Source organism: Amycolatopsis sp. NPDC114505 (assembly GCF_055633615.1).
Window position 1 is genome coordinate 2677326 of the sequence record NZ_JBVKDV010000001.1, and the last position, 55243, is coordinate 2732568.

Sequence of the window (55243 nt, forward strand, 5' to 3'; positions counted from 1 at the left end):
TTCGGCTACGGCCGCGACCGGTACTTCTACTCCTTCATCGTCGCGCTGATGCTCTTCACCCTCGGTTCCGCCTTCGCGATCTACGAAGGCATCCACAAGATCGGCCACCCGGAGCCGCTCGAGTCGCCGATCGTCGCCGTGATCATCCTCGTCGTCGCGGTCGGCCTGGAGGGCTACAGCTTCTACACCGCCATCGGCGAGTCCCGGAAGATCAAGGGCGACGCGAGCTGGTGGGGCTTCATCCGCCAGGCCAAGGAGCCCGAGCTCCCCGTCGTCCTCCTGGAGGACGCCGGCGCGCTGATCGGCCTGGTCCTCGCGCTGCTGGGCGTCGGGCTTTCGGTCGTCACCGGCGACCCCGTCTGGGACGGCGTCGGCACCCTCGCGATCGGCGCGCTGCTCGGCGTCATCGCGATCATCCTGATCGTCGAGATGAAGAGCCTGCTCATCGGCGAAGGCGCCAACGAGCCGGTGCTCGCGACGATCGTCGACGAGCTCGCCGCGGGCAAGGTCGAGCGCGTCATCCACATCCGGACCCAGTACATGGGCCCGGACGAGCTGCTCGTCGCGGCGAAGCTGGCGATGGTGCCGGGTCTCGACACCGCCGAGCTGGCCATGGCCATCGACGACGCCGAGGCCCGCGTGCGCGCCAAGGTGCCGGTCGCCAAGCTGATCTACCTCGAGCCGGACCTCGACCGCAGCCTCGCGAAGTAGGGTTCAAGATCCACTTCTCGCCGCTCGGTGAGCCGTCACGCGTCTGACCCGATAGGGTGACCTACCGCGATACACGCAGGCCAGCCGCAGGAGGTCAACGGTGCCCGGAACGGGATTGTGGCGCACTAAATCCATCGAACAGTCCATTTCGGACACCGACGAGCCGGATACCAAGCTCCGGCGGAACCTGAGCGCGTGGGACCTCACGGTGTTCGGGGTCGCGGTCGTCATCGGTGCCGGCATCTTCACGCTCACCGCGCGGACGGCCGGCGACTACGCCGGCCCGTCGGTCTCGCTGGCGTTCGTCTTCGCCGCGATCGCCTGCGCGCTGGCGGCGCTGTGCTACGCCGAGTTCGCCTCGACCGTGCCGGTCGCGGGCAGCGCGTACACGTTCTCCTACGCCACGTTCGGCGAGTTCATGGCGTGGATCATCGGCTGGGACCTGATCCTCGAACTCGCCGTCGGCGCGGCCGCGGTGTCGAAGGGCTGGTCGGTCTACCTCGAGACGGTGCTCGGCTACCTCTTCGGCAAGGGCGCCAAGACGACGTTCGACATCGGCAGCGTGACCGTCGACTGGGGCGCGCTGGTCGTCGTCGCGATCCTGACGATCCTGCTGGCCGTCGGCACGAAGCTGTCTTCGCGGGTCTCGATGGTGATCACCGGCATCAAGGTCGCCGTCGTGCTGTTCGTGATCATCCTCGGCATCTTCTACATCAAGGGCGCCAACTACTCGCCGTACATCCCGCCGGGTTCGACCGGCGGTGCCGGCGAGACCGGCGTCGACCAGTCCCTCTTCTCGCTGATCGCGGGCGGTGCGAGCAGCTCGTACGGCGTCTTCGGCCTGCTGGCCGGCGCTTCGCTGGTGTTCTTCGCGTTCATCGGCTTCGACATCGTCGCGACGACCGCCGAGGAGACGAAGAACCCGCAGAAGGCGGTCCCGCGCGGGATCATGGGCTCGCTGGCGATCGTCACCGTGCTGTACGTCGCGGTCTCGCTGGTGGTCGTCGGCATGACGTCGTACAAGGACCTGTCGACGTCGGCGGGCGACGGCAGCCACAAGACCCTCGCGACGGCGTTCTCCGCGAACGGCGTCGACTGGGCGGCCAACATCATCTCCTTCGGCGCGCTGGCCGGCCTGACCACGGTCGTCATGGTGCTGATGCTCGGCCAGGTCCGGATCATCTACGCGATGTCGCGCGACGGCCTGATGCCGCGCGGCCTGGCCAAGACGGGCGAGCACGGCACGCCGAAGCGCGCGACGCTGATCGTCGGCGGACTGGTCGCGCTCGCGGCCGGCTTCTTCCCGGCGGACAAGCTCGAAGAGATGGTCAACGTCGGCACGCTCTTCGCGTTCGTGCTCGTCTCGGCGGGTGTCCTGATCCTGCGCCGGACGCGGCCCGACCTGCCCCGCGCGTTCAAGGTGCCGCTGGTGCCGCTGATCCCGATCCTGGCGATCCTCGCGTGCCTGTGGCTGATGCTGAACCTGACCGTGCTGACGTGGCTGCGGTTCGTCGCCTGGATGATCGTGGGCGTGGTGATCTACTTCGCCTACAGCCGCCGGCACTCGCTGCTCGGCAAGCGGCAGGCCGACGGTCTCGACGAGCCCCTCAAGGCCCCGGAGGCCTAGCGTCACCCACCCGTTCGTGAAGCCCCGCCGATCCGCGTTCGCGCAGGTCGGCGGGGCTTTTTCGCGGAACTTCACATCGGACGATCTTGCGTTTCGTGCTTAAAAGGGGACCCGGTGTAGCCGACCGAGTGACGTGCGATACCTTTCGATCCTTCGCGTGCCACTGACGGGTGAATTACAGCAGCGTGATTCGCACGCTCGGTGGCTTCGCGACCCCAGATTTCGCAAGTGCTACCTCCCCGCCGGTATCAGGAGTTCTGAATGCGCAGACGTACCTTCCGCGGCGCCGTCGCGATCATGGCGCTGACCACCGCCGCCCTCATCGGCACCGCCGGTTCCGCGCTGGCCTGCCACAGTGACGACACCCGCCCGCACCCGACGCCGGGCAACGCGACGCCGTGTGCCAAGGGCACCGACCTGAAGCAGACCGATGTCGAGGGCAAGATCGTCAAGAACCGCCTCAACATCTCCGAGGTGCACGAGGGCGTCACGGTGACGCGCATCGTCGTCGTCGGTGGCGACGACGGCTTCAACGACTACACCCCGGGCGCCAAGGGCCTCGGCAAGACCGCGCCGTGGAACGACCTGCGCGCGCCGTTCAGCCGCAACGGTCACCAGGCCGACATCGACCACTGGTACCTCTGCGGCACGAAGACCACGAAGCCGACCGAGACCAAGACCCCGCCGACCACCAAGCCGACCGAGACGACGAAGCCCAGCGCTCCGGCGTCCTCCGAGACCGTCGCGCCGACCAGCACCACGGCTCCGGCCGTCGTCCCGGCTGGCAACGAGTCCGGTACTGGCGGCGGCCTGGCCAACACCGGTTTCGACAACATGTGGCTGGTCTGGATCGCCGGCCTGCTGATCCTCGGCGGTGGCGGCCTGCTCGCGCTGCTGAAGTTCCGTCGCAAGGCTTCCGAGTGAAGCTGAGCTAGCTCACGGTCGAAGGCCCCTCGCTCCGGCGAGGGGCCTTCACTGTTTCAGGGGGAAGTCCCCGAAGAGCAGGCCCTGCTCACCGCCGGTGGGTTTGCCGAGGCCGGCGGCCATCGCGACGGCGTGGTCCCACTCCGCGTCGACCACGTAGTCCTGGTGCTTGAGGACCCCCGGCGCCCAGCGGTGCCGTCCGGTCGGGCCGCGCAGGGGGTCCGGCAGCCAGTGGTCGCCGCCGAGGATGAGGACGCCGTTCGCGTCGGCCTTCGCCTTCAGCGGGCCGATGCCGCCTTCGGGCTGGTAGCCGACGCCGTAGAGCTGCCGGTCGGAGACCTCGTGCCGCCAAGTTGTCACGCCGCCGCCGAAGATGTCGGTGCCGCGGCACAGCGCGCGCCAGCGGCCGTCGAGGTCGGCGAAGAGCGTTTCGAGCGATTCCTGCGGGAGCAACGCCGGGAAAGCACGCTGGTAACCCCATTGCAGTGGGGAGCCGGCGGTCAGCACGCCGACGCGTTCGAGGTCGGCGGCCGGCAGCTCGGCCGCCAGCCGGGCGGCGGCCATCACCGTGAGCAGGCTGCCGAGGTTGTAGCCGGAGAGCACGACCCGCGTCCCCGGTTCGGCGAGGTGTTCGCGCGCCCGCGCGGCCAGTTCGGGGACGACCTTCAGCGCGTAGCACGGCGGCACGGTCGGGTGCGCCGCCCGCGGCCAGAAGCAGACGAGGTCCGCGAGCGCCCCGAGGTGCCGGCTGCGCTGCGGGGTCCGCGCGGCCGTGTAGACGACGCGCAGCAGGCCCGCGGCCAGCGCGCCGAGTGCGACCACGCCGATCGCGGACAGCGGTCCGAACCAGCCGGGGACCAGCCCGAACCCGAACCGCAGCACCAGCAGCGCCGCGCCGCCCGCGGACATCGCCGACGCCACCGTGAGGGCCAGGTGGTGCAGGTGCCGCCGCTCCCACGCCGAGCGTGCCCACGCCGCCGCGGCCTGGGCCTCCTGGTGCTCGTCGTGCTCCATCAGCTCGACGATCGCGGGGACGCCGCGGCGCAGCCGGCGCACCGGGACGGCGACCGCGAAACCCAGCACAGCGAGCACCGCGGCCAACGCCAGCCCGGCTCCCCACAGGACCGTGACCAGCAGGTACGTGTCGGGCACGCGCAGGGGCTCCGCGCCGGAAAGCCGTCGGAGCGCTTCGGCGAGACCGGCGCCGAATCCGCCGCCGAGCAGACCGGCCAGCGCGAGCACCGGCGCGGCCGCCCAGCCGCCCAGCCACGGCCGCAGCCGGCGCGGTTTGTGCACCCAGGCGGACCGCGCCAGCAGCGCGGCCGGGGCCAGGAACAGCGCGAACAGCACCGTGACGGCGACCAGCGCCGCGCCCAGCCCTTCGACGACGCCGTTGGTCCCCGGCAGCGGGCCCGCGCCGGGCCGCAGCCGCACCGCGGCCACGACGACGAGCAGCGCGGCCAGCGCGATCACCCCCGGCCGGGCGAACCGGCCGGTGTCGACGCCGATCGCGGCCGCGACGACCGTCGCGAGGACCAGCGCCAGCGTGACGATCCAGACCACCAGGTCGAAGCCGTCGCCCGGCACCCGGAACGGCCCGCCGAGCAGCAGCAGCGCGACCGAGGCCAGCGCCGCGACGGTGTGCAGGCAGCGCAGCGCCGGCGTCTCCGGGTCGGCGCGCATCCGCAGCGGCCCCTCGGTCAGGTCGCCGTCGGCGTGCACCGCCCACGTCGCCGACGAGATCCGGTGCAGCACGAAGATCACGACCAGCAGCGGTACGACGCCGACCGCGATCCGCGCCGGCACCGAGCGGACGGCGTCGGGGACCGCGGGCAGGCAGCCGGACCCGGGCGCGAGGCACTGCGTGGCGAACAGGTCGAGCGCGATCGCCGCGAGCTGGCCCATCAGCAGCATGGTCAGCAGCAGGGCGCCGACGCGCAGCAGGCCGCGGCACACCGCTCCGAGCACGCGCGGCAGCCGGCGGCCGGGCGGGGCCGGCGGCAGCATCCAGAACGCGACGTTGGCCAGGGAGAACGGGAACAGCAGCGCCCAGGTCGCCTTCGCGGCGCCCCCGGAGGTCATCCCGTGCCACAGGTAGCCTTCGAGCGTCCGCGGGATCGACCGGCCCAGCGCCGGCAGCACGGGCCCGGGCGCCGGCCGTCGCAGCCGGTCCGCCGGGCGGACCACGCGACCCAGCCCGTCGCCGGCGACGTCGACGGTGGAGACCGCGTCGAGCAGGGTCTCGCCACTGGTGCCCACCAGGCCGGCGACACGGATTTCGACGACGCGGGTGTCCGGGCCGGGCATGGGCACGGTGCAGGCCTCCTACGCGATCCTAGGGAAGGTCGAGCGGACAACGGTAGTGTTCGGACGTCATCGAGTCTTGGAGGAATCGCCACTATGACCCCCGAAAGCGTTGCCAAGCGGCACGAGACCCGCAACGGCATCGAGTTCGCCGTCGCCGACCTCGAGGCCGCCGAGTTCGGCCGCAAGGAGATCCGCCTCGCCGAGCACGAGATGCCCGGACTGATGGCGCTGCGGCGCGAATACGCGGAGGTCTACCCCCTGCGCGGTGCGCGCGTCTCCGGCTCGCTGCACATGACCGTGCAGACGGCGGTCCTGATCGAGACGCTGGTTTCGCTGGGTGCCGAGGTGCGCTGGGCGTCCTGCAACATCTTCTCGACGCAGGACCACGCGGCCGCCGCGATCGTCGTCGGCCCGCACGGGACGACCGAGGAGCCCAAGGGTGTCCCGGTCTTCGCGTGGAAGGGCGAGTCGCTCGAGGAGTACTGGTGGTGCACCGAGCGGATGCTCACCTGGGACGGCGAGGGCCCGAACATGATCCTCGACGACGGCGGCGACGCCACCATGCTGGTCCACAAGGGCACCGAGTACGAGAAGTCCGGCGTCGTGCCGAACCCGGACGAGAACACCTCGGACGAGTTCCGCGTGTTCCTCGAGCTGCTGCGCACGTCGGTCGCTTCGGACACCGGCAAGTGGACGAAGATCGGCGAGGGCATCCGCGGCGTCACCGAGGAGACCACCACCGGTGTCCTGCGGCTCTACCAGCTCGCCGCGGCCGGTGAGCTGCTGTTCCCGGCGATCAACGTCAACGACGCGGTGACGAAGTCGAAGTTCGACAACCGCTACGGCATCCGCCACTCGCTGATCGACGGCATCAACCGCGGCACCGACGTCCTGATCGGCGGCAAGGTCGCGGTCGTGTGCGGCTACGGCGACGTCGGCAAGGGCGCGGCGGAGTCCCTGCGCGGCCAGGGCGCGCGCGTGGTCGTCACCGAGATCGACCCGATCTGCGCGCTGCAGGCGGCGATGGACGGCTACCAGGTCCGCACGCTGGAGAACGCGCTGCCCGAGGCCGACATCATCATCACGACGACCGGCAACAAGGACGTCGTGCTGGTCGAGCACATGGCGAAGATGAAGCACCAGGCGATCCTGGGCAACATCGGCCACTTCGACAACGAGCTCGACATGGCGGGCCTCCAGCGCTACCCGGGCATCCGCCGCATCAACATCAAGCCCCAGGTCGACGAGTGGATCTTCCCGAACGGCAACACGATCATCGTGCTGTCCGAGGGCCGGCTCCTCAACCTGGGCAACGCGACCGGGCACCCGTCGTTCGTGATGTCGAACAGCTTCTCCAACCAGGTGATCGCGCAGGTCGAGCTGTTCACCAAGCACGAGGAGTACGACAAGGAGGTCTTCCGCCTCCCGAAGAAGCTGGACGAGAAGGTGGCGAAGATCCACCTGGCCGCGCTCGGTGGCGAGCTGACGAAGCTCACCAAGGAGCAGGCGGAGTACATCGACGTGGACGTCGAAGGCCCGTTCAAGGCGGACCACTACCGCTACTGAGTTTCGCTGAGTTTTCGCTGGTCAGGGCCGCCCCGAGAGTGTTCGGGGCGGCCCTTTGTTCTGCGTTTGCGACAGTGATAGCTCGAACGGGTGATGCGCTATCATGGGGTTGTGAAACAGTTGATCACGAGGATCGACGACGAGCTGCACGCCCGGCTGAAGGCGAGAGCCGAAGCCGAGGGGCGCAGCATGAACGACCTGGTCACGGAAGCGTTGAGGGGCGTAGTGGCGAAGACCGAAACCCGCGCGGAATGGAAACGGCGACTGATCGCCGAAGGCAAGCTGATGACGTTCGAGGCCGAAGGCGAGGCGCCGGGGCACGACGAGCTGGAAAGGCTCTCGCGCGGCTGGGGTACGGCCGTCAGTGAGGCACTCGACTGGACCAGGGGTGAATGGTGACCGTCCTCTACGCCGATACGAGCGCGGTGGTCGGTGCCTACCTCGTCGACGAGCCCGACCACGCCGAGCTGCGGAAGCTGCTGATCGCTGGTGATCACGTGGTGTTCACCAGCGAGCTGACCCGGCTCGAGTTCGCGAGTGCGGTCACGGCGGCCAAGCGAACCGGCCGGATTCCGGATGCCCGCGCGTTCCTGGCCCAGTTCGACGAGGACGCAAGGTCGGTCCTCGGGGTCATCCCGTTGGAGCCGTCGCGGATCTTCGCCGCCGCGCGTCGGCTGGTCACCGACAACTACCCCGTGCGCACCCTCGACGCGATCCACATCGCCGTCGCGATGCACGACACGGCCGAGCTGACCGGCGGCGAAGCGGTCACCTTCGTCACCCGCGACGAGCGTCAGGCCGATGCCGCGAAGGCCAACGGATTCGAGGTGCGGTGAGCGTCGAACTCTTCGCCGGGATCGACCCGCGTAAGCATCGACCTCACTGAGCACGCCGTGAGCGGACGAACCCCCATCCGACGAGCGCCGCCGCGACGATCGTGAGCGTCAAGCCCGCCACCGTCACCGCCTCCCGGAACTCCGCCGTCTGCTGTGCACTCCAGTGCGCCGTAGCGATGTCGCCGGTGAACAGCGCGGCGAGGATCGTGCCGGTCGCGGCGATGCCGGCGCCCGACGTCACCTCGGTGGCCGTGTCGGTGAGGGCCGCTCCGATCGTGGTCCGGTTCTCCGGGAGGCCGCGCAGCACGTTGACCCCCGCCACGACGCCGACCACGCGCATCCCCGCGGCCACGAGCACCAGCGCGATCGCCACCCACACGTAGCCGAACCGGCTCAGCAGGGCGTACACGGCGAGCCCGGCCACCACCGCCGCCGCGCTGATCCAGGCCGCGCGCGAGAGGCCGGCCCGGCGGACGAACGGACTGACGAACGCGCCGCCCGCGACCAGCACCACCACCTGCGGCAGCATCCCGGCCGCGGCGAGCGCGGGTGGCCAGCCCCAGTCGAGCTGCAGCTGCAGCGTCACCAGGTAGCCGAGGCCGGCCGTCGCCAGTCCCGCCGCGGCTTTGAACGCCAGGCCGCTGGACACCAGGGGGTGCGCCACCAGCTTGAGGTCCAGCAGCGGGTAGCGGGCCGACCGCTCGCGGACGACGAACAGGAACCCGGCGACGACGGCCGCCGCGGTGGCCGCCCAGGGCGTCCACGCTCGAGCGCCCTCGTGCACGAACAGGGTCGGGGCGACGAGCGCCAGCACGACCGTCGCCGTGCCGAGCGCCGCTCCGAGGAGGTCCACCGGGTCGCGGTGGAGGCCGGCCGGGTCGTCCGCGGCGATGCCGAACCGCACTCCGGCGAAGGCGAGCGCCGCGACTGGCACGTTCACCAGCAGCAGGACCTGCCAGGGCGCGATCGCGAGCACGAACCCGCCCGCGGTCGGGCCGATCGCCAGGCCGACGAGACCCACGGTCGAGATGAGGGTGGTCGCGCGGACGCGCAGGCCGTCGTCGCCGAACAGCCGGAACGCCAGCGCCATCGAGCCCGGGGTCGTCATCGCGGCCGCGACGCCCATCGCCACGCGCACGGCGATCAGCTGCTCCGCGGTGGAGACGAACGCGGTCGCCAGGCTCGCGACGCCGAGCAGGACCAGGCCGATGAGCATGATCCGGCGACGGCCGAACCGGTCGGCCACCGCGCCGAACGCCAGCATCAGCCCGCCGAACACGACCGCGTAGGCGCCGGTCACCCACTGCAGGACCGTCGTCGACGCGTGCAGCTCGCGGCCGATCGTGGGCAAGGCGACGTTGAGGATCGAGTTGTCGAGCATCTCGAAGAGGAACACGGCGGAGAGCCCCGCCAGGGCGACCCAGGCCTCGCGCAAGGAGCGCGGCGCGGGTGCGGCGAGAATGCCGGTGGTCTGTTCGGAGGACATGCCACTAAGTTAACTGACTAAGTTTAGTGACACAAGCTTCAGTGAGATGAAGGAGTGTGAGCGATGCCCAGGACCGGGGAGCGTGGCGGGCCGCAGACGCGGGCGAAGATCTCGCTGGTCGCCACCCGGTTGTTCCTCGAGCGCGGGTTCGACGCGGTCACCGTCGCCGAGGTCGCGCGGGAGGCCGGCGTCTCGAGCGTGACGGTCTTCAAGCACTTCCCGCGCAAGGAGGACCTCCTCTTGGACCGCCAGGTCGACGCGGTCGACGTCCTGCGCGCCGCGGTGCGCGACCGCGCTCCGGACGTCGACGTGCTCGCGTCCCTGCGCGACGCGACCCTCCGGCTCCTCGACGAGCGTCACGGGCTGTCCGGCGTGGCGGACGGGTCGGTCCCGTTCTTCCGCACGGTCGCGGCGTCACCAGCCCTGATCGCGCGCGTGCGCGAGATCGGCTCGGACCTCCAACGGCTCCTCGCCGACGAACTCGCGAGCGACCCGGCCTTCGACGGCGACGGGACGCTGTTCGCCGCCTTCTTCATCGCCGGCTACGCCACGGTGCTGGTGGAGACCGCGAGCCGGCTCATCGACGGGGGTGACCCGGACGTCGTGGCGGACGACCACCGCGAACGTCTCGAGCGGCTGTTCGCCGCCCTGCGAGCCGGAGTCGCGTGATCAGTTCCACTCGACGGCGACGCCGGCCAGCCCCGGCCCGGCGTCGTTGAAGAACGCGCTGCTCACCCCGCCCATGTCGCACGCCAGCTCCTCCGCCACGACCGGCAGGGCGTCGTCGCGCGCCCGGACCTGACGCGTGCAGCGGGCGGGCAGCGCGTTGCGGTCGAAGCGCAGCTGGACGAGGTAGCTCGCGCACCGGTCGCGCAGCATCCGGTAGTACCCCGGCGACGCCGAGCCCGAGTCGTCGCGGACCTCGAAGCAGAACACGTGGATGTCGCCCTCGGCGAGCTTGCGGTCGAACAGCAGCTCCGTCGCCATCGTGTCCGCGTCCGGGTTGCGGCGCATCCGCCCGACGCGGCAGCCCTCGTCGGTGATCAGCTCGACGTCGTCGATCCGGCAGCCCGGATCGCCGTTGTACACCGTCAGGTAGCGGTCCGGGCCGTGCCGGCGCGCCCGCGTCACCAGCCGCGTGCGCAGGCTGACCTGGCGGTGCTCGGCGTCGAACGTGATCGTGTCGTGGACCGACAGCAGCTCGAGGTCGGCGTTGTAGTGGTTCGACGACGGGTACGCGCCGAGCTCGGCCAGCAGGTCCTCGACGATCGACCCCATGTCACCGGAACGCAGGTCGTGGAACGACGCCGCGGGCTGGTGGCCGCGGCGGACCAGTCGCGGCCCGATCAGCACCACCAGGGCGTCCGCGGGCAGCTGGAGGACCGATTCCAGGGCACGGACCGCCGGGAGCGCCTTGGGCACCTCGGGCTGGCGCAGCCCGCGTTGCCAGTAGCTCAGCGTCGACTGTCCGATTTGGACCCCGCGCAGCGCGAGGTGCGCGCGCAGCCGCGCGAGCGAGAGGCCGCGGTAGGCGATCGCCAGTCTCAGGGCGTGGTGGAACTCGCCGGTGCGGAGCGCCTCGGTCAGCTCTTTCGGCAGCTCGGCGACCGATGCCCGGGTCGTACGGGCGCCATCGATGATCAGTGGGAGGTTCCCGTCTTGTGCCACCGCTCGTCCCTTCACCCGACCAGTGTGTGCGCTGGGCGTGAACACCGCGGAACGTTCACGTTAGCAGCGTAGAGTGGCACAGCCGACCCCCGTTCAGGGAGGTTGGCCACGTGATGGTGACTGTTCCGCGTTCCGGTCGCCCCCCGGAACGGTCCGTTCATCCAGATGGCGTTCTTGCTCCTTGTGACCGCGTTGTTCACCGTTGTGACCACCGCTGGTTCGCCCACGTTCGAGCAGGAGGCCGTCCGTGCTGGTGAAGTCGAGCCGGGTCCACGCCGTACTGGCCGTGAGCCTGATGTTGTGCCTGGTCGCGCCGGTCACCGCCGGAGCCGCGCCCGGAGTGCCGTCGACCTTCCAGGCCCTGATCACGATGCAGTCCCAGCAGCGGAGCCAGTGGTGCTGGGCGGGATCGGGCGCCACCATCGCGGCCTTCCACGGCGCCGCGGTCAGCCAGACGCGGTTCTGCCAGCTCGCCCACGGCGAGACCGGCCAGGACTGCGCGAACCTGCCGGGCACCCTCGCCGACCCGCAGCGCGCCTTCGCGAAGCTCGGGTTCGCCTCGCCGGGCCGCTACCTCGACCGCAGCATCTCCTACGCCGACGTCCGGACGCAGACGGCGGCGAACCGGCCGGTGGAGACCCGCGTCGGGTACCGCTCCGGCGGTGGCCACACCCACGTCCTCTACGGCTACGACGCCGGCCGCGACTGGGTGTACTGGGGCGACCCCGGACCGGCCAAGCGCTACAACTGGTCGACCTACGGCTACTACACGCACAACTCGTCGTTCACCTGGACGCACACGCTCACCGGGATCTCCCGATGAGCGGGCGAGCGCTCGTGCTCGCCGTGCTGACCGGCGCGGCGCTGCTGATGACGGCCCCGGTGTCAGGCGCGGCCCAGGCCACCGGCATCAGCAGCGCCGACGCCGTGGCCGCGCACGCCGCGGCGGCGGACCTCCAGGACACGCTGGTGCGGTTCTTCGCGCAGGCACCGGACGCGAAGGGGCCGGTGACGGTCCAGGTGGCGCCGGGCGCCTACCCGGTCTACGAGCTCTCGCCGGACTTCGTCGTGGGCAAGCCGGGCGCGACGCCGGGCGACTTCGCCTACTTCGCGGTGCCCGCCGTGGCGTCCGACGGCCGGACCGCGACGCTCTGGTCGGTCCGCGGCGACGACGGCACCTGGCAGATCGGCAACATCGCCTCGGGCGACGTCGAGACGGCGTTCGCCCGCGCCCTGCCGGCGGGCGCGCAGCTGCTGCACGAACCGCAGATCGATGCTTGGTACGCCGTGAGGGACGGTCTTCTCACGTCTCTGCCGGAGCGAACGACCGTCAACGTCGCCGATTACCAGCGGACGGTCTCGGCGCGGTACGCGGACAAGCTCCCCGGCTCGGCGTACGCCCGCGAAGGCGAGGCGGGCGGCTACGACGCGACGTCCCAGGTGATGCCCCGCGGCGACGGCGGCCCGGCACCGTCCGGCCACGACACCGGCTGGGTGCCGCTGCTGATCCTCGTCGGCGTGCTGGCCGTCAGCGGCGCCGGTTACGTGCTGCACCTGAGGCGGATCTCCGCCTGAAGACCAACCGGCGGGCTCGGCGTCGATCCCCTTCCACCGAGCCCGCCGGTTCACCACCGTTACTGTGACCCTCGTGGGACGACTGGTGGTCATCGAAGGGCTCGACGGCGCGGGCAAGCGCACGCTCGCCGACGGGCTGACGGACGCGTTGCGCGCGAAGGGCGCGAGCGTCGCGTCGCTGGCGTTCCCGCGCTACGGCGTGAGCGTGCACGCCGACCTCGTCAAGGAGGCGCTGCACCGCGGGCACGGCGACCTCGCCGACTCGGTGTACGGCATGGCCGTGCTCTACGCGCTCGACCGCAGCGGCGCGGCGGACGACATCCGCGCGCTGCGGGACGCGCACGACGTCGTCCTGCTCGACCGCTATGTGGCCTCCAACGCGGCGTACGCGGCCGCGCGGCTGCGGCAGGACGCGGCCGGCGAGGTCGTGAAGTGGGTGTGGGAGCTGGAGGTCGGCCGGTTCGGCCTGCCCCGCCCCGACGCGCACCTGCTGCTGCGGGTCGCGCCCGCGGTCGCGGCCGAGCGGGCCGAGCGGCGCGCGGAGGCGGAGACCGACCGGGAGCGCGACGCGTTCGAGACCGACGACGGACTCCAGCGCCGGTGCGCGGCGGTGTACGACGAGCTGGCCGCGTCGGGCTGGCTCGCGCCGTGGCACGTCCTGGACGGCGTCGCGGGCGTCGACCTCGAAGCGCTCGCGAAGACGCTTCTAGCGTCGTAACCGGGCTGGGTCGAACTGCGCGATCGGGTAGGTCGTCGCGCCGTCGACGACCAGGTCCGCGACGATCTCGCCGATCACCGGGGCGAACTTGAAGCCGTGGCCGGAGAACCCGCACGCCAGCACCACGCGCTCCTCGTCCGGGTGCGGCGACACGACGAAGCTCTCGTCGGCCGTGTCGGTGTACATGCACGTCGCCGCGCGGAGGAACGCTCCCGGCAGCGTCGGGAGGTGGCGCTTGACGACGGAAGCCATCTCGTGGACCTCCTCCGCCGACACCGTCCGGTCGATGCCGTCCGGGGTGCAGTTCCGGCCGCCGGTGTGGAACGCGACCTTGACGCCGTCCGCCGGCGCGTTGTGCGCGGGGAAGCCGTAGAACGTGTAGCCGTCGCTCTCCCAGAGGTACACGGGATGCCGCCGGAACGGTTCGGCTCCGCCCGAAGGCGCGAACCAGTACTGCACCTTGCGCCGGACGGTGAACTCGACGCCGAAGTCGCGCAGCAGCTCGCCGGCCCACGCGCCGGGGCACAGGACCAGCCGGTCGGCCGTGTAGTAGCTGTGCGACGTCCCGACGCGCACGCCGCCGGCCATCGTGCTCCAGGTGAACACCTTCTCCTCGTGGTGCAGCTCGGCGCCGCACCGCGCGGCGAGCTGCAGGTGCGCGGCGACGCTGCCCTCGGGCGACACCAGCCCGGCGCCCGGCTCGTACAGCGCGACCTCGTCCGCGGCGGGTGCCAGGGTCGGGAACCGCCGGCGGATCGCCGGGGCGTCGAGCAGTTCGTGCGGGATGTCGAAGGCGCGCGCCGAAGCCACGCTGCCGGTGATCGTGCGCGAGCCGGCCGTGCCGACCATGATCCCGCCGCAGCGGGTGAACAGCCGCCGTCCGCTGTCGCGTTCGAGGCCATCCCACAGCTCGTGGGCGCGCAGCAGGAGCGGTACGTACTCGGGTCCTTCGAGGTAGGCCTGGCGCGTGATCCGCGAGCCGCCGTGGCTCGACCCGCGGTTGTGCACCGGCGCGAACTGGTCGATGCCCAGCACCCGCTGCCCGCGCTCCGCCAGCCGGTACGCCGCGGCGCTGCCCATCCCGCCGAGGCCGAGCACGATCACGTCGTAGTGCGTCATGCGACCCTCCCCGGCACGCGCTCGCCGAGGTGCTCGATCTCCACCGCTGTCCCGGATCCGCTGTGCTCCACCGGGAGCCAGGCGTACGCGATGGCGTGGCCCAGGGTGTGGCCGTACCCGGCGCTGGTCACGTACCCGGCCGCGCGGCCCTCGACGTACACGGGTTCCTTGCCCTGCAAGACTTTCCCGGTCGTCAGGCGCGTCAGCCGGCGGCTCACGGTTTCGGCGGAACGGCCCGCCAGCGCGTCCCGGCCGAGGAAGTAGCCCTTGTCCCGGCGGACGGCGTCCCCGAGCCCGGCCTCGTAGGGGTCGTGTTCGGTGGTGAAGTCGACGCCAGCGACCGGCGTGCCGGCCTCCAGTCGCAGGCTCATTAACGCTTGATAACCCGCGACGGCGATGTCCCGTTCGCGCAAGGTGTCCCACAAACGCCGGCCCAGGTCCGCCGTGGTGTGCAGCTCCCAGCCCGGTTCGCCCACAGTGGACAGTCTCAACGCGACGACCGGAACGTCCCCGATGTACGTCTTTTCGGCCGAGAAGTCCGTTGTGGACAGTTCCGGCAGTGCCTCGCCGCTCGCCGGCCCCCAGACACCGAGGCAGCACGTGCCCGGGGTCGTTTCGTGGACCTGGACGGTGCCGTCGCCGGGCAGGTGCCGCCGCAGCCAGTCGAAGTCGAGGCGCCCGCCGGCGCCGATGTGGAACCGTTCGCCGCCGAGGCGGGCCACGGTCAGGCGGCCGCGCACGCCGCCGTCTTCGCCGAGCAGCAGCGTTTCCGTCACCGTCCCCGGCGGTTTCGCCAGGTCGCCGGTCGTCATGGTCTGCAGGAACGGCAGCGCGCCGGGCCCGGTGACGGCCAGCCGCGGCACCGGCGTCAGGTCGAACATCGCGACGCGCTCGCGGGTCGCGCGGGCCTCCATGGCGGCGTCGGACGAGTACCGCTCCGGCCGCGCCCAGCCGTCCGCCGAACCGAAGTGCGCGCCCAGCGCGATCTGCCGTTCGTGGAACGGGCTCGTGCGCACCGGCGACGCGGTGAACCGGGCCGACGGCGCGAACCGGGCGAGGTCGCAGCCGTGCAGGGCGAGCACCGGCTGCCCGTCGACGAGCCAGCGCGCCAGCTCGCGCGCGACCCCGGCGGAGTGCTCGGCGCGGACGGCCTTCGCCACCCAGAAGCCGTCGAGCTCCGGGTGTTCGCCCAGCAGCGGCATCCCGTCCGGGGTGCCGGACAGCGGGATCGTCGTCGTGGCCTCGGCTTCGGCGTCCCGGAGCGCGGGCAGGAGCGCGACCGCCGCGTCCCACGGGCCCCCGATGCCGAGCCGGTCGACGTGCTCGCGGACGGTCAGCCCGGTGTCGAGGTCGCGCAGCACGGGTTTGCCCGCCTGCGCGTGTTCGTCGTTGTGCCCGGCCAGCTCCGGCAGCGGCGACGTCCGCGCGTACCGCAGCGGCAGCGGCACTTCGGGCAGGGCGAGCCCGTCCGAGCCGTCGCAGAAGACGACGACGTCGGCCCGTACCCGCCCGGCCGCGGTGACGACGCCCGTGACGCGGCCGCCGGCCCGCTCGACCTCGACGACCTCCTCGGCGCTGAACCGCGCGCCGTGGGCCTTCGCCCGCCGGGCCTGGGCTTCGGCCGCGCGCCGCGCGTGGAGCAGACCGTCGCCGGGGACGTGGAACCCGCCCAGCAGCCGGGTTTCGTCGAGCAGCGGGTGCAGGTCGGCGCACTCGCGGGGCGTGCGCAGGTACCCGCGCACGCCCCACGACGTCGCCCAGCCGTGCCGCCGCTTCAGGTCCGCGAGCCGTTCGGGAGTGGTCGCGACGTCCAGGCTGCCGACCGGGTTGAAGCACCACTGGCCGTCGAGGCCGCCGTACTTCGCGGCGGTGTACTTCGCGAACTCGGTCAGCGTGCGGTCCGAGTCGGTCCGGAACACCAGCCCCGGCTCCTCGGCCGCCTCACTGCCGCCCAGGACGGTGACGTCGGTCCAGCCGCGCTCGGTCAGCTCGTCCGCGAGCGCGCAGCCGAGCAGGCCGCCGCCGGCGACGACCACCCGGGGCCGTGCTGCCATCTGTTCCTCCGGGCGCCGAAGTTGCGTCTTCGGCAACAAAGTGCGTCATGCGAGACGTCGTGTCAAGCGCCCGAAAAGGGGGTCCGCTCAGGCCCGGGTGAACTCCATGACCCAGTTGGATTCCCAGGTCCGCCCGCCGTCGGCGGAGAACTCCTGCTCCCAGCGGGCCGAGGTGTCCGTGATGTCCGACCAGATGTAGTGCGCCCGGATCGGTTTGCCGTCGTGGACGTCGTCGCCGTAGAAGTCGCCGCGGCCGTCGGTGAACGTGCCGACGACCGGCGGCTGGAGCAGCCCGGTGCGGTCGTTGGCCCAGTAGATCGACCACTCCTTCCGCTCGACGTCGAACAGGCGCAGCGTGAAGCCGCGGAACCCGCGGGCGGGAAAGTGGATCTCCTCGGTGTTGCCGCCGCCGTCGAAGAGCGGCGTGCAGGTGGTGGTGCCGGGGAAGACGTCCCAGTCGTCGCTGCCGGCGAAGAGGGTCGTGAGCCGCCGGCTGACGACGGTCCAGGAGCCGTGGAAGAAGGCGAAATCGGTCATGACGGCGATCTTGGGCCGCCACCACTGACACCTTCTGTCAGTGGTGGCTGGCAGACTTCGCCGGGTGCGCGCGAGCCGGTTGGTGTCCCTGGTGCTGGTGCTGCAGAACCGCGGCCTGATGAGCGCGTCGAAGCTGGCCGCCGAGCTGGGCGTGACGCCGCGGACCGTGTACCGCGACGTCGAAGCGCTCGCGGCCGCGGGCGTCCCGATCTACGCCGAGACCGGCCCCGACGGCGGCTACCGGCTGATGGAGGGCTACCGGACGCGGCTGACCGGCCTGACCGCAGGCGAGGCCGGGTCGCTGTTCCTCACCGGCCTGCCGCAGCCGGCCGCGGAGCTGGGCCTGGGCGCCCAGGTGGCCGCGGCCGAGCTGAAGCTGATGGCCGCGCTGCCGACGCCGTACCGGGACGCGTCGATCCGGATCCGGCAGCGCTTCCACCTCGACGCGCCGGGCTGGTACCGCGAAGCGGACCAGGTGCCGCAGCTGCTCGCGGCCGCGGAAGCCCTGTGGCAGGACCAGGTCGTCGAGGTCTCCTACCGCCGCTGGTCGCCGACGCCCGGCGTGGTGACGCGGCGGCTGCACCCGCTCGGCCTCGTTCTCAAGGCCGGCGTCTGGTACCTCGTCGCGGGGCCGAAGGCGCGCACGTACCGCGTCGCCAACATCGAGGAGCTGCGGGCGCTCGACGAGCACTTCACACGGCCCGACGGCTTCGACCTGGCGGAGTTCTGGGGCGCGAACGTCGAGAGTTACGAAGAGAGCGAAGCGGGCGAGACGGCCACTGTGCGGCTCTCGCCGGCGGGAATCGAGGCCCTGCCGGACATCCTGGGCCCGCGAGCCGCCCGGCTCGTCTCCCGCACGCTCGAACCCGAAGACGCCGACGGGTGGCGCCGCGCCCGCGTGCCGCTGGAAAGCGTGCCCCACGCGGCCGCGGGGTTGCTGCGGCTCGGCGCGGACGCGCAGGTGCTGGCGCCCGCGGAACTGGTGGCACACCTGGGAACCACGATCCGTGCGATGGCGCGGCTGTACCCCTAGTCGCGGAAGTAGCCCAGCTGCGCGGAAAGGTCGTCCGCCGCTTCGGTCATCGGCCGCACGATCTGCTTCACCCGCTGCTTCGAAAGCCGGTACGACGGGCCCGACGCGCTCATCGCCGCGACGACGTCGCCGCCCGGGCCGTGGATCGGCACGGCGACCGCGTGCATGCCGAGCTCGAGCTCCTCGTAACAGGCCGCGAAGCCGTCCTCGAGCACTCGCTCCAGCTCGGTCATCAGCTCGTCGGGCTCGACCGTCGTGCGCGGCGTGTACTGCTCCAGCTTCCGCTTCAGCACCCGCTTGCGTTCGGTTTCGGCCATGTACGCCAGGAGGATCTTGCCGCTGGAGGTCGCGTGCAGCGGCGTGCGCTGGCCGGTCCAGTTCTGCGTGGTGATCGCGGCCGAGCCGCGGGCCTGGCTGATGTTGATCGCGACGCCGTCGTCGGCGATGGCGATGTTCACGGTCTCGCCCAGCTCTTCGGCGAGCGAAAGGCAGCTGGTGCGGCCGAGCTTGGCCAGGTCCATCCGGCCCGTCGCGGCGCCGGCCAGCCGCACGATGCCGAACCCGATCGCGTACTTCCCGCGTTCGCCGAGCTGCTCGACGAGGCCTCTGGACTCCAGGACGCTGAGCAGCCGCGACGCCGTCGACTTGTGGACGCCCAGCTCGCCCGCGATCTCGGTGATGCCGGTTTCGCCGTTGCGGGCGAGCAGCTCCAGCACGCTGATCGCCCGATCGACCGACTGCACCTGGCTTTGTGTTGCGTTGCCACCAGCCGAGGCACGCTTTCCCGCCGAGGTTGCGTCAGCAGAGTCGTGGTTCCGCATAGCGCAACACTATCGGTTTTGCACCGCGGCTATCGGCTGAGTGGGCGAATCTCTTGACGCGGACGTCGTCGAAGCCGGATTGTTGCGCAGGAAGCGCAGAGTCGCGCGATGCGCAACATTCACAAACCGTCCCGGCATCCCGCCAGTCGTTTCCGGAGGCCCTGATGATCCGCGCCTGCGCCGTCACCGACCTGCCCGAGGGCGAAGCCCTCCGCCTCGACGGCCCGGTGCCGATCGCGGTGTTCCACACCGAAGACGGCTTCTTCGCCGTCGACGACACCTGCACCCACCAGGACGCCTCGCTCGCCGACGGCTGGCTCGAAGGCTGCTTCGTCGAGTGCCCGCTGCACGCCGCGCGGTTCGACCTGCGCAGCGGTTTGCCGACCTGCCTGCCGGCCAAGGCGCCGGTGCGCACCTACCGCGTGGTCGTCGCCGACGGCGAGATCCACGTCGACGCGCCGGTCCCGGCCGTCCCCTGAGCGCTCCCTCGCAGGTCCGTGAAGGCCGTGTGCCGGCCTTCACGGACCGTCCAGGGGCACCCGGATGGAGCAGGCGGTGCCGCGGATCTTGATCTTTCTGGTGGTCAAACACGCGGGTCGCGCGTCCGGCCGCCGGAACTAGTGCGAATATGTGGACATGAAGGCACGTGTTCTCGTGGTCGACGACGACCCCGCCCTCGCGGAGATGCTCACCATCGTGCTTCGTGGGGAGGGGTTCGACACGGCGGTGGTCGCCGACGGTTCGCGCGCGCTGCCCGCGCTGCGCGAACTGAAGCCCGACCTCGTCCTGCTCGACCTGATGCTGCCCGGGATGAACGGGATCGACGTCTGCAAGGCGATCCGCGCCGAGTCCGGCGTGCCGATCGTCATGCTCACCGCCAAGAGCGACACGGTCGACATCGTGCTGGGCCTGGAGTCCGGCGCGGACGACTACGTCGTGAAGCCGTTCAAGCCGAAGGAGCTGGTCGCGCGGGTGCGGGCCCGGATGCGCCGCACCGAGGCCGAGCCCGCGGAGTCGCTCACCATCGGCGACCTGGCGATCGACGTGCCCGGTCACGAAGTCACGCGGGAGGGCAAGGCCATCCCGCTGACCCCGCTGGAGTTCGACCTGCTGGTGGCGCTGGCGCGCAAGCCGCGCCAGGTGTTCACCCGCGAGGTGCTGCTCGAGCAGGTGTGGGGCTACCGGCACGCGGCGGACACCCGTCTGGTGAACGTGCACGTCCAGCGGCTGCGTTCGAAGGTGGAGAAGGACCCGGAGCACCCCGAGGTGGTGTTGACCGTTCGCGGAGTCGGGTACAAGGCCGGCCCGCCGTGATGGCTCGATGACTCTCGCGAGCCCTGGCCGGCTCCCCGCGTTCGCGCGTTCGACGGCACGCCTGGTGCGGCGTGTCGTCGTTTTCGCGCGCCGTCGCGCGGTCGCGTTCAACGAGCTGTGGAAGCACTCGCTGCAGTTCCGCGTCACCGTGTCGACGCTCGCGCTGTCCTCGGCCGTGGTCTTCGTGCTCGGCATGGTGCTGCAGAACCAGATCACCGAGCGCCTGCTGGACACCAAGCGCGAAGCCGCCATCGCGCAGACCCGCGCGGCCGCGGACACCGCCGCCGGTGAGCTGGTCGGCCTCGGCGGCGAGACGGACGAGGCGATGAGCAACCGCCTCCAGAACGCGCTGAAGAAGATCGCGATCACGCCGACCAGCCAGGACGCGGCCGGCTCGGCGGCGGGCACGTTCGTCCCGGTGCTCGCCAGCGGCGGCCACGACCAGTCCGGCGACGAGCCGGCGTCGGCGGGCCCGTTCCAGAACGTGCCGCCGCGGCTGCGCCAGTTCGTCGAAGCCAACGAGATGAGCTGGCTCGAGCACACGGTCACCGACACCGACGGCGGGCGCACGACGTACCTGATCGTCGGCACGCCGCTCAACACCGTCGCGAGCCCGCTGCAGCTGTACTTGCTGTTCCCGCTGACGACCGAGCAGAACACCGTCGCGACCGTGCAGAACACGCTGCTGGTCGGCGGGCTCGTGCTGCTGCTCCTGCTCGCGGGCATCACGAACCTGGTGACGCGGCAGGTGGTCCGCCCGGTCCGGCAGGCCGCCGCGGCGGCCGAGCAGTTCGCCGGGGGCGACCTCGACCAGCGCCTCACCGTGCTCGGCGAGGACGACCTGGCCAAGCTCGCGGTGTCCTACAACGGGATGGCCGCGAGCATCCAGCGCCAGATCCGCCAGCTCGAGGACTTCGGCGGGCTGCAGCGCCGGTTCACCTCCGACGTCTCGCACGAGCTGCGCACGCCGCTGACCACCGTCCGGATGGCCGCCGACGTGCTGCACGCGTCGCGCGAGCAGTTCCCGGCCGGGCTCGCGCGCTCGACCGAGCTGCTGGTCGACGAGCTCGACCGGTTCGAATCGTTGCTCGGCGACCTGCTGGAGATCAGCAGGCTCGACGCCGGCGTCGAAGACCTGTCCGCGGAGTTCATCGACGTCCGCCCGATCGCCACCCGCGCGGTCGAGCAGGTGCGGGTGATCGCCGGCAACGCGGGCAGCTCGGTGGAGCTGGTGCTGCCCGACGACGAGGTCATCGCCGAGGTCGACGCCCGGCGCGTCGAGCGGATCCTGCGCAACCTCCTGGGCAACGCCGTCGACCACAGCGAGGGCCGGCCGGTGGTGCTCACCGTCGGCGCCAACGAGACCGCGGTCGCGGTGACCGTCCGGGACCACGGCGTCGGCCTGCGGCCCGGCGAGGCCGACCTGGTGTTCAACCGGTTCTGGCGCGCCGACCCGTCGCGCAACCGGCGCACCGGCGGCACCGGGCTCGGCCTGGCGATCAGCCTGGAGGACGCGCGTCTGCACGGCGGCGAGCTCGACGCGTGGGGCGCTCCCGGCGACGGCGCGTGCTTCCGGCTCGTGCTGCCGCGCCGCCAAGAGGTGCCCGCCGGTGACCCGCCGCTGGTGCTGCCGCCGCCCGACCGCATCGCCGCCGAGGTGCCCCTCGGGCTGATCGAGATCACGCCGGCGCCCGAGGCGATCTTCGCCGAACGTGAGGAAATCGGTCAGTGAAGCCACATGCCCGAGGGGCCACGGCGAAGGTGCTGTTCGCGCTGTTGAGCGTCGTGCTGGTCGCCGGCTGCGCGAACGTTCCGCTGGAGTCCCAGCCCCAGGTCGTCTCCGGCGAACGCCAGGGTCAGGGCTCGGGCGACGTCGTGCCGGAGCCGAAGCCGAACAGCGACCCCCTGACCCTCGTGCGCGACTTCGTCGGCGCGACGCTCAAGCCCGGCCAGAACAACGCGGCCGCCCGCGCCTACCTGGACGAGCAGGGCCGCGCGAACTGGCGCCCGAGCCGCAGCCTGACGATCATCCAGGACACCTTCGGCACGGTCTACGACACGGCGCCGCAGCCCGACCCGAACACCCTCGTCGTCAACGTGCGCGGGTTCGACGTCGGCACGCTCGACCAGAACAGCGCGTTCGTGCCGGACTACAGCTCCGCGGCGCTCAAGGTGAAGGTGCGCAAGCAGGCGAACGGCCAGTGGCGGATCGTCGACCCGCCGCCGGACCTGTACGCGACCGAGTCCGACTTCAGCGAGAACTACACCGCGGTGCCGGTGAACTTCTACTCGGAGCAGTCGGCGACCTTCGTCCCCGACCGGCGCTACGTCGTCGCGAAGCCGCAGTCCGGGTTGCCGAGCCGGGTGATGTACCTGCTGGTCAACGGGCCGTCGACGAGCCTGGCCGGGTCGGTGAAGAACCTGCTCGGGGAGCCGGTCGAGATCGACACGAACGTCAAGAGCCTCGACGACGGGACGCTGCTGGTCCCGCTGACCGGGCTGTCCGGGGTCGCCGAAGACATCCGGAACCTGATCGCCGCGCAGATCGTCCTCACGCTGCAGTACGTGACGTCGGCGCGGATCCGGATCCTCGCCGACGGCGTCCCGCTGGTCGCGAACCACCCGGACTGGCGGTCGAACGAGCTGCCGGCGTACGGCGCGACGCTGTCGCCGAACCAGGACCTCAAGGGCCTGATGACGGCCGACGGCCGGGTGCGGTCCATGGGCGACGGCGCGCCGGTGGGGGGCCCGGCGGGCAACGGCGGCTACGACGTCGTGAACGCGGCCCAGTCGATCGACGGCAAGAGCCTGGCGGTGGTGGAGCGCGACGGCACCAAGGTGCGGCTGCGGATCGGCGACCTGGGCCACGACCTGCCGCCGGCCGGCCTCGGCGGGACCACGCTGAGCCGCCCGACGTGGCGGCCGGGCACCGGCGAGGTGTGGACGGTGGTCGACCGGGCGTCGGTGGCCAGGGTCGTGCTGAACCCGGCCAACCAGTGGACCCCGCTGCAGGTCAACGCGACGGACCTCACCCAGCAGGGTGAAGTCACGGAGCTGCGGTTCTCCCGCGACGGCGCCCGCGTGGCGGCGGTGGTGAACGAGCAGCTGTGGGTGGCCTCGGTGGTCAGCGCCGGCGACTCGGTGGCCCTGCGCGAGCCGCGGCTGCTGCAGCAGCACGACCTCAAAGACGTGGTGGACGTGGACTGGCTGACCCAGGACACGCTGGTGGCGGTGACGACGTCGCCGTCGCAGCCGGTGGTCCGCGTGACGGTGGACGGCCAGCGGCTGGACGCGTTCAACAGCTCGAACCTCACGACCCCGGTCCACGGCGTGACGGCGGTACTGGGCCGCCCGATCGTGGTGGCGGACGCGAGCGGCCTGTGGACGGCGTCGGTCCTGGGCGAGGTCTGGCGGCCGCACCCCCACACGACGAAGGACGCGGACCCCTTCTACCCGGGCTGAGCGGCCCGCTGAGCCGTCGAAAACTGTCGGTGGTGCCGGGGACACTGTCCGTGTGCTGCTGCTCGACTTGCTGATCCCCGCCCGGTGCGCCGGCTGCGGGGCCCGTGGAGCGCCCTGCTGCGCCCGGTGCGCGGGGGTGTGGGGTTCGGTGTCCGAGGTGGTCCGGGTGCCGGTGGCGGGGATGGCGCGGGTGTTCGCGCTGGCCCGGTACCGGGGAGTCGGCCGGCGGTTGGTGATCGCGTACAAGGAGCGGGGGCGGCGGGATCTGGCCGCTTCGCTGGGGCGGGCCTTGGCGGAGGCGTTGGTGGTGTTGCCGCTCCGGAAGGCCGCGTCCGCCCGCCCGGCGGAAACCGGTACCGGAACCGCTCCCGAGGAGGCCAGGACGATCTGCCTGGTCCCGGCCCCGAGCCGCCGATCGGCATCCCGGGTCCGCGGCGGGCCGCACGTTCTGCGCCTGGCGAACGCGGCGGCGAGCGTCCTGGCGGACCGGGGTTTCGAAGTCGCGGTGGCTCCGGCTCTGGAGCTGACGGGCGGGGCGCGTGACGCGGTCGGTTTGGACCGCGCGGAACGGGCGGCCAACCTGGCGGGCCGGCTGAGGTTCCGCGAAGCGGGGCGCCCACCGCCGGGATTTCCGGTGGTGCTGCTGGACGACGTGATCACAACGGGAGCCACGGCGGCGGCTTGCGTGCGGGCACTGGAGGGGGAGGGGATCGAGGTCGCGGCGGTTTTGACGTTGCTGGTGGCCGGGTGATTCGGCGTGCGACGGCCGTGTCAGCTAACGAAAACCGCACACCACCCCCACCGCCCGACCCCGCGAAATCCACCACCGCCCATCAACCCCACCGCGCCTACCACCACAAACCCCACCAACCCCTCGCACACCCCACCTCACCCCGCACCCGGGTGACCCGCATGTCACCTACACGAGTGACATCCGTCGGGAACGCGACCGGCCCCGCGGCCGTTGTCCGGGCATGAGGGTGTCGATCATCAGCACTCGGTCGCCGCGCCACTCCACCGGGGTGGCGGCTGTGGCGGACGTGGCCGTCACCCTCGGCTTCCACCAGCGGGCGGCGGTGCGCCGTCCGTGTGATGCCGCGAGTGATCGCGAGCGTCCGACCAGCGGGAGTTGTCCGGTGTTCACCCTCCGCTCACTGCGCGGGGTGACGGAGTCTCATTCCTCGACATCCCCCGGCTCGGGGGCTGTTGCTCCGGGCGTGAGGAAGCTAACGTGCTCCGCTATCAGCAATCCCCGCAGGCAGGGAGGTGACGAGCCCATGTCCCTGGCGCCGGAGGTGCGCTGAGTCCGCGCTCGGGCTTTCGGCACGAGACGTCGTGAACCGATACCGAGTTCCTTCTCAGCCCGCGATCCGGGCTTCCGTCCCCGCTACACCGGCGCCGTGTGTGAACTCAACAGCTCGCAGTCATCTCAGCGAGGGAGGTCGTGTATGGACATCGTCGTTAAGGGCCGCAACGTAGAGGTGCCCGAGCACTATCGGGCACTCGTCAGTGAAAAGCTGGCCCGCCTCGAGCGCTACGACAGGAAAGTCATCCGGTACGACGTGGAGCTGTTCCACGAACCCAACCGACGCCAGGCCAAGAGCTGCCAGCGCGTCGAAATCACCGGAAAGGGACGTGGCCCGGCCGTACGCGCTGAAGCGTGTGCCGCCGACTTCTACGCAGCGCTCGATTCCGCAGTCACGAAGCTGGAAAACCGGCTGCGGAGGACACACGACCGGAGGCGCGTGCACTACGGACGCAGCCGCCCGGAATCGGTCGCCGAAGCGACCTCGGCCCTGCCGGGTGGTGGATCCCCGGCCGCAGCCAGTCCCGCCGCGCTTACCGCGGTGTTGGAAGCACCCGAAGCCGAGCCGCAGACGAACGGCTTCGCGGTCGCCGGAGAGATCCATCTGCCCCAGCAGCAGAGCTGGGCCGACGACGACCTCGGTCACCAGCCCGGTCGCGTCGTTCGCGAGAAGCAGCACACCGCGGAGCCCATGACGGTGGACCAGGCTCTCTACGAGATGGAGCTGGTCGGCCACGACTTCTACCTCTTCAACGACTCGGAGGCGGGCCGGCCCAGCGTGGTCTACCGGCGGAAAGGCTTCGACTACGGCGTGATCCGGCTCGGCTGAGCCGGCTCTAAGGAGGCTTTCCGGATGGCCCGCACGCGGCTCGCGTGCGGGCCATCCGCACGTCCGGACCTACGGCGTGTGCACACGACGCCCACCGTTCCCTACGATGGGGTGGGATGGTGGCGCCGACCACGGCCGCCACCGCGGGAAAACCTGCCCGGGACCGGCCTGGGCGCACTCATGATCAGCTAGTGAGGTCGACCGGATGGTGCTGAACCGCCTGCTCCGCGCGGGTGAGGGCAAGATGGTGAAGCGGCTGCGCAACATCGCCGATCACATCAACACCCTCGAAGACGACGTCAAGGACCTGACCGACGCCGAGCTGCGGGCCAAGACCGAGGAGTTCCGCAAGCGCCACGGCGACGGCGAATCCCTCGACGATCTGCTGCCGGAGGCCTTCGCGGTCGTCCGGGAGGCGGCCAAGCGGGTGCTCGGCCAGCGCCACTTCGACGTCCAGCTGATGGGCGGGGCCGCGCTGCACCTCGGCCAGGTCGCCGAGATGAAGACCGGTGAGGGCAAGACGCTCACCTGCGTCCTCCCGGCCTACCTCAACGCCATCCCCGACAAGGGCGTGCACGTCGTCACGACCAACGACTACCTGGCCAAGCGCGACTCGGAGTGGATGGGCCGCATCCACCGGTTCCTCGGCCTCGAGGTCGGCGTCATCCTTTCGGAGCAGCAGCCGGACGTCCGGCGCGCCCAGTACAACGCCGACATCACCTACGGCACGAACAACGAGTTCGGCTTCGACTACCTGCGCGACAACATGGCGTGGAGCCTCGACGACTGCGTGCAGCGCGGGCACAACTTCGCCGTCGTCGACGAGGTGGACTCGATCCTGATCGACGAGGCCAGGACCCCGCTGATCATCTCGGGCCCGGCGGACCAGTCGTCGCGGTGGTACGTCGAGTTCGCGCGGCTCGCGCCGCTGATGAACGGCATCGACACCACCACGATGGGTTCGCGGGAGCGTCTCGAGAAGACGAACCTGATCAACTCGAAGTACCACTACGAGATCGACGTCCGGAAGCGCACCGTCGCGGTCACCGAGAAGGGCGTCCGGTTCATCGAGGACCAGCTCGGCATCGAGAACCTCTACGAGGCCGCGAACACCCCGCTGGTCGGGTACCTGAACAACGCGCTGAAGGTCCAGGAGCTCTTCCACCGGGACAAGGACTACATCGTCCGCAACGGCGAAGTCATGATCGTCGACGAGTTCACCGGGCGCATCCTGGTCGGCCGCCGCTACAACGAGGGCATGCACCAGGCGATCGAGGCCAAGGAAAAGGTCGAGATCAAGGCCGAGAACCAGACCCTGGCGACGATCACGCTCCAGAACTACTTCCGCCTCTACAACAAGCTGTCCGGCATGACCGGTACGGCCGAGACCGAGGCCGCCGAGTTCCACCAGACCTACAAGCTGGGTGTGGTGCCGATCCCGACGAACCGCCCGATGGTCCGCGCCGACCAGCCGGACCTGATCTACAAGACCGAAGACGCGAAGTACGAGGCGGTCGCCGAGGACATCGCCGAGCGGCACGAGAAGGGCCAGCCGGTCCTTGTCGGCACGACGAGCGTCGAGAAGTCCGAGCGGCTGTCGAAGCTGCTGGTGAAGCTGAGCGTGCCGCACGAGGTGTTGAACGCGAAGCACCACGACCGCGAGGCGCTGATCGTCGCCCGCGCCGGCCAGAAGGGCGCCGTCACGGTCGCCACGAACATGGCGGGCCGCGGTACCGACATCGTGCTGGGCGGCAACCCCGACCTCATCGCCGACCACGTGCTGCGCGAGCGGGGCCTGGACCCGGTCGAGCACTCCGAGGAGTACGAGGCCGCGTGGCCCGAGGTCCTGGAGCAGGTCAAGGCGGAGTCGAAGGCCGAGGCCGAAGAGGTCCGCGAAGCCGGCGGCCTGTACGTGCTGGGCACCGAGCGCCACGAGTCGCGCCGCATCGACAACCAGCTCCGCGGCCGGTCGGGCCGTCAGGGCGACCCCGGCGAGTCCCGCTTCTACCTGTCGCTGGGTGACGAGCTCATGCGCCGCTTCAACGCGACGATGGTCGAGCGCGTCATGACGACCATGCGGCTGCCCGACGACGTGCCGATCGAGCACAAGATGGTCTCCAAGGCCATCAAGAGCGCGCAGACCCAGGTCGAGCAGATCAACATGGAGCAGCGCAAGGACGTCCTCAAGTACGACGAGGTCATGAACGAGCAGCGCAAGGTGATCTACGCCGAGCGCCACCGCGTGCTGGCCGGCGAGAACATGCGCGACCAGATCGAGGGCATGCTCGTCGACGTCGTCAACGCCTATGTGGACGGTGCGACCGCCAACGGTTACGCCGAGGACTGGGACCACGAGAAGCTCTGGACGGCGCTCAAGCAGCTGTACCCGGTCAGCATCGAGTGGGACGACCTCGTGGAGGACGGCGACCTCGACGCGGACGGCCTGCGCGAGGCCCTGGTGCAGGACGCCCGCAACGCCTACGACAAGCGTGAGGCGGAGATCAACGCGCTCGTCGGCCCGGACGGCATGCGGACCCTGGAGCACCAGGTGATGCTGACGGTCCTCGACCGCAAGTGGCGCGAGCACCTCTACGAGATGGACTACCTCAAGCAGGGCATCGGCATGCGGGCGCTCGCGCAGCGCGACCCGCTGATCGAGTACCAGCGCGAGGGCTTCGACATGTTCCGCGCGATGCTCGACTCGCTGAAGGAGGAGGCCGTCGGCTTCCTGTTCAACCTTCAGGTCGAGCGGGCCGAGGCCCCGCCGGCGGAGGACGCCGCGGCGTTGCCGACGGGCGTCGTTTCGGGCAACGGCCAGGCAGTGGCGCCTTCGGAAGGCCGGCACGCGCGCCCGGCACCGCCCCAGCCCCCGACGACCGACACGGAGTCGGTCCCGGCCGCCCTGCGCGGCAAGGGCCTCGGCGGCGGAGGCCAGCAGTCGGGAGTGACGCTGTCCGGCCCGGGCGAGGACGGCGAGGTCGAGTCCCACGCGGACAGCGAGGGCCAGTCCGCGGGCGGCGGCGGAGCATCGTCCCGCCGGGACCGCCGTGCGGCACAGCGCGATGCCCAGAAGAAGGGCAAGAAGGGCCCGCGCCGCTGACGTAGAAAGAGGCCGGGGTGCGTGCGGAATTCCGCACGCACCCCGGCTTTCTTTTGTGGAGGAGCGCCCTGATCCGGCGGACCGGCTTCCGGACCAGCCGGCCGGCGAATCGGGACGCGTGGCCCGGACCGGCCTTTCTCCGGCCGGCCGACCGGCGCATGGGGTTCCCCGGTCGGGCGGTGCGCTGGCCGGCGGGACGTGTGGCCCGGGACTGGCCTTTCCTCGGTCGGCCGCCGGTGCGCGGCCTGAGCGGTGCGCGGCCCGGGCAGGCCGGACGGTGCGCGGCCCGAGCGGGCAGGCCGTGCGCGTGGTCGGCCGGCGCCGCGGGTCGCCCGCCGAGCGGTGCGCGTGGTGGGCGGTGCCCGGGCCACCCGGTCGGGCGGTGCGCGTGGTCGGCAACGCCAGGGCCGCCCGGTTGAGCGGCGCGCGCGGGCCGGCGGTGCGCGGGCCGAGCGGGCGGGCCTCACGCCGCCGCCTGTCGGCGGGACTGCTGGTCCGGCCGTCCCGGCTTCAGCAGGGCGAAACGTACGCACTGCCAGCCCGCCGGGGTGCGGGTGAAGCGGGCCGCCAGTGCGAACGACCGGCCGTCCGCCTCCACGCGGGCGCACGCCTCGATCACCTCCGGTACCGGCGTGCACACGTGGACCCGTCGCATCCGGTGCCGCGGCCCCGCCAGGTGGGGGGCGCTGAGGCCGTTGTAGACCTCCGGTGCCACCAGCCCGCGGATCTGCGGCACCGGCCGCCTGCCGTCGTACGCCTCCAGCAGCATCGTCAGCAGGCGGTGCACCTCGCTCGCCTCGAGGTGTCTCGGCACCGGCCACCGGGCGTCGCCCCGCCGGTGTTCGTGCGGGGTCACCGCCGACGGCCGTTCGGCCCGGCGCGGTACTTCGTAGTGGACCAGCGTTCTCACGCGGTGTTCCTCGGACATTTCCTCCCCTCCCGGCCACGGCATTTCGCCGGCGCCGTCGGTTAGAGGCGGGAACCGGCCGGAAAGGCGACGGGAATCGCCCGATCCGGGAAAGAACCGCCGAAGCGATGGATTCGCCGATGCCGGTGCGGTAAGCGCCGGCCGGTGTTGCGCTATCCGAGACACCCGTCGCCGCCCCGGCTATGGTGTGCCGGGTGCTGAAGGGGTTATTGGTCGATTTCGCCGGAGTTCTCACGGATCCCGACGCCGGCCGCTTCTACGATTATCTGGTGGCCGCGCGTGAGCGAGGGGTTCGCACCGCGCTGCTGTCGAACGCCCCTGGGGCGTCGGCCGAGGTCAAGAACACGATGTTCGACTATTTCGACGCACTCGTGTTTTCCGGCGAGGTCGGTGTCGCCAAACCGGATCCGGCGGTCTACTTGATCGCGGCCGACCGGCTCGGCTTGCCCGCCGTGCGCTGTGCGTTCGTCGACGACTCCACCGCGAACATCCGCGGCGCCGTCCAGGCCGGCATGGTCGGCGTGCACCACCGGTCGGTCGAGGAAACGCTCACCGAGCTCGGCGCGCTGTTCCCGGACGCGTGAGCGTCACCGCGCGCGGCGCACCAGTTCGAAAGACAGGACCGCCGCGGCAGCTGAGACATTCAGTGACTCGACGTCACCCGGCATGGGAATCGACACCCATTCCGTGACGAGCTCGCCGACTTCGCCGCCGACTCCGGCCGTCTCGCCGCCGAGCACGAACGCGGCGCGCTGCGGCAGGTCGACGTCGAAAACCGTCGTGCGCGCCGACGCGTCGAGCGCGTAAAGGCCGTAACCGGCTTCGGTGAGCATTTCGGCGGCTTCGCGCGCGGAACCGCACCGCAGCACCGGCGCGCGGAACGCGACGCCGGCCGAAGCCTTGACCACCAGCGGGTCGAGCGCCGCGACGCCGCGGCGCGGCACGATCACGCCGTCGAGCCCGGCGGCGGTCGCCGTGCGCAGGATCATCCCGACGTTCGCGGGCGTGGTGATGCCGTCGAGCAGCAGCACGCGCGCCGGCGGGCGACGGCCGGACAGCGCGGCCTCGAGCGCGCGCATCCGCGGCGCGACGACGTCGGCGAGGACGCCCTGATCCTGCTTGCCGTTGCCGGCGAGCACCTTGACCCGGTGGGCGCTGGCGCGCTGCACCGCCACGCCGGCGTCCTTCGCCGCGCGCTGGATCTCCGCCGCGCCGGGACCGCGAGCGGTGTCGGCGAGGATCACCTTGTCGACGCGCAGGCCGTCGTCGGCCAGCGCTTCGAGCACCGGCTTCCGGCCGTAGACGGTCAGGAAGCGATCTTTTGGCGAGACAGTCGACTCATCACCCACACCCGGCAGTCTCGCACTGTGTAAGGATCGGCTCATGCCCGACCGCCTTTCCGCGCTGGACGCCTCGTTCCTCTACGTCGAGGACCACGCGACGCCGATGCACGTCGGCGGGGTGGCGATCTTCGAGCGGCCGAAGTCCGGGTTCAGCTACGCGCAGCTGCTCGACCTCGTCGGGGCGCGGCTGGCGTACCTGCCGCGCTACCGCCAGCGCGTGGCCGAGGTGCCCGGTCACCTCGCGCGGCCGGTGTGGGTGGACGACGTCGACTTCGACCTGAACTACCACGTCCGGCGCTCGGCGCTGCCGCAGCCGGGCAGCGACGAGCAGCTGTTCGACCTGGTCGCGCGGCTGATGTCGCGGCGGCTGGCGCCGGAGCGCCCGCTCTGGGAGGCGTACTTCATCGAGGGGCTGGCCGGCGACCGCGTCGCGCTGGTGACCAAGACCCACCAGTCCGTTGTGGACGGTGTCGGCACGATCGAGCTCGGCCAGCTCATCCTCGACCCGACGCCGGCCGAGCCGGAGCCGTTCGAGGACATCTGGACGCCGCGCCGCGAGCCGAGCCGCGCGCAGCTGGTGCTGGACGCGGTCAGCGAGGGCGTCCAGCGGCCGGGCGAGGTCGTGGAGAACGTCCGCTCGGCGGCGAACGACGCGTTCGCCACGGCGGGCAAGTTCGCCGAGACCGTCGGCGGGGTGGCGTCGACGCTGCGCACGCTGGTGAAGCCGGCGCCGACCGGGCCGCTGAACGTCCGGGTGTCCGGTGGGCGCGTGTTCTCGGTGGTCCGGACGCGGCTCGAGGACTTCCGCAAGATCCGTGCGGCGCACGGCGGGACGGTCAACGACGTCGTCCTCGCGGCCATCACGGGCGCGCTGCGCGAGTGGCTGCTGTCGCGCGAGGAGACGCTGACCCCGAACGCGACGATCCGCGCGCTGGTGCCCCTGGCGGTCCACGACGCCGAGACGGCGGAGTATTCACCGCCGGCGCTGGTCGGCAACCAGGTGGCCGCGTACCTGGTGGACCTGCCGGTCGGCGAGCCCAACCCGGTGCTGCGGCTGCAGCACGTCGGGCACGCGATGGCCGAGCACCTCGACTCGGGCCGCCCGGTCGCGGCGCGCGGGCTGCTCAAGGTGGGCGGCTTCGCCCCGGCTACCCTGCATTCGCTGGGGGCGCGGGCGGCGGGGTCGCTGTCCGGGCGCATCTTCAACGTCATGGTGACCAACTCACCGGGCCCGCAGGTGCCGATGTACGCGGGAGAGGCCAGACTGGTCGAGATGTTCCCGGTGATGCCGCTGATGCGCACCCAGGCGCTGGCGATCGGGGTGACGTCGTATCACGGCGGCGTCTACTTCGGACTGAACGGCGACCGCAAGGCCGCATTCGACGTCGATCTCGTGGCCGGGATGATCGAAGAGTCCTTGGAAGAGCTGAAGGGTGCGCACTGGTGAGGGTCTATCTGCCTGCGACCATCGCGATGCTTCGCGACCTCGAATCCTCGGGGGAGTTCCGCGCCCGCAACGGAACGGCGTTCGCGTTGACACCGGCGTTGCGCGAGGCGTACGCGACCGGTTCGGACGAAGAGCTGGAGTACGCGGCGTTGCTGGACGCGGCCCGGGCGTCGCTGCGCCTGATCGCGGCGGAGGAGAAGGGCGAGCCCCGCCGGGTGGTGATTTCGGCGGACGTCGCGGGGGTGACGCTCCGCCCCGACCTGGACGCCCCGGTGGTCCGCATCGGCGGGCCGATCCCGTATTCGGCGGTGGCGGCGATCCACGTGGACAACTCGGAGGCGGGCGAAGCGGTGGCCGCGGCAGCGGCGGTGATCGACGCGGCCGACCTGGGCGACCTGGACGCGGAGTTCACCCTCGGCGACGCCGAGGACCACGAACTGGCCTGGTACGCGCCGCAGGAACTGCCGTTCTTGCTGGAGCTCCTCTGAGTTGTCCACAGGTGGACTTGCCTGTGGACAAGTCGGGTCGAGTCGGGGTTGCCGCCGGGGGTGACCGATAGCCTGGACTCGGGGACGCCCCCAGAGAAGGGCGGGGGATGACTAGCCCACCTCGGCCGGAGGTGGCGGCTGGACGTCGACCGGCACGCCCCAGTCGCTGTACCGCGTGGTGATCCGGGCTTCCCCGCCCTGCAGGATCGGCGACAGATCCAGCACCACCTGCAACGGCCGGTGCGCGTCGTCGAGCCACACCTCCACCGGGAACTTGCCCCCTAGACGCCCCGCCGAGTCCGCTGACAACCCCGCCGGCAGGTCCGCGCCCAGGCGCGACAGGTCCAGCTCCACCCGGTAGTGCTCCGCCGCCACTCCGCCCAGGTTCGTGCGCTCGGAGGAGACGATCGAGCCCGCCGTCCGGATTTCGCCCAGGGTGTGGGCCGGGTCGTTCTGGGCTGCCAGCTGGGCCAGGCTGCCGCCGAGGACCTGGGAAAACGGGTCCGTTCCGTCCGCCGCCACCAGTACCCACGGCTTGCCGGCGCCGACCTCGTCGCGGGACCCCTCCGGGACCTTCGCGTACAGCTTCCCGGCCACCAGCCGCAGCTCCATCGGCTCGCCGATGAAGTCGGTCGTCATCACCTGGGACGTCCCGCCCGCGCCGAAGCGCGCCTGGCCCTGGCCCTTCGAGCGGACCTGGCCCACCGCGACGTCCGTGCCGAACTTCGCCGAGCCGCCGCTCGTCGTGGCCGCCGTGGCGGCGTCGGCCAGCGCCCGCGCGTCGGTGAACGCGGGTGGGGGCGGCGAACCGGAGCAGCCGGTGAGCAGGACGAGCAGCAGCACGACGGCGGCTTTGCGCATGGTGCCAACAAAAACACAACGGCTCCCCCGAACTCGTTCGGGGGAGCCGCCGCTACTCAGCGTTTCCGGTCAGCGACCGGCCTTCTTCATCAGCTCGCCGAGGTCGACGACCTGGTCGGCCGGCGGGGCCGCCACGTCGACCGTGGTGCCCCAGTCGCTGTACTTCATCGTGAACTTCGCGTCGCCCGCGGGCGCGCCCATCGCCTGCATCAGCGGGCCCTGGTCCATGGTCACCTGCACCGGCAGGTTGTCCTTGTTCAGCCACAGCTCGGCCGGGATCTTGATGTCCTTGCCCTTGAGCATGTCGGTGAGCTTGTCGCGCGCCGCGGCCGGGACCTGGCCGGTGAACTGGTCGATCGCCTTGGCGACGTCCAGCTCGACCTTGTAGTGGTTGACCTGCTCACCGTTCAGGTCGGTCTGGTCGGACGAGATGATCCGGCCGGTCTTCGAGATCTGGTCGAGCATCTTGCTCGGGTCGCTCTGCTCCGCCGACTGCGTCAGCGCGCCGCCCAGCGCCTGCGAGACCGGGTCGGTGCCGTCGGCCGAGATCTTGGCCCACGACTTGTCCGTGCCCATCTGCTTCTGCTCTTCGGCGGGCAGCTTGATGTACATGACCTTGTCGACCATGCGCATCTCGGTCGTCTGGCCGGCCGCGGTGCTGGTCATCGAGAACGTGGTGTTCGCGCCGTCGAAGGCCATCGCGCCGGTCGCGCTGATGGTCTGGCCGGCGGCGGAGCCCTCCATGCTGAACTTCGCCGACTTGGACTTCTCGGTGCCCTGCTTGGACGCCGAAGCCAGCTGGATCGCGTCGGTGAACGGCGAGGCGAGGAGGCCGCCGCCGTTGGCCTGCGACTGGTTGCCCGCGGCGGCCGGCTCGGCGGTGCCGGAGTTGCTGCACGCGGTCAGTGTCAGCACCAGTGCGGCACCCGCGGCGACCAGGGTGGTCTTGCGCATCGAATTCCCCTCAGAGTCGGATCTTCCGCTCGGCATATCGCCCGAACGGGCGATTGGTTACCGATGTGACGGTGACGATCCGCGTTCGGTTCCCGGTTGTCTCAGGATTCTGTGACGCGAGTCACTTCGTGGCCGCCGCGGGACTGCAGCAGCCGCCGCAGCGACGCCAGCCGCTCGGGGAGCGCCGTGCCGTCGGTGACGACGTCGTCGAGCGCGCAGTCCGGGTCCTCGGGCGGTCCCAGGTGCCCGCAGCCCGACGGGCACTCCTCGGCGGCCGCGGCGAACTCCTCGAAGGCGTCGACGATGTCGTCCGCGGTGACGTGGGCGAGGCCGAACGACCGGACGCCCGGCGTGTCGATCACCCAGCCGCCGTCCGGCAGCGGCAGCGCCACCGCGGCGACGGACGTGTGCCGCCCCTTCCCGACTCCGCTCACCACACCGACGGCCAGGTCGGCGTTCGGGACCAGGCGGTTGACCAATGTCGACTTGCCGACACCGGAGTGCCCGACCAGCGCCGTCACCCGGTCCTTGAGCATCTCGGCGAGGCCTTCGGGCTCCTCGTCGAAGCGGGTCACGACCGCCGGGATGTCGAGGCCCGCGTAGCCCGCGAGGAGCTCGTCCGGGCTGGCCAGGTCGGCCTTCGTCAGGCACAGCACCGGCTCGACGCCGCCCGCGTAGCAGGCGACCAGGCAGCGGTCGATGAAGCCGGTGCGCGGCGGCGGGTCGGCGAGCGCCGTGACGATCAGCAGGCGCTCGGCGTTGGCGACGACCAGCCGCTCGAACGGGTCGGTGTCGTCGGCCGTGCGCAGGAGGGAGCTGGTGCGCTCGTCGACGCGGATGATGCGCGCGAGGGTGTCCGGCTTGCCGGAGACGTCGCCGACGATCCCGACCCGGTCGCCGACGACCACCGGGGTCCGGCCCATCTCGCGGGCCCGCATCGCGGTGATCACCCGCTCGGGATCGGCGTCGACCGCGCAGGTCCAGCGCCCGCGGTCCTTGCCGATGACCATGGCGTTCACGGCGTCGGCGTGCTCGGGACGGCGCTTGCTGCGCGGCCTGGTGCCCTTGCCCGGGCGCACGCGGACGTCGGACTCGTCCAGCTTGCTCCAGTCGTTGCGCGCCAAACCCTCGTCCTCTCGTGCACCGGTGCCCACCCGAATGATCCCACGTCGCTCGCCACGGCCCTGGCCTGCGTGTAACGATGGCGTCCTGTCCGGTAGAGGAGGTTGGCCATGTGCGGCCGTTACGCCGCCACGAAGGACCCGGCGAAGCTGATCGAGGAGTTCGAGGCGATCGACCTCACCGAGGGTCACGCGCGCGCCGATCACAACGTCGCGCCGACGAAGAGCGTGGTCACCGTCGTCCAGCGGCACCCGCGCGACGAAGACGGCCAGGTGCTCGAGGACGAGCCCGCCGAGCGGTCGCTGCGGATGATGAAGTGGGGCCTGGTGCCGTTCTGGGCCAAGGACCCGTCGGTCGGCTCGCGGATGATCAACACGCGCGCCGAGACGGCCGCCGAGAAGCCCGCCTTCCGCCGCGCGCTGGTGTCGCGCCGCTGCCTGGTGCCCGCCGACGGCTGGTTCGAGTGGCGCCGCACCGGCAAGGAGAAGGAGCCGTTCTACATGACCGAGCCGGACGGCTCCTCGATCGCGTTCGGCGGGATCTGGGAGAGCTGGCGGCCCAAGGACGACGACAACGCGTCGCCGCTGATCACGTTCTCGATCATCACCACCGACGCCGCCGGCCAGCTCACCGACGTCCACCACCGGATGCCGCTGATCGTGCCTCGCTCGCACTGGGACGGCTGGCTGGATCCGGACCGCGAAGACGTCAAGGACCTGCTGGTGCCGACGCCGGACGAGATCGTTTCGTCGCTGGAGCTGCGGCCGATCTCGACCCTGGTCAACAACGTCCGCAACAACGGGCCCGAGCTGCTGGAGCGCGTCGACCCGGTGCAGGAGGGCGCGCTGTTCGACGCGCCGAAGTCATGACCGCCCTCCCGATCGACACCGCGTACGGCCCGGCCCGGGTCTACCTGCACTGCGCCGAGGAGGGCGTGGCGGTCCTCATGCTCGGCCACGGCGCGGGCGGCGGCCTGGGCGCGAAGGACCTGGTCGCGGTGACGCGCGCGGCGCAGGCGGCCGGCGTGCACGTGGCGCTGGTCGAGCAGCCGTACAAGGTGGCGGGCCGCCGCGCGCCGGCCCCGGCGAACCAGCTGGACACGGCGTGGCTGACGATCGCGGACGAGCTGTCGGAGCGCTTCGACGCGCTGCCCCTGGTGTTCGGCGGCCGCTCGTCGGGCGCGCGGGTGGCCTGCCGAACGGCGTCGGCCGGGCAGGCGGTGGCGGTGCTGTGCCTGGCGTTCCCGGAGCACCCGCCGGGCCGCCCGGAGAAGACCCGCCAGCCGGAGTTCGACGCGGTGGAGGTCCCGACCCTGGTGATCCAGGGCGAACGCGACCCCTTCGGCCGGCCGAAGGTGGGAGCCCACCAGGAGATCGTGATGGTCGACGGCGACCACAGCTTGTCGAAGGACCTGGAGACGGTGTCCCGGGCGGCGACGGAGTGGCTGTCCCGGGTGCTGCGCCCACTGGCCTGAGCAACAACAAGGCGCACGACGCCTGTGGCGAGCGTGTCCGACGCCGCGGCGCTGCCGATCCTCGCGGAGCCCGAAGTCGGCTGCGAGCCTGACCCGGCACATCCGGGTCTTCTCGCGCGCCGGCCTGCTGCTTCCGTAGCCGGCCACCCTCACCCGACGGGCGGGTCAAGCCGCGATCGACGCCACCACCGCGCCGGTCAGCCGGATCAGCTCCGCCGGGGCCAGCTCGACCTCCAGCCCCCGCCTCCCGGCCGAACAAAAAACAGTCTCGAACGTCGACGCCGACTCGTCGATCACCACCGGCAACCGGCTCCGGTGGCCCAGCGGGGAGATCCCGCCCAGCACGTACCCCGTTGCCCGCTGGGCCGCCGCCGGGTCGGCCATCTTGGCCTTCTTGCCGCCCGCCGCGGCCGCCAGGGCCTTCAGGTCCAGCTGGCCCGTGACCGGGACCACGCCCACCACCAACCGGCCGTCCACCTCGGCCACCAGGGTCTTGAACACCCTCGCGCGCTCCAGGCCCAGCGCCTCCACCGCCTCCAGGCCGTACGACTCCGCGCGCGGGTCGTGGTCGTACGCGTGCAGCGTGTGAGCCACTTTCTGCTTCCCCAGCAACGCCGTCGCCGGGGTGCCCTTGCCAGCCATGGGCCGGAGTCTAGGGAATGCCCGCACCCCCCGATCGGTTGTACCGGACGTGACACCAACCCTCGCCACCACACGCTCTCGCAGCCGCCGCCGCCCTGAGGCACCGGCGAACCGCGGTGTGCCCGGCCCCCGCGTAAACTCGACGTCGCCGTATGCGCGCACGCGCATCGACGCCGAGCGGGAAGGGAACGGTTTGCCGAGCACGCAGAACCCAGCGTCGGAAGAAGCGACCGAGGCCGAGCGCGCCGAGCGCTTCGAGCGGGACGCCATGCCGCTGCTCGACCAGCTGTACTCGGCCGCGATGCGGATGACTCGCAACCCCGCTGACGCCGAGGACCTGGTCCAGGAGACCTACCTGAAGGCGTACGCCGCCTTCGCGTCCTTCAAGGCCGGTACGAACCTCAAGGCGTGGATGTACCGCATCCTCACCAACACCTACATCAACGGGTACCGCAAGCGGCAGCGCCAGCCCGTGCAGCAGCCCACCGAAGAGATCACCGACTGGCAGATCGCCAAGGCGGAGAGCCACACCTCCGTGGGGCTGCGTTCGGCCGAGGTCGAGGCGATGGACAACCTGCCCGACACCGACGTCAAGGCCGCCCTGCAGAAGCTGCCCGAGGAGTTCCGGCTGGCCGTCTACCTGGCCGACGTCGAGGGCTTCGCGTACAAGGAGATCGCCGAGATCATGGACACGCCCATCGGCACCGTGATGTCCCGCCTGCACCGCGGCCGCGCCCAGCTGCGCGACCTGCTCGCCGACGTTGCGCGCGAGCGCGGTTTCATCCGGGGTGCCAAGGAAGAGGTGGCGGGGCGATGAACGACATGTGCGAGGGCGCGTCGGACAAGGTCCGCTGCGAAGAGGCGCTCGCCGACATCTACCTGCTGCTCGACCGCGAGTGCGGTCCCGAGCGGGACGCGGCGTTGCGCGCCCACATCGAGGACTGCCCGCCGTGCCTCGAGGAGTACGGCATCGACGAGCACATCAAGCAGCTGCTGGCCCGCAAGTGCGGTGGCGACCACGCCCCGGCGGAGCTGAAGAGCCGGCTGCGGGCGTCGATCCGCCAGACCGTCGCCACGCGCGGCGGCGTCACCGTCGAACGCACCGAGATCACCCTCGAGCAGCGTTCCGAATAGCGCCCGAGCACGACGAAGGCCCCCACACCCGGTGTGGGGGCCTTCGTCATGCCGCACGCCGGGAATCAGGCGTTGGGCTTCTTGCCGTGGTTCGCGCCGTTCTTCTTGCGGTCGCGACGCTTGCGGGCGCGCTTCGACATGTTCACTCCTCGTCGTCAAAGCTGGTCAACCTCTCAAGTGTGTCATGACGTCCCGTTCTGGTTGGATGGGGTGGCCGGGCGAGCGCGAGGAGGGGTGCCGGATGGCCGAGATCAGGGCCGAAATGGTCGGTACCGTGCTGCAGGTCGTCGCGGAGCCGGGCGCCGCGCTGAACGCCGGTGACACCGTGCTGATCCTGGAGTCGATGAAGATGGAGCTGCCCGCCGTGAGCGCGAAGGCGGGCACGCTGACCAGCCTCGCCGTGGCGAAGGGCGACCGGGTCCAGCAGGGTGACGTCCTCGGGACGGTCGAGTAACCCGTGTCGACGCTCGCCGAACTGCTCGCCGACAACACCGGCCTCCCCGGGGAGGCCGCGGACCACCTGCAGACCGTCGTCGCGGAGTGGCAGCTGCTGGCCGACCTGTCCTTCGCCGACTTCCTGCTCTGGGTCCCGGTGACCGAGGACCTGCAGCCGGACGGCGGCGACTTCGTCTGCGTCGCGCACGCGCGGCCGACGACGGCTCCCACCGCGCACCCCGAGGACGTCGTGGGCACGCGGTTCACGGTGGAGGAGCACCCGCAGCTGGCGAAGGCCATGCGCGAGGCGCGGATCTGCCGCGAGGAGGACCCGCACTGGTACCGCGACCTGCCGATGCGGCGCGAGGCCATCCCGGTGCGCTTCCACGACGACGTCGTCGCCGTGATGAGCCGCGAGACGAACCTGGCCGCGCCGCGCGTGCCCTCGCCGCTGGAAATCGCGTACCTGGGCAGCGCCGGCGACCTGTGCCAGATGATCGTCGACGGCACGTTCCCGCCGAGCGGCACCAACGCGACCGACACGCACACGTCGCCGCGGGTGGGGGACGGGCTGATCCGGCTCGACTCGAGCGGCACCGTCGTGTTCGCCAGCCCGAACGGCCTGTCGGCCTACCACCGGATGGGCCACGAGTCCGACCTGGTCGGCACCCGGCTGGCGCCGCTGACGCGGTCGCTGATCCGCGACCCGTTCGACGCGACCGAGGTGTCGCACCGCATCATCGAAGCCCTCGATGGGAAGCCGTCGAGCCGCACGGAGGCCGATTCGCGGCGCGGCGCGGTGGTGCTGTTCCGCGCGCTGCCGCTGCGGCCGGCCGGGCAGGCGGCGGGCGCGCTCGTGCTGGTCCGCGACGTCACCGAGGTGAAACGCCGTGACCGCGCGCTGCTGTCGAAGGACGCGACCATCCGCGAGATCCACCACCGGGTGAAGAACAACTTGCAGACGGTGGCGGCCCTGCTGCGCCTGCAGTCCCGCCGGACGTCGTCGGAGGAGGCGCGGCTCGCGCTCGCGGAGTCGGTGCGCCGGGTGACGTCGATCGCGCTGGTGCACGAGGCGCTGTCCATCTCGGTGGACGAGCGCGTCGACCTCGACAAGCTGCTCGACAACGTGCTGCCGATGGTCGGCGAGGTCGCCACGGCGGAGTCGCAGGTCGGGCTGAAGCGGAAGGGCTCGTTCGGGGTGGTCGTCGCGGAGATCGCGACGCCGCTGGTGATGGTGCTGGCCGAGCTGGTGCAGAACGCCATCGAGCACGCCTTCCCGGCGGGCCGGTCGGGCAAGGTCGAGCTGATCGTCGAGCGCTCGGCCCGCTGGCTGGACGTCGTCATCCGCGACAACGGGCGCGGCCTGCCGGCGGGGTTCTCGCTGGAGCGTTCGGACGGCCTGGGCCTGCAGATCGTGCGGACGCTGGTGGAGTCCGAGCTGCGGGGCTCGCTGTCGCTGCGGAAGGTGCACGCCGAGGCGTCGTCCAGCCGGGTGACGGGAACCGAAGCCGCGCTGCGCATCCCTCTTTCGAGGCGCTTGTAGACCGTCGCGTTTGGACTCGATCACCGCCGGGCATCCGCGTTCCGGTGAACGTGATCGGGTGCGGGTCGCGGGAGGGATCGTTTACACGTTGAAGGCCCGGCACGTCGTTCTCGTGTGCCGGGCCGTTCAACGTTCGCGGGAGGACTTGAAGTCCTGGTGAGGTTTCAGCGCACCCGTTGCCGGGTGGTTTCGCCTCGGTTGTTAAACTTGAACCGGGTAGGTATCACCCCAGACGGCGTGGGCACGACAATGCCCGCCGGGTGATTCCCCTGGATGTTGGGGCCTTGTGGTTCAAGGTAAAGCTGGTGCTTCGAGAAGAATTTCAGGCGTTGGTACGCGTGCCGATGTGCGTACGGCGGCGCTTGAGCGCGCGTCGCTCGTCTTCGCTCATGCCGCCCCACACGCCGGCGTCCTGGCCGCTGGCCAAAGCCCAGGCCAAGCAGTCGGAAGCGGAGGGGCAGCGGTGGCACACGGCCTTCGCCTGAGCTACCTGCGACAGAGCAGGACCGCTGGTTCCCACCGGGAAGAACAGCTCGGGGTCCTCGTCTCGGCAGGCCGCGTCGTGGCGCCAGTCCATGTTCGTGAGCTCCTTCATATGGCGCGGGAGGGCCGCGCCACAGTCGTCAATGGCGGTCGTGTTCTTGGGTGCTTGTGAATGCTTTCACGAAGCACCGCGTTCGACAAGTGTTTCTTGAAGATCGGTGAGTCAGCTCACCCGGCCGAGCGACGCTTCTGACCTGCGGTTTCTCTCCGAAACAGCCACTCGAAGGGAAGGCTGATGCGGTGAGTGGAGCCTCTGCGTCGACGAACGGCAGATTGCACTTTGCCGCAGGCGATCAGCGGTCCCGTCGTCACACGATTACCGTGAGTGCATTAGGGACGCTGAAGAATTCCACTCTGGTCCGCTGGCCGACGAGGTCGCCGTCCACCTGGAAGTTTACCGGTTCAGCTGCGTCGATGCGGATCATCGGCAGGTCATCGTGACGCACGAGACGTCGGCCCTTTTGGTTGCTCTTCGTAGCCAAAGCGCGCCGTACATGCTTGAACACCGTGGGCAACCCCAGACCGTTCAACGCGAACAAACCCAATCCCGTCTCGAACGAGCAACCCGGGTTGAGGTGGACCGGACGCTCGCCCAGGTAGCTCCACGGATCGGTGTTCGACACGAAAGCGGTCAGCGCTTCGGTGGGTTCCTCACCCGGGACGCGGATGGTCAGGGCCGGCCGGCCCAGCGGCGGCCGGAAGTAGGAGCGGACGGCGGCCCTCATGTAGAGGCCCGCGGTCGTCTGCTTGCCGCGGCGCTTCGCGACCCGGCCGACGACGTCGGCGTCCCAGCCGAGCCCGGAGTTGAAGGTGAACCAGTGCCCGTCGGCCAGGCCGAGCCCGACCCGGCGCGAACGGTCGTTCTCCAGCGCGTTGAGCAGTTGGTGGGTGGCCTCGACGGGATCGGCCGAGATGCCGAGGGCGCGCGCGAAGACGTTCGCCGAGCCGCCGGGCACGACGCCCAGTGCGGGGACCGGCCCGATCTGCGTGGGATCGCCGTCCGCGTCGGCCAGCAGGCCGTTGACGACCTCGTTGACCGTGCCGTCGCCGCCGTGGGCCACGACCAGGTCGATCCCGTCCCGCGCGGCCGAGCGCGCGATGGCCATGGCGTGCCCGCGGTAGTCCGTTTCGACCACGTCGAGCTTGACCTGGCTGGCGAGTGCGTGCGCCAGGACGTCCCGGCCACCGGCGGTGGTCGAGGTGGCCTGGGGGTTCACGACGAGGATTGCGCGCACTACCGCAGGGTAGGTGAAGCTCACCGCCCCGAGAACCTCTCGACGGCGCAAGGTGACCGGAAGCACCGGTCCGGCAACGCTCCGAACAGCACCTGTGACCCTGTGCCGGGCGGCCCTCCTTCGCGTGACGAGTTGTCCGCTCGTCGTGACAAGTGCACCCGGGCCGACCGCCCGCTCATCGACGACACCTGAATTCTCAGCGCCCGGGCGGTCCCGCGAAAACGGCCGACCGGGTGGCATACGATCGAATCAGCTCACGCACGGTGACCCGCCCTGGTCGAGTCCACTGTGCTCCCGTGAAAAAGATTTCCGGAAGGCCGCCGCAGTGAAGCTCTCGCCCGCTCCCCGTGAGGTCCGGCTGGCCGGCGTGGTCACCGCGGTGCCGTCGCTCGCCCTGCTGGTGTTCGGGGTGGTCGTGCTGGTGAACGGCCTGGGCTCGCCGGCGCAGCCGGGCAACAACGTCTACGTCGAGTCCGGCACGTTCATCGTGGTGGCGCTGGCGTTCCTGGCCGCGTCCGGCGGGCTGGTGCTGGGGCAGACGTGGGCGCGCTCGCCGGGGGTGGTGATCGCGCTGATCGTGATCGGCCTCGGCTGGTACCTGCTCGGCCCGTCGGGCGAGCCGGCGTGGGGCGTGCCGATCGCGCTGTTCGGCATCGCGACGCTGGTGCTGCTGTTCCGCGCGCCGTCGCGGGCCTGGGCGCTGGGCCTGCGCGAAGGCGAGTCGGAGACCGAAGCCGCCGAGCGGGGCGGCCTCGCCGGCCGCCGCGCCGAGCGCGAAGGCCACGAAGAGGACTGAGCTACGCCTGGGCGGCCAGGGCTCGCAGGGGTGCGTCCGCGAGCCGGTTGACCGTCCACTCGTCCATCGGGACCGCGCCGAGGGCCTTGTAGAACTCCGTCGCCGGGTTCCAGTCCAGCACCGACCACTCGAGCCGGCCGTAGCCGTTCGCGACGCACTCCGCCGCCAGCGCCGCCAGCAGGGCCTTGCCCAGGCCGGACCCGCGGTGGGACGGCAGTACGAACAGGTCCTCCAGGTAGATCCCGTGCACGCCGCGCCACGTCGAGTAGTTGAGGAACCAGACCGCGAAGCCGGCGATCTCGCCGTCCACTTCGGCCACGTGCCCGAACAGCTTCGGTGCCTCGCCGAACAACGCCTCGTGCAGCTGCGGCGTCGTCAGGTGGCACTCGTCCGGGGCGCGCTCGTAGTCGGCCAGCGCGTACGCCAGGCCGACGGCCGCCTCGACGTCGTCGGGCCGGATCCGGCGGATGCGGTCGTCGGGCACGTCAGTCCTCCAGGGCGGGGGGCAGGTTGAGGTGTTCGATCTGGGGTTCGCCGCGCTCGTCGCCGAGCACCGCGATGCCGGCCGCGTCCAGTCCGAAGTGGACGCCGGACGTCGCGGGCAGGCCGATCCAGCGGGCCACCAGCACGCGGCTGAAGTGCCCGTGCCCGACCAGGATCACGTCGCCGGCCTCGATGTCGGCGCGGGCGCGCGCCAGCACGCGGTCCGCGCGATCGGAGACCTCCGAAGCGCTTTCGCCGCCGGGGATCGGGTGCGTCCAGACCGTCCAGCCCGGCACGGTTTCGCGGATCTCCGGCGTGGTGATGCCTTCGTACTCGCCGTAGTCCCATTCGGACAGGTCCTCGGTGACTTCGTCGACGCGCAGGCCGGCCAGCGCGGCGGTCCGCAGCGCGCGGGCCCGCGGGCTCGACAGCACGAGCGACGGCCCGCCGAGGAGGCTCCGGAGCGTACCGCCCGCGGCCAGCGCCTGACCTTCCCCGGCCGGCGTCAGCGGGATGTCGGTGCGGCCGGTGTGCCGCCCGTTCACCGACCATTCGGTCTGGCCGTGCCGGAGGAGGAAGAGACGGTTCGCCACACGGGCGAATATATCCGGCGGTTTGCGCGGCGGCCGGTCGTCTGCTTGGCTACTGAGCAGTAGCTTAGCTGGAGGAGACCCCGATGTCCGACACGCCGACGTTCGCGCTGTGGCACAAGCTGGCCGCGAAGCCGGGCGGGAAACAGCTGTTCAGCGCCGCGATGTGCCTGCGCGTGCCGTACTTCCGCACGGTGCTGCCCTCGGTGCGCGAGCTGCGGCCGGGCCACTGCGAGGTCACCGCGCCGAAGTGGTGGGGTGTTTACAACCACATCCACACGTTCCACGCGATCGCCGCCTGCAACCTCGCCGAGATCGCGATGGGCATGCTCGCGGAGGCGACGGTCCCCGCGACGCACCGATGGCTGCCGAAGGGCATGAACGTCCAGTACGTCGCGAAGGCCGAGACGGGCCTGCGCGCGGTGGCGTCGCTGCCCGAGCTGCCGGAGTTCGGCGACGAGGGGTTCGAACTCGACGTCCCGGTGACCATTTCGGATACGCGCGGCGAGCCGGTGGTCACCGGGACGATCACGATCTGGGTGACGCCGAAAAAGCGTTAGAGCGGCTTGTACTGCACGTAGGACGCCTGCTGGAACGCGTTCTCGCCGGACGGCGACGGCAGGCCCAGCCGCCGGTCGACGAGCTTGCCGAGCGGGCCGCAGCCCTGGGTCGCGGGGAGGGCCAGGTCCGCGTCGATGACGCCGGAGAACGCCGTTCGCGGGTTCTCCGAGATGATCCGCGGGGGCACCGAGGGGTCGTCGTGGACGACCGTGTGCAGGGGCGTCGAAGCCGTGCCGATGCTGCAGTCCTTGCGCAGCAACGGGTGTCGCACCACGGCGTAGACGTCGAGCTCGCCGCGGCGCACGTCGTCGCTGTGGAAGTCGGAGTAGCCGCCGTAGCGCAGCTGGATCGTGGCGCCGGCCAGGCCGGGGATGCGCGCGGGAGCGTGCCGCAGCGAGCCGAACACCTGCGCGTACTGGCCGTTCACCCGGCCCTCGCTGAAGGTCAGCCGCACCTCCCCGAGCGGGATCTCCTTGCCGTCGATCGTCAGTTTCCCTTGCGAGACAAAGGCTTCGCAGCGCCACGTGCCCGGGTCGGCGTTCGCGGGCGGTGCCGGGCAGTCCGTGAAGTCGAACGTCGGCAGCTCGTCGGCGGACGCCGTCCCGGGCACGACCCCCAGTGCGGCGACGGCGACCGCGGCCGCCCCCAGTGCGAGAAGTTTCATGCCGGTGAGCTTGCTCGCGCCGGGGGCCGCGGACATCCGGGATCGCCCCCAGGGGAAGACCGGAAATTTCCCTCGACCGGGTGAAACGTGTTCCCTTTAGTTAACGCTGTTTACTGAACTCGGGCATGCTCGGGACCATGTCTGCCTTCTCCCGCCGCCGGTTCCTCGGCCTCGCCGCCCTGAACTCCGCCGCCGCCCTCGGGCTGACCACGGTCTCGACGCGGCCCGCCGCCGCGTCGACGCTCCCGGAGTACTCGCCCGCGGTCGTCATCGGCACCGGCTACGGCGCCGCCGTCACGGCGTTGCGGCTGGGCGAGGCCGGCATCCCCACGCTGATGCTCGAGATGGGCAAGCTGTGGACCACGCCCGGCGCCGACGGCGAGGTCTTCTGCTCGATGCTCGAGCCGGACGAGCGGGCGATGTGGTTCAAGGACCGCACCGAGGCGCCGCTCGCGTCGTTCCTCTGGCTCGACCTGGCCAACCGCGACATCGGGCGCCACGCCGGCGTGCTCGACCGGGTGAGCTTCGGCGACATGGCGGTGTACCTCGGCCGCGGTGTCGGCGGCGGATCCCTGGTCAACGGCGCGATGGCCGTGACGCCGGAGCGCTCGTACTTCGAGGAGATCCTGCCGCGGGTCGACGCCGCCGAGATGTACGGCAAGTACTTCCCGCGGGCGAACGCGGCCCTCGGCGTCAACGTCGTCGACCCGGACTGGTTCGAGACGTGCCGGTCGTACCGGTACGCCCGCGTCTCCCGGAAGGCCGCGCGCAAGGCCGGGTTCGGCACGGTGTTCGTGCCCAGCGTGTACGACATGGACTACCTGCGGCGCGAAGAAGCGGGCGAGGTCCCGCGCTCGGCGGACGCGTCCGAGGTCATCTACGGCAACAACCACGGGAAGCGCTCGCTCGACAAGTCCTACCTGGCCGCCGCGCTCGGCACCGGCCGGGTGACCATCGAGACGCTGCGAGAGGTCCGCGAGATCCTTCAGCAGCCCGACGGGACGTACACGCTCGTCGTCCGCGAGATCGACGAGCACGGCACTGTCCTGGGCACCCGGCACGTGAACACCAAACACCTGTTCCTCGGCGCGGGCAGCGTCGGCTCGACCGAGCTGCTGGTGCGTGCCCGCGACACCGGACGGCTCCCGGAGCTGGGCGAGGCCGTCGGGCGGGGCTGGGGCACGAACGGCAACGTCATGTGCGGGCGCGCCAACCACGTCTGGGACACCACCGGCGGCCTGCAGTCCGGCATGCCCGCCCTCGGCATCGACAACCGGGCCGACCCCGTGCACCCGGCGTTCGCCGAGATCGCGCCGGTGCCCGCCGGCCTCGAGACGTGGGTCAGCCTCTACCTGGCGATCACGAAGAACCCCGAACGCGGGCACTTCACCTACGACGCGGCGAGCGACTCGGCGAAGCTGCACTGGACGGCGTCGCAGGGCCAGCCGTCGATCGACGCCGCGAAGGCGCTGTTCGACAAGGTCAACCGGGCGAACAAGACGATCTACCGCTACGACCTGTTCGGCGACACCCGCGCGTTCGAGAACCGCTTCACCTACCACCCGCTGGGCGGCCTGGTGCTCGGCGAGGCCACCGACGACTACGGCCGCGTCAAGGGCTACCGGAACCTCTACGTCACGGACGGCTCGCTCATCCCGGGCAGCACCGGCGTCAACCCGTTCGTGACGATCACGGCGCTGGCCGAGCGCAACATCGAGCGCGTCCTCGCCGAAGACCTCAGGGGCTGAGCTTCGCCAGTGAGTCGACGAACCCGTCGTCCGCGGCTTCGAAGAAGGACGCGTCGGCGGCTTCGACGTCCTTCAGGGCCTTCGCGACCAGATCCAGGCCGTTCTGGGTGACTTCGAGGCGCTTCGCGCGCGCGTCGGCCGGGTCGTCGGCGCGGGCGAGCAGGCCGCGGTCCGCCAGCTTGCGGACGACCTGGCTGGTCATCATCGTGTCCGTGCCGGCCCGCTCGGCCAGCTGCCGCTGGGTGGGTGGCTCGCCCGAGCGGGTGAGCCACCACGTCGTGGTCAGCAGCACGAACTGGACGTGCGTGAGGTCGTGCGGGGCCAGCGCGGCCCGCATCGCCCGCTGCCAGGCCAGGGTCACGCGCCACAGCAGGAAGCCGGGGCTGCGCTCGGGGCCGGGCAGGCGGGACTTCGGGGCGGTCATACCCGCGAGCTTGCCTCAGCGAGGCGCGCAAGCGCTTGCATCGCCTCCGGAGTGTCCGAGGTGACCTGTTCGCCGAAGCCCTCGGGTCCATCGATCGTGACGCGGTAAGTGATGCGCGTGCCGCCGTCGACGTCGGTCAGCAGGTGCTCGAACCGCAGGTGGGCGTCGGGCAGGCGGGTCTCGTCGGTGAAGCTGCGGCCCTCGGTGACCTCGGTCAGCGTGAACGGGATCGGCGGCATGCCGTCCATCGTCATGGTTCCGCTGGTCCCGACGGCGAACGGGCCGTCGATGACCACCGAGCGGACGCCGGCGTCCCACTCGGGCCAGCGGGCGGTGCCGGCCCAGAGCGGCCAGATCGCGGCGGCGGGTGCGGAGGAGGTCTCGCTGTGCTCGTACTCGTAAAGTGTCATGCGGGCAGACTATATGCGCGCATACTATTTCGGCAAGGGGTCGCGAGGACCCGGTCGTGCGGGGCTCAGTTCGCCGAGCGCAGCTTGTCGTAGTAGGCGACGCAGTCCTGGTAGGACGGCAGCAGGCCCTGCTCCTGGGCTTCGGCGAGCGTGGGGGCGTCGCGGTCCTTCGCGGACAGGATCGGCTCGATGTCCGCGGGCCAGGGCAGGCCCAGTGCCGGGTCGAGCGGGGTGATGCCGTGCTCGCCCGTGGGGTTGTACGGCTCGGAGCACAGGTAGGCCATCACCGTGTCGTCTTCGAGGGCGATGAAGCCGTGTCCGAGACCTTCGGCGAGGTACGCCGAGTTGAACCGCTCGGAGTCGAGCCGGACGGCGTCCCACGTGCCGAAGCTCGGCGAGCCGACGCGGAGGTCCACGACGACGTCGAGCAGTGAGCCGCGCGCGCAGTAGATGTACTTCGCCTGGCCGGGGGGCGTGTCGGCGAAGTGGATGCCGCGGATCGCGCCGCGCCGGGACACGCTGTGGTTCGCCTGGGCCAGCCGCAGAGGGTGCCCGACCGCTTCGCGCAGGGCCTCCTCCTGGAAGGGGGCGACGAACAGGCCCCGATCGTCGGGGAACGCCCGGGGGGAGAACTCGAAGGCGTCCGGGACGCTCAGCCGGCGGAATTCCATGGCGTCACCATATCGGGCGGTTAAAAAACCGAACGGACGTCTTGGCAATTGCCGGAATAGGGGTCCGGTGTGACGTCAACCGCACCGAGGGGTCACCTACTGGACAAGACCTGTCACACTGACTGGACCGCCGCGTCCGCGGCCATCGCCAGACCCACGGCACCGATGGCCGACGTGACGCCTCGCCGACAGGCCGGCGCTACCGCGCTGGGCTGCCGTGCCGGGAACCACCACGGTTTCCCCTGTAGCCGTGGTCCCGTCTCGCATGCCCAGGAGAAATTCCAGTGACCCAAGTCCGATCCGCGAGTTCCGTCATTCCCACTGGGGGAATGACGGAAACGACGACAGGAATCCCCATGAGCGACCCCACCGGTGCCGGAGCGCCGGTCACCGACGAAGAGATCTTCACCGGGCACGAGGGCGGCAAGCTCTCGGTGGCGGCCACCCGCCCGATTTCCAGCCCGCGTGACCTTTCGATCGCGTACACCCCCGGTGTGGCGAAGGTGAGCCGCGCGATCGCCGAGGACGCGGCCAAGGCCAAGCGCTACACGTGGGCGGACCGGCTCGTCGTCGTGGTGAGCGACGGGACGGCGGTGCTGGGCCTCGGCGACATCGGCGCGAGCGCGTCGCTGCCGGTCATGGAGGGCAAGTCGGTCCTGTTCAAGACCTTCGGCGGGCTCGACTCGATCCCGCTGGTGCTCGACACCACCGACGTCGACGAGATCGTCGAGACGCTGGTGCGGCTGCGGCCGTCCTTCGGGGCCGTCAACCTGGAGGACATCTCCGCGCCGCGGTGCTTCGAGCTGGAGGACAAGCTCAAGCAGGCGCTGGACTGCCCGGTCATGCACGACGACCAGCACGGCACGGCGATCGTCACGCTGGCCGCGCTGCGCGGCGCCAACCTGGTCCTCGACCGGGCGATCGCCGACCAGCGCGTGGTCGTCTCCGGCGCCGGCGCGGCGGGGGTCGCCTGCGCGCGGATCCTGCAGGAGGCCGGCATCGGCGACGTCACCGTCCTCGACTCGCGCGGCATCATCCACCCGGACCGCGACGGCCTGAACCCGATCAAGGCGCGCCTGGCCGCGACGACGAACAAGGCCGGCCTCCAGGGCGGGCTCGCGGAGGCGCTGGAAGGCGCCGACGTGTTCCTCGGCTTGTCCGGCGCGACGATCGACGAGACGCTGCTCGGCCGGATGGCGGGCGGCGGCATCGTGTTCGCACTGTCCAACCCGGACCCGGAGGTGCACCCCGAGGTGGCGGCGCGCTACGCGTCGATCGTGGCCACCGGGCGCAGCGACTTCCCGAACCAGATCAACAACGTGCTGGCGTTCCCCGGCGTGTTCCGCGGCGCGCTGGACTCCGGCGCGCGGGCGATCACCGAGGGCATGAAGCTGGCGGCCGCCGAGGCGATCGTGTCGGTGGCCATGGACGACCTGGGCCCGGACCGGATCGTGCCCTCGCCGCTCGACCCGCGCGTCGCCCCCGAGGTGGCCGCGGCGGTGGCGAAGGCCGCGCAGGCCGACGGCGTCACGGACTGACGTTTGGTTCGAAGGGCGGCACTTTCACGGGAAAGTGCCGCCCTTCGGCGTGTTCAGAGCAGTTCGGTGAGGCGGTGGCGGGGGACGTCGACCAGGCGCAGGTCCGTCAGGTCGGCGGGGACGTCGAGGGAGACGTTCGCCAGCCGGGCGTGTGCGCGCGTGAGCACCTCTTCCTGGTGCTCGACGGCGTCCGCGACCACCACCGCGTGCCGGTTGTCCGGCGTGCTGCGCAGGTACCGCAGCGTGTACTTGCCGCGGATCAGCTCCGCCAGCGCCGTCTGGGACCGTTCGTCGGCCAGGTCCGGGTGTGCGTTCGGCACCAGCAGCGCCAGGCGCCGGGCGTTCGTGCCCAGCAGGGTGCGCAGCAGCCACGGGCCCGGGTCGGCCGAGAGGTCCATCGCGACCGCGTCGCCCTCGGGGCCGGAGATCGACCAGTCCACCGGCCGCGTCTCCGGCGAAAGCCCGCCCGCGACGGCGATCTCCTTCAGTTTGTCCAGCAGCGCCGGCTTCGTCCCGGCCGCCTCCACCGACTGCGGCCCGTGCGTGTAGATCGCGGACTTCCCCTTGCCTCCACGCATTTTCTTGGCCTTCGCGGTCGGCTGGCAGACGTACAGGTCCGCCGCGCTGCCGATCGCCTGCGCCCCGAAGTAGCGGTTGAAGTCGGGCAGGATCGCTTCGAACGTCAGGCCGAGAGTGGCCAGCGACCGCTGCACCTGCGCGCCCAGCGCCGGGTGCCGCGGGCTGTAGCCGTAGGCGAACAGCAGCCGCCCCTCGGACGGCTCCCGCAGCGCCTGCACCCCGCGCGCCGCGAACAGGCCCATGCCTTCGGGCGTGTACGGCGGATCGCTGAACACCAGGTCGAAGCCGCCGTTGAAGGCCGTCGGCAGGCCGACGCGCAGGTCCGCGTGGGCGGTGGCGATCTCGCGTCCGCCGCGCTCGTCGAGGTAGGCCAGCACGCGCTCGTCGAGGTCGACGACCGTCAGCGACGCCGCCGGGCAGACCGCGTGCACCGCCAGCGACGTCAGGTCGTGGTCGCCGAGGAACAGCAGCCGCGCCGAGGCGAGGTCGTACCGCGCGTCCAGCCACAACGCGCGGCGCAGCACCGTCTCCGGCGTGGCCTGCACGTGGTCGAGCGCGGCCAGCGGCGGCGGCACCTCCGCGACCCACTCGGCGACCTTCGGCAGCAGCTCGTGCGTCGCGACGGCTTCGTCGAGCGGGTCGGCGTAGCGGGGCGCGGTGTACTCCAGGTACGACGCGGCCACGCCGGGGGAGATCCGCAGCCGGTCGCCGCTGCGGTCGAGGTCGTCGCCCAGCGCGGCCAGGACGTCCTCCACGCTGCGCCGCGGCGCCGTGCTCAGCCGCACCAGCTCGCCGAGGTCGTGGTCGCCGGTGCGCAGGAGGTCGATGACGCGGTACAGCGGGCGGACGCCGACGCCGTGCGCGGCGAGGACGTCGTCGAGTGCCTTCACGGGCTCCGAGCCTAGTCACCACCTGCCGGAACGCCGTGCCAACCGTCGCCAACTCGGCTACGGTCGATTGCACCTGACATGGGGAGTGGGCAAGTGACGATCGAATTCCGCGACGTGACCAAGCAGTATCCCGATGGGACGGTCGCCGTCGACAAGCTGAACCTGACGGTCGAGGACGGCACGATCACCGTGTTCGTCGGCCCGTCCGGCTGCGGCAAGACGACCTCGCTGCGGATGATCAACCGGATGATCGAGCCCACCGGCGGCCAGGTGCTGCTCGACGGCAAGGACGTCGCCGAGGGCGACCCGGCGCTCCTGCGCCGCGGCATCGGCTACGTCATCCAGCACGCCGGGCTCTTTCCACATAGGACGGTCCTGGACAACATCGCCACCGTGCCCCTGCTGTCCGGCTGGGACAAGGCGAAGGCGCGCAAGCGGGCCGCCGAGCTGCTCGAGACCATCGGCCTGCCGGTCGAGGTCGGCAAGCGGTACCCGGCCCAGCTCTCGGGCGGCCAGCAGCAGCGCGTCGGCGTCGCCCGCGCGCTCGCCGCGGACTCGCCGGTGCTGCTGATGGACGAGCCGTTCTCCGCCGTCGACCCGATCGTGCGCGAGGACCTGCAGAACGAGCTGCTGCGGCTGCAGTCGCAGCTGGGCAAGACGATCGTGTTCGTCACCCACGACATCGACGAGGCCGTCCGGCTCGGCGACAAGGTCGCCGTCATGCGCGTCGGCGGCAAGCTCGCCCAGTACGGCACGCCCGCCGACGTGCTGCGCCACCCGGTGGACGACTTCGTCGCGTCGTTCGTCGGCCGCGACCGCGGTTACCGCGGCCTGTCCTTCCTCTCCGCCGACGGCGTCGAGGTGAAGGAGATCGAGCTGGTCGAGATCGGCTCCCCGGTGCCGGCGAGCGACGGCTGGCGCCTCGGCGTCAACGCCGACAAGCAACCCCGCGGCTGGCTGCGGCCGAACACCTCCGTGGACGGCGCGCTGTCCGAAGACGACCTCGTCGCCGGCGGTTCACTGTGGATCCACGGGACGCCGATCCGCGGCGCGCTCGACGCCGCGCTGTCCTCGCCCGCCAGCCTCGGCGTGGTCGTCGACGAAGACCACCGCGTGCTCGGCGGCGTCGTCGCGAGACAGGTACTGGACGTGATCGAGGCGACGCCCCAGGCGTCATGAGCTTCTTCGACGAGCTCGGGCAGTACCTGAGCAGCGGGAACACGCGCGCCGAAGTCCTCGGAGACCTGGGCGACCACGTCTACCTGGCGCTGCTCCCGCTGGTACTGGGCATCGTCCTCGCGATCGCGGCGGGCTGGCTCGGCCACCGCTGGCAGCCGGCGCGGTCGGTGCTCATGGTGCTGGCCAACCTGCTGTACACGATCCCGTCGCTGGCGCTGTTCGTCGTCATCCCCGGCCTGATCGGCTCGAAGATCCTGGACAGCATCAACGTCGTCGTCGCGCTGACGATCTACACCACGGCGCTGCTGGTCCGCCCGGTGCTCGACGCGCTCGACGCGGTGGCGCCGTCGGTGATCGCCGCGGCCACCGCCGTCGGCTACAAGCCGGTGCGCAAGTTCTTCGCCGTCGAGCTGCCGCTGTCCGTGCCGGTCCTCGCGGCCGGCGTGCGGGTGGCGTCGGTGAGCAACATCAGCCTGGTCAGCGTCGGCGCGCTGATCGGCACCGGCGGCCTCGGTGTCCTGTTCACCGACGGCTTCCAGCGCGAGTACTTCTCGCCGATCGTCGTCGGCATCGTGCTGACGCTGGTGCTGGCGCTGGTCGTCGATCTGGTCCTGGTGGGGATCCGAAACCTCCTGACGCCGTGGGAACGGGTGACTGCCGCATGATCACCGGACTCTTCGACTGGTTCGGCGACCCCGCGCACTGGTCCGGCCCGGACGGCATCCCGCAGCGGTTGCTGGAGCACCTCGGCTACACCGCGCTGTCGCTGGTGATCGCGCTGGTCATCGCTGTCCCGTTAGGACTGTTCGTCGGTCACACGGGACGTGGCGGCGTCGCGTTGGTGAGTGCGGGCAACGCGATCCGCGCGCTGCCGACGTTGGGGCTCGTGACGTTCCTGTTCCTGCTCTTCACCGAGAGCGTCACCTCGACGATCATCGGGCTCGTCGTGCTGGCCGTCCCGCCGATCCTGGCCGGGACGTACGCCGGGCTGCAGGCGACCGACCACGGCGTGGTCGACGCCGCGCAGGGCATCGGGATGACCGGCTGGCAGCGGCTCTGGAAGGTCGAGGTGCCGATCTCGCTGCCGCTCGTCCTGGGCGGGATCCGCAACGCCGTGCTCCAGCTCGTCGCGACCGCCGCGGTGGCCGCGTACGTCGGACTCGGTGGCCTGGGCCGGTTCCTGCTCGACGGACTGGCCATTTTGGACTATCCGGAGGTGATCGCGGGCGCGCTGCTGACGACGTTGCTGGCCGTCGTTCTCGACCTCCTGTTCTCGCTGCTGAACCGCGCTTTGGTGCCGCGGGGCGTCCGGCTCGCGGCGGCCGTGAAGAAGGTGACGGCATGAAACGCCTGGGTCTGCTGGCCGCTGCTCTGGTCCTGCTGGCCGGCTGCGGCAACCCGCTCGCGGGCGGCGGCGAGGGCGGCGCTTCCGGCGACATCATCATCGGCGCGTCCGACGTCGGCGAAAGCCTGCTGCTGGCCCAGATCTACGCCGGCGCGCTGCGCAATGCCGGTGCCACGAACGTGACCGTGCGGCCGCCGGTGGGCAGCCGCGAGGTCGTCGTCAA

Annotated in this window: 58 protein-coding genes (2 of these 58 only partly in view); 35 read left to right on the top strand and 23 right to left on the bottom strand. The window is 71.1% G+C overall.

Annotation, left to right across the window (positions count from 1 at the left end):
• The 3 genes from ACZ7OU_RS13340 to ACZ7OU_RS13350 form a co-directional block, all read left to right on the top strand.
• Positions 1-711 carry the 3' portion of a cation diffusion facilitator family transporter gene (locus ACZ7OU_RS13340; protein ID WP_470241669.1) on the top strand. Its footprint begins 207 nt before the window's first position, so only the last 711 of its 918 coding nucleotides appear in the window; its start codon lies beyond the left edge, outside the window; it ends in the stop codon at positions 709-711.
• A 100-nt stretch (positions 712-811) separates the two neighbouring features.
• A complete protein-coding gene (locus ACZ7OU_RS13345) occupies positions 812-2338 on the top strand; it encodes an amino acid permease (RefSeq protein WP_470241668.1) in 1527 nt (508 codons plus the stop codon).
• 261 nt (positions 2339-2599) lie between these two features.
• Complete coding sequence (locus tag ACZ7OU_RS13350) at positions 2600-3262, top strand: LPXTG cell wall anchor domain-containing protein (protein WP_470255206.1); 663 nt, start codon at positions 2600-2602, stop codon at positions 3260-3262.
• Between the two features lie 48 nt (positions 3263-3310).
• Here ACZ7OU_RS13350 and ACZ7OU_RS13355 read toward each other — a convergent pair whose 3' ends face one another.
• The gene (locus ACZ7OU_RS13355; protein ID WP_470255924.1) at positions 3311-5569 is read right to left on the bottom strand and encodes a hypothetical protein; all 2259 of its coding nucleotides are present in this window, start codon (positions 5567-5569) and stop codon (positions 3311-3313) included.
• Positions 5570-5662: 93 nt separating this feature from the next.
• Between ACZ7OU_RS13355 and ahcY the strand changes: the two genes are divergently transcribed.
• From ahcY to ACZ7OU_RS13370, 3 genes are all read left to right on the top strand, one after another.
• Complete coding sequence (ahcY, locus tag ACZ7OU_RS13360) at positions 5663-7135, top strand: adenosylhomocysteinase (protein ID WP_470255207.1); 1473 nt, start codon at positions 5663-5665, stop codon at positions 7133-7135.
• 111 nt (positions 7136-7246) lie between these two features.
• Positions 7247-7534: a FitA-like ribbon-helix-helix domain-containing protein gene (locus ACZ7OU_RS13365; RefSeq protein WP_364384930.1), complete on the top strand. Its 288-nt coding sequence runs from the start codon at positions 7247-7249 to the stop codon at positions 7532-7534.
• A complete protein-coding gene (locus ACZ7OU_RS13370) occupies positions 7528-7971 on the top strand; it encodes a type II toxin-antitoxin system VapC family toxin (protein ID WP_470255208.1) in 444 nt (147 codons plus the stop codon). The genes ACZ7OU_RS13365 and ACZ7OU_RS13370 overlap by 7 nt, the downstream gene beginning before the upstream one ends.
• Positions 7972-8014: 43 nt before the next feature.
• On the opposite strand, the gene ACZ7OU_RS13375 is transcribed toward ACZ7OU_RS13370, so the two are convergent.
• Positions 8015-9457, bottom strand: coding sequence for an MFS transporter (locus ACZ7OU_RS13375; protein WP_470255209.1), 1443 nt, complete (start codon positions 9455-9457; stop codon positions 8015-8017).
• A gap of 63 nt (positions 9458-9520) precedes the next feature.
• Here ACZ7OU_RS13375 and ACZ7OU_RS13380 point away from each other — a divergent pair, with 63 nt between their 5' ends.
• A complete protein-coding gene (locus ACZ7OU_RS13380) occupies positions 9521-10126 on the top strand; it encodes a TetR/AcrR family transcriptional regulator (protein WP_470255210.1) in 606 nt (201 codons plus the stop codon).
• Here ACZ7OU_RS13380 and ACZ7OU_RS13385 read toward each other — a convergent pair whose 3' ends face one another.
• Positions 10127-11125, bottom strand: a complete 999-nt coding sequence (locus tag ACZ7OU_RS13385; protein ID WP_103341215.1) for a hypothetical protein — start codon at positions 11123-11125, stop codon at positions 10127-10129.
• 247 nt (positions 11126-11372) lie between these two features.
• Between ACZ7OU_RS13385 and ACZ7OU_RS13390 the strand changes: the two genes are divergently transcribed.
• From ACZ7OU_RS13390 to ACZ7OU_RS13400, 3 genes are all read left to right on the top strand, one after another.
• Complete coding sequence (locus ACZ7OU_RS13390; RefSeq protein WP_470255211.1) at positions 11373-11948, top strand: papain-like cysteine protease family protein; 576 nt, start codon at positions 11373-11375, stop codon at positions 11946-11948.
• Positions 11945-12700, top strand: a complete 756-nt coding sequence (locus ACZ7OU_RS13395; RefSeq protein WP_470255212.1) for a hypothetical protein — start codon at positions 11945-11947, stop codon at positions 12698-12700. The genes ACZ7OU_RS13390 and ACZ7OU_RS13395 overlap by 4 nt, the downstream gene beginning before the upstream one ends.
• An 85-nt stretch (positions 12701-12785) precedes the next feature.
• On the top strand, positions 12786-13418 hold the full coding sequence (locus tag ACZ7OU_RS13400; protein ID WP_470255925.1) for a dTMP kinase: 633 nt from the start codon (positions 12786-12788) through the stop codon (positions 13416-13418).
• On the opposite strand, the gene solA is transcribed toward ACZ7OU_RS13400, so the two are convergent.
• The 3 genes from solA to ACZ7OU_RS13415 all read right to left on the bottom strand — a co-directional run bounded on the left by solA (position 13407) and on the right by ACZ7OU_RS13415 (position 17128).
• The gene (gene solA, locus ACZ7OU_RS13405; protein WP_470255213.1) at positions 13407-14537 is read right to left on the bottom strand and encodes an N-methyl-L-tryptophan oxidase; all 1131 of its coding nucleotides are present in this window, start codon (positions 14535-14537) and stop codon (positions 13407-13409) included. The two genes, ACZ7OU_RS13400 and solA, sit on opposite strands and share 12 nt — an antisense overlap.
• The gene (locus tag ACZ7OU_RS13410) at positions 14534-16591 is read right to left on the bottom strand and encodes an FAD-dependent oxidoreductase (RefSeq protein ID WP_470255214.1); all 2058 of its coding nucleotides are present in this window, start codon (positions 16589-16591) and stop codon (positions 14534-14536) included. The genes solA and ACZ7OU_RS13410 overlap by 4 nt, the downstream gene beginning before the upstream one ends.
• 87 nt (positions 16592-16678) lie before the next feature.
• Positions 16679-17128: a hypothetical protein gene (locus tag ACZ7OU_RS13415; protein WP_470255215.1), complete on the bottom strand. Its 450-nt coding sequence runs from the start codon at positions 17126-17128 to the stop codon at positions 16679-16681.
• Between the two features lie 64 nt (positions 17129-17192).
• Here ACZ7OU_RS13415 and ACZ7OU_RS13420 point away from each other — a divergent pair, with 64 nt between their 5' ends.
• Positions 17193-18161 (top strand): helix-turn-helix transcriptional regulator, encoded by a 969-nt coding sequence (locus ACZ7OU_RS13420; RefSeq protein WP_470255216.1) that lies wholly within the window; start codon positions 17193-17195, stop codon positions 18159-18161.
• Here the strand turns inward: ACZ7OU_RS13420 and ACZ7OU_RS13425 are convergent.
• Positions 18158-18982: an IclR family transcriptional regulator gene (locus tag ACZ7OU_RS13425; protein ID WP_470255217.1), complete on the bottom strand. Its 825-nt coding sequence runs from the start codon at positions 18980-18982 to the stop codon at positions 18158-18160. The genes ACZ7OU_RS13420 and ACZ7OU_RS13425 overlap by 4 nt on opposite strands.
• 164 nt (positions 18983-19146) lie before the next feature.
• Between ACZ7OU_RS13425 and ACZ7OU_RS13430 the strand changes: the two genes are divergently transcribed.
• From ACZ7OU_RS13430 to secA, 7 genes are all read left to right on the top strand, one after another.
• A complete protein-coding gene (locus tag ACZ7OU_RS13430; protein ID WP_470241653.1) occupies positions 19147-19461 on the top strand; it encodes a bifunctional 3-phenylpropionate/cinnamic acid dioxygenase ferredoxin subunit in 315 nt (104 codons plus the stop codon).
• A 157-nt stretch (positions 19462-19618) separates the two neighbouring features.
• Complete coding sequence (gene mtrA, locus ACZ7OU_RS13435) at positions 19619-20296, top strand: MtrAB system response regulator MtrA (protein ID WP_005150760.1); 678 nt, start codon at positions 19619-19621, stop codon at positions 20294-20296.
• A 7-nt stretch (positions 20297-20303) separates the two neighbouring features.
• On the top strand, positions 20304-22028 hold the full coding sequence (gene mtrB, locus ACZ7OU_RS13440) for an MtrAB system histidine kinase MtrB (protein WP_470241652.1): 1725 nt from the start codon (positions 20304-20306) through the stop codon (positions 22026-22028).
• Positions 22025-23758, top strand: coding sequence for an LpqB family beta-propeller domain-containing protein (locus ACZ7OU_RS13445; protein WP_470241651.1), 1734 nt, complete (start codon positions 22025-22027; stop codon positions 23756-23758). The genes mtrB and ACZ7OU_RS13445 overlap by 4 nt, the downstream gene beginning before the upstream one ends.
• A gap of 148 nt (positions 23759-23906) precedes the next feature.
• Positions 23907-24509 (top strand): ComF family protein, encoded by a 603-nt coding sequence (locus ACZ7OU_RS13450; protein WP_470255218.1) that lies wholly within the window; start codon positions 23907-23909, stop codon positions 24507-24509.
• 697 nt (positions 24510-25206) lie between these two features.
• A complete protein-coding gene (hpf, locus tag ACZ7OU_RS13455) occupies positions 25207-25893 on the top strand; it encodes a ribosome hibernation-promoting factor, HPF/YfiA family (protein WP_470241650.1) in 687 nt (228 codons plus the stop codon).
• Between the two features lie 205 nt (positions 25894-26098).
• The gene (gene secA, locus ACZ7OU_RS13460; RefSeq protein ID WP_470255219.1) at positions 26099-28993 is read left to right on the top strand and encodes a preprotein translocase subunit SecA; all 2895 of its coding nucleotides are present in this window, start codon (positions 26099-26101) and stop codon (positions 28991-28993) included.
• Positions 28994-29456: 463 nt separating this feature from the next.
• Here the strand turns inward: secA and ACZ7OU_RS13465 are convergent, their stop codons facing one another.
• Positions 29457-29903 (bottom strand): Rv3235 family protein, encoded by a 447-nt coding sequence (locus ACZ7OU_RS13465; RefSeq protein ID WP_470255220.1) that lies wholly within the window; start codon positions 29901-29903, stop codon positions 29457-29459.
• 227 nt (positions 29904-30130) lie between these two features.
• On the opposite strand from ACZ7OU_RS13465, the gene ACZ7OU_RS13470 reads away from it, so the two are divergent.
• On the top strand, positions 30131-30505 hold the full coding sequence (locus tag ACZ7OU_RS13470; RefSeq protein ID WP_470242411.1) for an HAD-IA family hydrolase: 375 nt from the start codon (positions 30131-30133) through the stop codon (positions 30503-30505).
• Positions 30506-30508: 3 nt separating this feature from the next.
• Here the strand turns inward: ACZ7OU_RS13470 and ACZ7OU_RS13475 are convergent, their stop codons facing one another.
• On the bottom strand, positions 30509-31270 hold the full coding sequence (locus tag ACZ7OU_RS13475; RefSeq protein ID WP_470241647.1) for a TrmH family RNA methyltransferase: 762 nt from the start codon (positions 31268-31270) through the stop codon (positions 30509-30511).
• A gap of 34 nt (positions 31271-31304) precedes the next feature.
• On the opposite strand from ACZ7OU_RS13475, the gene ACZ7OU_RS13480 reads away from it, so the two are divergent.
• Both ACZ7OU_RS13480 and ACZ7OU_RS13485 read left to right on the top strand, forming a co-directional pair.
• Positions 31305-32711 (top strand): WS/DGAT/MGAT family O-acyltransferase, encoded by a 1407-nt coding sequence (locus ACZ7OU_RS13480; RefSeq protein WP_470241646.1) that lies wholly within the window; start codon positions 31305-31307, stop codon positions 32709-32711.
• Positions 32708-33199 carry a DUF6912 family protein gene (locus tag ACZ7OU_RS13485; protein WP_470241645.1) on the top strand — a complete coding sequence of 164 codons (492 nt, stop codon included), beginning with the start codon at positions 32708-32710 and terminating at the stop codon, positions 33197-33199. Before ACZ7OU_RS13480 ends, ACZ7OU_RS13485 begins: the two co-directional genes overlap by 4 nt.
• A gap of 111 nt (positions 33200-33310) precedes the next feature.
• On the opposite strand, the gene ACZ7OU_RS13490 is transcribed toward ACZ7OU_RS13485, so the two are convergent.
• The 3 genes from ACZ7OU_RS13490 to rsgA form a co-directional block, all read right to left on the bottom strand.
• Entirely contained in the window at positions 33311-34060 is a 750-nt protein-coding gene (locus tag ACZ7OU_RS13490) for an SCO4651 family lipoprotein (protein WP_470255221.1), read from the bottom strand.
• A 69-nt stretch (positions 34061-34129) separates the two neighbouring features.
• Positions 34130-35014: an SCO4651 family lipoprotein gene (locus ACZ7OU_RS13495; protein WP_470241642.1), complete on the bottom strand. Its 885-nt coding sequence runs from the start codon at positions 35012-35014 to the stop codon at positions 34130-34132.
• Between the two features lie 101 nt (positions 35015-35115).
• Positions 35116-36138: a ribosome small subunit-dependent GTPase A gene (gene rsgA, locus ACZ7OU_RS13500; protein WP_470255222.1), complete on the bottom strand. Its 1023-nt coding sequence runs from the start codon at positions 36136-36138 to the stop codon at positions 35116-35118.
• A gap of 108 nt (positions 36139-36246) precedes the next feature.
• Between rsgA and ACZ7OU_RS13505 the strand changes: the two genes are divergently transcribed.
• Positions 36247-37005 (top strand): SOS response-associated peptidase, encoded by a 759-nt coding sequence (locus tag ACZ7OU_RS13505; RefSeq protein ID WP_470255223.1) that lies wholly within the window; start codon positions 36247-36249, stop codon positions 37003-37005.
• Entirely contained in the window at positions 37002-37610 is a 609-nt protein-coding gene (locus ACZ7OU_RS13510; RefSeq protein WP_470241639.1) for an alpha/beta hydrolase family protein, read from the top strand. Before ACZ7OU_RS13505 ends, ACZ7OU_RS13510 begins: the two co-directional genes overlap by 4 nt.
• 165 nt (positions 37611-37775) lie before the next feature.
• Here ACZ7OU_RS13510 and ybaK read toward each other — a convergent pair whose 3' ends face one another.
• The gene (gene ybaK, locus ACZ7OU_RS13515) at positions 37776-38252 is read right to left on the bottom strand and encodes a Cys-tRNA(Pro) deacylase (RefSeq protein WP_470255224.1); all 477 of its coding nucleotides are present in this window, start codon (positions 38250-38252) and stop codon (positions 37776-37778) included.
• A gap of 193 nt (positions 38253-38445) precedes the next feature.
• Between ybaK and ACZ7OU_RS13520 the strand changes: the two genes are divergently transcribed.
• On the top strand, positions 38446-39069 hold the full coding sequence (locus ACZ7OU_RS13520) for a sigma-70 family RNA polymerase sigma factor (RefSeq protein WP_155541117.1): 624 nt from the start codon (positions 38446-38448) through the stop codon (positions 39067-39069).
• On the top strand, positions 39066-39386 hold the full coding sequence (gene rsrA, locus ACZ7OU_RS13525; RefSeq protein WP_470241637.1) for a mycothiol system anti-sigma-R factor: 321 nt from the start codon (positions 39066-39068) through the stop codon (positions 39384-39386). Before ACZ7OU_RS13520 ends, rsrA begins: the two co-directional genes overlap by 4 nt.
• A 65-nt stretch (positions 39387-39451) precedes the next feature.
• Here the strand turns inward: rsrA and ACZ7OU_RS13530 are convergent, their stop codons facing one another.
• A complete protein-coding gene (locus tag ACZ7OU_RS13530) occupies positions 39452-39526 on the bottom strand; it encodes a 50S ribosomal protein bL37 (RefSeq protein WP_098515123.1) in 75 nt (24 codons plus the stop codon).
• Positions 39527-39627: 101 nt separating this feature from the next.
• Here ACZ7OU_RS13530 and ACZ7OU_RS13535 point away from each other — a divergent pair, with 101 nt between their 5' ends.
• Together ACZ7OU_RS13535 and ACZ7OU_RS13540 are read left to right on the top strand one after the other, a co-directional pair.
• A complete protein-coding gene (locus ACZ7OU_RS13535; RefSeq protein WP_465312866.1) occupies positions 39628-39840 on the top strand; it encodes a biotin/lipoyl-binding carrier protein in 213 nt (70 codons plus the stop codon).
• Between the two features lie 3 nt (positions 39841-39843).
• Positions 39844-41364: a sensor histidine kinase gene (locus ACZ7OU_RS13540; RefSeq protein ID WP_470241636.1), complete on the top strand. Its 1521-nt coding sequence runs from the start codon at positions 39844-39846 to the stop codon at positions 41362-41364.
• A gap of 322 nt (positions 41365-41686) precedes the next feature.
• Here ACZ7OU_RS13540 and ACZ7OU_RS13545 read toward each other — a convergent pair whose 3' ends face one another.
• Together ACZ7OU_RS13545 and ACZ7OU_RS13550 are read right to left on the bottom strand one after the other, a co-directional pair.
• Complete coding sequence (locus ACZ7OU_RS13545; RefSeq protein WP_043777259.1) at positions 41687-41941, bottom strand: WhiB family transcriptional regulator; 255 nt, start codon at positions 41939-41941, stop codon at positions 41687-41689.
• Between the two features lie 274 nt (positions 41942-42215).
• The gene (locus tag ACZ7OU_RS13550) at positions 42216-43142 is read right to left on the bottom strand and encodes a diacylglycerol/lipid kinase family protein (protein ID WP_470241635.1); all 927 of its coding nucleotides are present in this window, start codon (positions 43140-43142) and stop codon (positions 42216-42218) included.
• Positions 43143-43467: 325 nt separating this feature from the next.
• Between ACZ7OU_RS13550 and ACZ7OU_RS13555 the strand changes: the two genes are divergently transcribed.
• Positions 43468-43938, top strand: coding sequence for a hypothetical protein (locus tag ACZ7OU_RS13555; RefSeq protein ID WP_470241634.1), 471 nt, complete (start codon positions 43468-43470; stop codon positions 43936-43938).
• Position 43939: 1 nt separating this feature from the next.
• Here ACZ7OU_RS13555 and ACZ7OU_RS13560 read toward each other — a convergent pair whose 3' ends face one another.
• Both ACZ7OU_RS13560 and ACZ7OU_RS13565 read right to left on the bottom strand, forming a co-directional pair.
• Entirely contained in the window at positions 43940-44422 is a 483-nt protein-coding gene (locus tag ACZ7OU_RS13560; RefSeq protein ID WP_470255225.1) for a GNAT family N-acetyltransferase, read from the bottom strand.
• Between the two features lies 1 nt (position 44423).
• On the bottom strand, positions 44424-45014 hold the full coding sequence (locus tag ACZ7OU_RS13565) for an acid phosphatase (protein ID WP_470241632.1): 591 nt from the start codon (positions 45012-45014) through the stop codon (positions 44424-44426).
• 83 nt (positions 45015-45097) lie between these two features.
• Here ACZ7OU_RS13565 and ACZ7OU_RS13570 point away from each other — a divergent pair, with 83 nt between their 5' ends.
• A complete protein-coding gene (locus ACZ7OU_RS13570; RefSeq protein WP_470255226.1) occupies positions 45098-45571 on the top strand; it encodes a hotdog fold domain-containing protein in 474 nt (157 codons plus the stop codon).
• Here the strand turns inward: ACZ7OU_RS13570 and ACZ7OU_RS13575 are convergent.
• Complete coding sequence (locus tag ACZ7OU_RS13575; protein ID WP_470255227.1) at positions 45568-46236, bottom strand: hypothetical protein; 669 nt, start codon at positions 46234-46236, stop codon at positions 45568-45570. The two genes, ACZ7OU_RS13570 and ACZ7OU_RS13575, sit on opposite strands and share 4 nt — an antisense overlap.
• A 137-nt stretch (positions 46237-46373) precedes the next feature.
• Here ACZ7OU_RS13575 and ACZ7OU_RS13580 point away from each other — a divergent pair, with 137 nt between their 5' ends.
• Positions 46374-47984, top strand: a complete 1611-nt coding sequence (locus ACZ7OU_RS13580) for a GMC oxidoreductase (RefSeq protein WP_470255228.1) — start codon at positions 46374-46376, stop codon at positions 47982-47984.
• Here the strand turns inward: ACZ7OU_RS13580 and ACZ7OU_RS13585 are convergent.
• The 3 genes from ACZ7OU_RS13585 to ACZ7OU_RS13595 all read right to left on the bottom strand — a co-directional run bounded on the left by ACZ7OU_RS13585 (position 47974) and on the right by ACZ7OU_RS13595 (position 49489).
• The gene (locus tag ACZ7OU_RS13585; RefSeq protein WP_470255229.1) at positions 47974-48408 is read right to left on the bottom strand and encodes a MarR family winged helix-turn-helix transcriptional regulator; all 435 of its coding nucleotides are present in this window, start codon (positions 48406-48408) and stop codon (positions 47974-47976) included. The two genes, ACZ7OU_RS13580 and ACZ7OU_RS13585, sit on opposite strands and share 11 nt — an antisense overlap.
• Positions 48405-48818 carry an SRPBCC family protein gene (locus tag ACZ7OU_RS13590; protein ID WP_470255230.1) on the bottom strand — a complete coding sequence of 138 codons (414 nt, stop codon included), beginning with the start codon at positions 48816-48818 and terminating at the stop codon, positions 48405-48407. The genes ACZ7OU_RS13585 and ACZ7OU_RS13590 overlap by 4 nt, the downstream gene beginning before the upstream one ends.
• Before the next feature lie 65 nt (positions 48819-48883).
• Complete coding sequence (locus ACZ7OU_RS13595) at positions 48884-49489, bottom strand: dTDP-4-dehydrorhamnose 3,5-epimerase family protein (protein ID WP_470241626.1); 606 nt, start codon at positions 49487-49489, stop codon at positions 48884-48886.
• 356 nt (positions 49490-49845) lie between these two features.
• Here ACZ7OU_RS13595 and ACZ7OU_RS13600 point away from each other — a divergent pair, with 356 nt between their 5' ends.
• Positions 49846-51027, top strand: a complete 1182-nt coding sequence (locus ACZ7OU_RS13600; protein WP_470241625.1) for an NAD(P)-dependent malic enzyme — start codon at positions 49846-49848, stop codon at positions 51025-51027.
• Positions 51028-51080: 53 nt separating this feature from the next.
• On the opposite strand, the gene ACZ7OU_RS13605 is transcribed toward ACZ7OU_RS13600, so the two are convergent.
• Complete coding sequence (locus tag ACZ7OU_RS13605) at positions 51081-52496, bottom strand: bis-aminopropyl spermidine synthase family protein (RefSeq protein ID WP_470255231.1); 1416 nt, start codon at positions 52494-52496, stop codon at positions 51081-51083.
• Between the two features lie 93 nt (positions 52497-52589).
• On the opposite strand from ACZ7OU_RS13605, the gene ACZ7OU_RS13610 reads away from it, so the two are divergent.
• The 4 genes in view from ACZ7OU_RS13610 to ACZ7OU_RS13625 are tightly spaced (each overlapping or abutting the next) and all read left to right on the top strand, a layout consistent with a single transcriptional unit that may run on beyond the window.
• Positions 52590-53675, top strand: coding sequence for an ABC transporter ATP-binding protein (locus ACZ7OU_RS13610; RefSeq protein ID WP_470241623.1), 1086 nt, complete (start codon positions 52590-52592; stop codon positions 53673-53675).
• Entirely contained in the window at positions 53672-54340 is a 669-nt protein-coding gene (locus ACZ7OU_RS13615; RefSeq protein ID WP_470255232.1) for an ABC transporter permease, read from the top strand. The genes ACZ7OU_RS13610 and ACZ7OU_RS13615 overlap by 4 nt, the downstream gene beginning before the upstream one ends.
• The gene (locus ACZ7OU_RS13620; RefSeq protein WP_470241621.1) at positions 54337-55020 is read left to right on the top strand and encodes an ABC transporter permease; all 684 of its coding nucleotides are present in this window, start codon (positions 54337-54339) and stop codon (positions 55018-55020) included. Before ACZ7OU_RS13615 ends, ACZ7OU_RS13620 begins: the two co-directional genes overlap by 4 nt.
• A protein-coding gene (locus ACZ7OU_RS13625; RefSeq protein ID WP_470241620.1) for an ABC transporter substrate-binding protein crosses the window boundary here: on the top strand, positions 55017-55243 show its start. 661 nt of this gene lie beyond the right edge of the window; the window shows 227 of its 888 coding nt (coding positions 1-227); its start codon is at positions 55017-55019; the stop codon falls past the right edge of the window. The genes ACZ7OU_RS13620 and ACZ7OU_RS13625 overlap by 4 nt, the downstream gene beginning before the upstream one ends.

Bases quoted from the DNA above. Each gene is read 5' to 3' on its own strand.
- ACZ7OU_RS13600 (WP_470241625.1), top strand. From the start codon at position 49,846: ATGAGCGACCCCACCGGTGCCGGAGCGCCGGTCACCGACGAAGAGATC.
- ACZ7OU_RS13535 (WP_465312866.1), top strand. From the start codon at position 39,628: ATGGCCGAGATCAGGGCCGAAATGGTCGGTACCGTGCTGCAGGTCGTC.
- ybaK (WP_470255224.1), bottom strand. From the start codon at position 38,252: ATGGCTGGCAAGGGCACCCCGGCGACGGCGTTGCTGGGGAAGCAGAAA.
- ACZ7OU_RS13480 (WP_470241646.1), top strand. From the start codon at position 31,305: ATGCCCGACCGCCTTTCCGCGCTGGACGCCTCGTTCCTCTACGTCGAG.
- ACZ7OU_RS13570 (WP_470255226.1), top strand. From the start codon at position 45,098: ATGTCCGACACGCCGACGTTCGCGCTGTGGCACAAGCTGGCCGCGAAG.
- ACZ7OU_RS13580 (WP_470255228.1), top strand. From the start codon at position 46,374: ATGTCTGCCTTCTCCCGCCGCCGGTTCCTCGGCCTCGCCGCCCTGAAC.
- ACZ7OU_RS13495 (WP_470241642.1), bottom strand. From the start codon at position 35,014: ATGCGCAAGACCACCCTGGTCGCCGCGGGTGCCGCACTGGTGCTGACA.
- ACZ7OU_RS13425 (WP_470255217.1), bottom strand. From the start codon at position 18,982: ATGCGGAACCACGACTCTGCTGACGCAACCTCGGCGGGAAAGCGTGCC.
- ACZ7OU_RS13545 (WP_043777259.1), bottom strand. From the start codon at position 41,941: ATGGACTGGCGCCACGACGCGGCCTGCCGAGACGAGGACCCCGAGCTG.
- ACZ7OU_RS13575 (WP_470255227.1), bottom strand. From the start codon at position 46,236: ATGAAACTTCTCGCACTGGGGGCGGCCGCGGTCGCCGTCGCCGCACTG.
- mtrB (WP_470241652.1), top strand. From the start codon at position 20,304: ATGACTCTCGCGAGCCCTGGCCGGCTCCCCGCGTTCGCGCGTTCGACG.
- hpf (WP_470241650.1), top strand. From the start codon at position 25,207: ATGGACATCGTCGTTAAGGGCCGCAACGTAGAGGTGCCCGAGCACTAT.
- ACZ7OU_RS13490 (WP_470255221.1), bottom strand. From the start codon at position 34,060: ATGCGCAAAGCCGCCGTCGTGCTGCTGCTCGTCCTGCTCACCGGCTGC.
- ACZ7OU_RS13595 (WP_470241626.1), bottom strand. From the start codon at position 49,489: ATGGAATTCCGCCGGCTGAGCGTCCCGGACGCCTTCGAGTTCTCCCCC.
- ACZ7OU_RS13620 (WP_470241621.1), top strand. From the start codon at position 54,337: ATGATCACCGGACTCTTCGACTGGTTCGGCGACCCCGCGCACTGGTCC.
- ahcY (WP_470255207.1), top strand. From the start codon at position 5,663: ATGACCCCCGAAAGCGTTGCCAAGCGGCACGAGACCCGCAACGGCATC.
- ACZ7OU_RS13585 (WP_470255229.1), bottom strand. From the start codon at position 48,408: ATGACCGCCCCGAAGTCCCGCCTGCCCGGCCCCGAGCGCAGCCCCGGC.
- ACZ7OU_RS13355 (WP_470255924.1), bottom strand. From the start codon at position 5,569: ATGCCCGGCCCGGACACCCGCGTCGTCGAAATCCGTGTCGCCGGCCTG.
- ACZ7OU_RS13505 (WP_470255223.1), top strand. From the start codon at position 36,247: ATGTGCGGCCGTTACGCCGCCACGAAGGACCCGGCGAAGCTGATCGAG.
- ACZ7OU_RS13395 (WP_470255212.1), top strand. From the start codon at position 11,945: ATGAGCGGGCGAGCGCTCGTGCTCGCCGTGCTGACCGGCGCGGCGCTG.
- solA (WP_470255213.1), bottom strand. From the start codon at position 14,537: ATGACGCACTACGACGTGATCGTGCTCGGCCTCGGCGGGATGGGCAGC.
- ACZ7OU_RS13350 (WP_470255206.1), top strand. From the start codon at position 2,600: ATGCGCAGACGTACCTTCCGCGGCGCCGTCGCGATCATGGCGCTGACC.
- ACZ7OU_RS13510 (WP_470241639.1), top strand. From the start codon at position 37,002: ATGACCGCCCTCCCGATCGACACCGCGTACGGCCCGGCCCGGGTCTAC.
- ACZ7OU_RS13430 (WP_470241653.1), top strand. From the start codon at position 19,147: ATGATCCGCGCCTGCGCCGTCACCGACCTGCCCGAGGGCGAAGCCCTC.
- ACZ7OU_RS13380 (WP_470255210.1), top strand. From the start codon at position 9,521: ATGCCCAGGACCGGGGAGCGTGGCGGGCCGCAGACGCGGGCGAAGATC.
- ACZ7OU_RS13370 (WP_470255208.1), top strand. From the start codon at position 7,528: ATGGTGACCGTCCTCTACGCCGATACGAGCGCGGTGGTCGGTGCCTAC.
- rsrA (WP_470241637.1), top strand. From the start codon at position 39,066: ATGAACGACATGTGCGAGGGCGCGTCGGACAAGGTCCGCTGCGAAGAG.
- ACZ7OU_RS13415 (WP_470255215.1), bottom strand. From the start codon at position 17,128: ATGACCGATTTCGCCTTCTTCCACGGCTCCTGGACCGTCGTCAGCCGG.
- ACZ7OU_RS13410 (WP_470255214.1), bottom strand. From the start codon at position 16,591: ATGGCAGCACGGCCCCGGGTGGTCGTCGCCGGCGGCGGCCTGCTCGGC.
- ACZ7OU_RS13590 (WP_470255230.1), bottom strand. From the start codon at position 48,818: ATGACACTTTACGAGTACGAGCACAGCGAGACCTCCTCCGCACCCGCC.
- mtrA (WP_005150760.1), top strand. From the start codon at position 19,619: ATGAAGGCACGTGTTCTCGTGGTCGACGACGACCCCGCCCTCGCGGAG.
- ACZ7OU_RS13615 (WP_470255232.1), top strand. From the start codon at position 53,672: ATGAGCTTCTTCGACGAGCTCGGGCAGTACCTGAGCAGCGGGAACACG.
- ACZ7OU_RS13375 (WP_470255209.1), bottom strand. From the start codon at position 9,457: ATGTCCTCCGAACAGACCACCGGCATTCTCGCCGCACCCGCGCCGCGC.
- secA (WP_470255219.1), top strand. From the start codon at position 26,099: ATGGTGCTGAACCGCCTGCTCCGCGCGGGTGAGGGCAAGATGGTGAAG.